Here is a 57,671-nt window from a genome sequence, read left to right on the forward strand (position 1 = left end):
CGAGCCGCCCCTCATCCGCCGTGAGACGCGCGGAGTTAAATCACTGATTTGCCCGACGGCGGAAGCGGAATTTTTTTCGCTGATAGTCTGGACAGACTTTCGAGTGATTTGCCCGTCGGGTTGATTTGTCGCACCTGACGCACCCACATCGTCATTGCGAGCGGAGCGAAGCAATCCATAGCGCCGCAAGTGGAGGCATGGATTGCTTCGCTCTGCTCGCAATGACAGCGGTGGTTGAGGCGACGCCCGGCTACACAATTCATGTGCTGAGGACGCCGCTTTACGCGAGGAATTAACGTCCGCCAAGCGCCCTCACGGCACCATGCTGCTGTGGGCCAATTGCTTCGTGACGGGCCGTTCGCTGTGCGGCGAGCCCAGGGCGGTCCAGATCGCGGCGGCGAGCGCCAGGGCGGTCAGGATGTAGGGGGCAGCATTCGGACTTCTGTTTTTCATTCGTCTCATCCGGCGAGTGGGCGAGCGTGTGCCGAACAAATGTTCGCTGCATGAATACTTTGTCGGTATTAGGACGGCGCCCAAACTTAGCCACTAAAAAGTATTTGATTTGGGGTGACGGAATCGTCCATGCGATCACCCCATGACAGATTCATGACACGGGGACCTTGTGTGACTGCCCAACCGCCACGACTTCACGAAAACAGCAAACGTCGCAAATCGGCCCAGGAAGCGGTGGCCCGTTCGCTCGAGCGCGAACTGGACTTTCTGGCCGAAGAGCGAAAAGAGCGTGCCCGGCTGCTGGGATTGGATCCGACCTTGGTCGCGCCGAATCTCAGCAAGCCGGCTGAGTAGCGCCATGCCGGGCGGGCCGATCAACCTGCCCGGCGCACCAGCCGGTTGACGATAGCAAACCGACGCGAGACGGAACCCGCGAATTGCGGGTGGAACGTCGGCGATACAACCACCGGTTCCGAAGCCGCGCGCCCCGCGTCCGTCAGCCGCCGGATCTTGCGGAGGGAATGCGGCCTTCGGCCAGCGCGAACAATTTGTGCGGATCACGCAGCACGATACGCTGGCGACCACCTTCGACGAGGCCCTGCTGCTCCCATGCGCTCAAGATGCGGCTCACCGTATGCAGCGTGGTGCCGGTCATCTCGGCGACGTCCTGGCGGCTGATCGGAAAATCGATCTCGACGCCGGTCTCGATCCGGCGGCCGGCCTGCTTCGCCAGGCGAAGCAGTGCATGCGCGACGCGCTGCTCGACCTGCTCGCTCGACATCTCGATGACACGGGCCTGCGTATCCTGCAGCCGGCTGCCGACCGTCTGCAGCGCGCTCGCCACGAGGCTCGGGAACTTTGAGGTCAGGCACGGCCACGCCGCCGATGGCCAGCACAGCGCGATGCTCTCGACCGCGGCGACCGCGGTCGCCGGATAATGCTTCAGCGCCAGCGCCTGCGCGACGCCGAAGATCTCGCCCGGCGAGACGTAGCGGACGACGATCTGCTGTCCCTGCGGCGTGGTCTTCTCCACACGGAGATGGCCGTGCAACAGCACGAAGAACGAATCGGCCTCCGCACCCTGGTGAAAAACCGCGCTGTCCTTCGGATACCGGACGGAGCGCGCTTCCCGCAGCACTTCGTCGAGCTCGGCGGGGCCAAGCCCGGCGAACAGCGCGACATCGGCCACGACCGATCGGTCCACGGGCGGCATGGTGCTCTCTTCGTACGAAACCAGTGGCGCGGAACCTAGAACCGGAGGCCCCGCGAGGCAACTAGGGGCAGAACCGGAGGGCCGTTGCCCACATTCCTCCGGAACGTTGTCCTGACGCAAATCGCGCAGGGTCTCGGAACGCTAAGGCTCAATACACCCACGCCGAGGCGGGAGAGTAGCAACAAGTCAACGAGCGGATGGCAGCCATGTCGATCCCAAGATTGCGCCAGTATCAGGGCCCGGCCGTGCTCTCCTACGGCTTCCGGCCGTTCTTCCTGCTCGGCTCGGCCTATGCCGGCGCGATGATCCTGATCTGGCTGCCGGTGTACGAAGGTCATCTGGCCCTGACCACGGCATTCTCGCCGCGCGACTGGCATGTGCACGAGATGCTGTTCGGCTATGTCAGCGCCGTGATCGGCGGCTTCCTCCTGACCGCCGTGCCGAACTGGACGGGACGACTGCCGCTGCAAGGCAATTCGCTCGCAACGCTGGTCTCGACCTGGATCGCCGGCCGGATCGCGATCTTCCTCTCTGCTTCGATCGGATGGGCGGCCACCGCCGTGATCGATGTCGCGTTCCTCACACTGCTCGCGATGGCGGCGGCGCGCGAGATCGTGGCGGGACGCAAATGGAGCAACCTCCCGGTCGTGGCGATCGTTTCGCTGCTCTCGCTCGCCAATGTGGCCTTCCACATCGAGGCGCATCTCAACGGGCTCGCCGATTATTCGACGCGGTTTGCGATCGCACTGGTGATCATGCTGGTCACGCTGATCGGCGGCCGCATCGTTCCGAGCTTCACGCGCAACTGGCTCGCACGCCAAACCGCCGGCCAGATGCCGGCGCCGTTCGGCCGCTTCGACAGCATCACGGTCGCGCTCGGCGGCATCGCGCTCTTGGCCTGGGTGGCGACGCCATCGGGCTGGCTTACCACGGCGCTGCTGTTGCCCGCCGGCGTCTTCCATCTGATCCGGCTGGGCGGCTGGGCCGGATACCGGACCCTGTCCGACCGCCTGGTGCTGATCCTGCACCTGGCCTACGCCTTCATACCGATGGGCTTCCTCCTGACCGGACTGGCCGCGATCGACCTCGTTCCGGTCGGCGCCGGCATCCACGCCTGGACCGGCGGCGCCATCGGCGGGATGACGCTTGCGGTGATGACCCGCGCCACCCTCGGCCATACCGGCCGCGCGCTGCAGGCTTCCGCAGGCACACAGGTGATCTATGCCGCGATCGTCACTGCCGCGCTCGCGCGCATCTGCGCCTCGCTCGAACCGTCGCATATGATCCCGCTGCTGACGGTGGCCGGTGCTGCCTGGGCGATCGCCTTCATCGGCTTCGTTGCGCTCTACGGCCCCGCATTGTGCTCGCGAAAGGCGTGACGTTTCGACGCGGATTTGCGGTGTTTGAAGAGGTGATCGACTGCAGCCGGAAGGTCCTGCAGCCGTAGCCTATTAGGGGCAATTTCACCAATTCGCATTAATCCTTTCGGAACGATCGGCGGCCGAAGCCGCCGAAAGCTCCAGAAAAGGTGTGCGATGCTCGGCAATCTCAGAATTTCCTCCAAGCTGATGATCATGGTCGGAATTTCGGTGCTCGGCATCGTCACTGTGGCCTTTGTCGGCCTGCAAGCGCTGAAGAACAATCTGCTCGAGGATCGCAAGGCCAAGCTGCAGGACCTGGTCCTGCTCGCCAAGCAGACAGTGGAGCAGGACTACCAGGCCGCCAAGAGGGCCGGTCTTTCCGACGCGCAGGTACTCGAACGAAGCAAGACGCTGCTGCGCACGCTGCGCTTCGGCAAGGACGACTATTTCTATGCCCTGGGCAAGCAGGGCCTCGTCGAGTCGCATCCGAATCCGAAGGTCGACGGCAAGAACCTGATGGATACGGCTGACACGGACGGCGTGTTCTACACCCGCCGGCAGGTCGAAATGGCTCCGCAGGGCGGCGGCTTCGTGCAGTACCGCTTTACACGCGTGGCCGGCGGCGAGGCGGTGCCGAAGATCTCCTATGCGACCGAATTCAAACCCTATGGCTGGGCCATTGCCGGTGGCGTCTATCTCGACGACATCGATGCGATCTTCTGGTCGGAGGCGCGCTCGATCGGCTCGATCCTCGCTGTCGCGCTGCTGCTTGTCGCCGGCATGTGCTTCCTGATCGGGCGCAGCATCGTCGGCCCGATCACCGGCATGACCGCCGCCATGCGCAAGATCGCCGACGGCGCGACCGACACCGTGATCCCCGCGCAGGAGCGCCGCGACGAAGTCGGCGCCATGGCGCAGTCGGTCCAGGTGTTCAAGAACAACATGATCGATGCGGCGCGGCTGCGCGGAGAACAGGACGAGATCAAGAAGCAGGCCGAAGCCGAACGGATCAGCCTGCTCGGCAAGATGGCCGACGAATTCGAGAACAGCGTCCGCAGTTCGCTCGATGCGCTGGCGGGCGCCGCGGCCGGTCTGCGCACGACCTCGAACAGCATGTCGGGCGCGGCCTCGGAAGCAAGCCGCCAGGCGACGACGGTTTCCGCCGTCGCCGAACAGGCCTCCGCCAACGTGCAGACCGTTGCCGCGGCGACGGAAGAATTGTCATCCTCGGTCTCCGAGATCGGACGCCAGGTCGCGGAGTCGACCCGCGTCGCCCAGCAGGCGGTGGAAGAGGCCAACCGCACCAATGTGACGGTGCAGGGCCTCTCGGCGGCGGCGCAGAAGATCGGCGACGTGATCAAGCTCATCAGCGATATCGCGAGCCAGACCAACCTCTTGGCGCTGAACGCCACGATCGAGGCGGCGCGCGCCGGCGAGGCCGGGCGCGGCTTTGCCGTGGTAGCGAGCGAAGTCAAATCGCTGGCGAGCCAGACTGCGAAGGCGACCGAGGAGATTTCCGCGCAGGTCGCTGCGATGCAGGGCGCGACGACGGACGCCGTGCAGGCGATCGAAGGCATCGGCGGCACGATCGGCGGGATCAACGAGATCACCACCGTGATCGCGGCGGCGGTCGAGCAGCAGGGTTCGGCCACCAAAGAGATCGCCCGCAACGTGCAGCAAGCCGCGCACGGCACCAGCGCGGTCTCCAGCAATATCGGCGGCGTCACCCGCGCCGCGGGCGAGACTGGCACAGCCGCGGGCAAGGTGCTGGATTCGGCGGAAGAGCTCAACAAGCAGGCGGCGATGCTGCGAAGCAAGGTCGACGGCTTCCTCGCCAATATCCGCGCGGCGTGAGGAATAGAGCAATCGCCGATCAGGTTGAAAGGCAGCCCAGGTGAAGCTGCGCTCCCTCTCCCGCAAGCGGGAGAGGTGAAGATTCAGCCTGATCGGATCATGCTCTAGCCCGGCTCCAGGACTGTTGGCGTATCCACCAATCGCGGGCGCAGCCCGAAATCGTCGAGCTGCGACTGATCCTCGATCGCGCCGGAACGCGGCGCGGACAAGCGGGACGGCGCGCGCCGCACCAGCCGATAGACGGAAGCCGGCGGCAGATTGCTCATGGTGCGGCCGACCAGCGTGGCCTTCAGCCCGAGCCGATCGAGGATCGGCCGCGGGATCGGCGCCCTCGGTCCATAGGTGAACTGATAGAACGCGCCGTTCGGACGCACATAGCGAAACGCGCCGCTTACGATCGACAGCACCTTGCGCGGCGACATCGTGAGCAACGGCAAGCCGCTCACGACCGCGCCGACCGAGCCGTCGTCAGCAAGCTTCACCGTGCCGAGCCGCGCCGCGTCCATCCACAGCACGCGCGCGCCGGGAAAGCGCAATTGCAGGATCTGGACGAATTCGGATCCGTATTCGACGATGGTGAGATCCTGCTGCCGAATTCCCTTCTGCAATAGCTTGTAGGTGAAGACGCCGGTGCCGGCGCCGAGCTCGATGATCGGGCCGGATGACGGCGTGATCTCGCGGGTGATCAGCTCAGCGAGCGCATTGCCGGATGGGGCGACCGCGCCGACCCGGCGCGGGTTGAACAGCCAGGAGAGAAAAAACGATGTGGCATCGTGAGACATGAGTCCATGACCTTGCAATAATAAGCACAGTGTCCCGGCGCCGTGCCGCAAGCCCCAGATGCGATTCGGATCAAGACGCGCTCATCATCGACGCGCGGCATTGCGAGAGCATTGCGTGTTGTGAGGAGATGATGTGATCCCACGAAAGGCGCCGTAGCCCGGGTGGAGCGTCAGCGTAACCCGGGGCCGGTCGTCGATGTTGATGCAGACGTCCCGGGTTGCGCTTCGCTTCACCCGGGCTACGACCTTGGCATTGCGAGAGGAGATCATGCGGCCACACGAAAGGCGCCGTAGCCCGGGTGGAGCGTCAGGGTAACCCGGGACCGGTCGTCGATATTGATGCAGATGTTCCGGGTTGCGCTTCGCTTCACCCGGGCTACGGGCTTGCTAGCCTACGGCCAAAGCGGGGAGCGCGATCGGTGGGAGGGAGATGCGGAAGCAGGCGCCGTGGCCGCTTCGTTCAGTGACGCTCACCTCGCCGCGATGCAGATGGATGATCTCGCGCACGAGGTTGAGGCCGAGGCCCGCGCCGCGGTGCCGCGGCTGCAGGCGGTGGAACGGCTCGAAGATGCGCTCGCGCTCTGAAGCCGGAATGCCGGGACCCTGGTCGCGAACTTCGACCGTCGCCGGCGCGCTCACGGCAACGACGATGGCGCCGCGATGGCCGCCATGCTGGATCGCATTCTGCACCAGATTGACGACCGCGCGTTCGAGCGCTCCGCGATCGCCCCACACGTCGATGCGCGCACCCTCATGCTGCAACGAGATCTCATAACCGGCCGCGATCGCGAGCGGCGCGAGATCGGCGATCACCTGTGCGCAGAGACCTGCAAGATCGATGGCGGACGATTGCGCCAGCCGCTGCTCGAGCCGCTGCAGATCGAGCAACTGCTCGGTCAGCGTCGCAAGCCGCGAGACGTCCTCGATCAGGCGCGCCTTCTCGGCGCTTTGCGGCAGGCCTTCCAGGCGCGTGGTGAGAATCGCGATCGGCGTCCGCAACTCGTGCGCGGCGTCGGCGAGGAAGCGTCGATGCCGTTCATAGCCTTCATCGAGCCGTCCCAAGGCGTCATTGACGGCGGTCACCAGCGGCGCGATCTCGGTGGGGACGGCGCCGACCGGCAGCCTTGCGCCGCGCTTGTCGATGTCGATCTCGCCAGCCTGATGCGCGGCTTCGTCAAGGCCCGCGAGCGCGTTGCGCACCACAAGCGGGGTCGCCACCAGCGTCGTCAGCGCCATCAGGGCAAAGCCGGGCAACATCAGCCCGAAGAAAGCCAGCGTGATCTGCAGCAGCGACTGCGCATCCGAGATCCTGATCTCGCTGGTGACGATGATCTGCACCGGGCCTGCCGCGGTCTCGACCACTTTCATCTGCCCGCTGATATGACGCGAATCGTCACGGGCGCGATCCCAGCTCCGATCGCCATCGACATCGCCGCCGCCGAGACGGGCAAACTCCGGCGGCACCTCTCCCTCGGAGAGCGAACGGCCGGACTTGTCGTGGATCACGAACCACAAACTACGCGTATCGCCGCGCAGCTCCTTCAGCGCCGGGGTCTCGCGCAGGAAAAGCGTTCCGTCGGTGCTGCGCGCCACCGCGTCGCGCAGCACGTCGATGCCGCGCCCATCGTCGCGCCGATACACGCAACCGGACGCCCACAGAGTTGCAATGAGCAGGACAACAAAAGCGACGAGCAGCACCGCATGCAGCGGGATCAATCGGCGGATCAGGCGCGACCGCAGTGACGCCGTATTCATGGCCGTCATGATGCCGCCCTCAGGAGATAGCCGACGCCGCGGATGCCGTGGATCTCGACGCCGGCGCCGGCCTCGGTGAGCTTGCGGCGCAACCGCGAGACATGCGTGTCCAGCGCATTCGACTGCACCTCTTCGTCGAGCGAATAGACGGCGGCCTCGAGTGAAGAGCGCACGACCGTGCGCCCCATCCGCCGCATCAGGGTCTGCAGCACCAGCAATTCGCGGCGCGGCAATTCCAGGAGGCGGCCGTCGACCTCGGCTTCGCAATGGTTCAGATTGAAGCTCAGTCGCCCGAGCCTGACGATATCGGGCTGCAGGTCGGCGGACCGCCGCCACACCGCGCGCAGCCGCGCCAGCAATTCCTCGGCCGCAAACGGCTTGGCCAGATAATCATCGGCGCCGGTGTCGAGGCCGGTGACGCGGTCCGACAACTCGCCCCGCGCCGTCAGCACGATGACCGGGGTCGGGATCGCCTTGGCGCGGAGCTTCGGGATCAAGCTGATTCCGTCCCCATCAGGCAGGTTGCGGTCGAGCAGGATCGCGTCATAGGCGCCCGCCACCATCATTTCCGCGGCCTCCATCAGCGAGGTCACCCGGTCGGCCAGCATGTCGTAGCTTTTCAGGACCGCAGACAAGGCCGACGCCATCTCGTCTTCGTCCTCAACCAGAAGTATTCGCACCACCCTGACCCAGGCAATTCAAGTTGACCTGGTTCCATAGAGCCGCTGGATTGCGGCTACATTGCGTGTTTGCCGGTTATCGGGGCGCAAAAGGCGCGCTCGACAGGCCGCCGATCCCCCGCATCACGGCCTTGCTCAGTTCGCGCAGCCACAATACCGAGCTTGCGACGACGGCGCAGAACAGCCAGTCGCCGGCACCCAGGCTCACGGTCGAGAACGCTTCCTGGAGGAAGGGCGCATAGACAACCAGCGCGTGCAGCAGGAGCGAAAGCGCCACCGCCGCCCAGAGCCAGCCATTGGTGAAGAGGCCATGGAATGCGCTGAGTTCGTCGGAACGGGCGTTGAAGACGTTGAAAAGCTGGAACAGCACCAGCGTCGTGAAGGCCATGGTTCGCCCATAGGCGATCGTGCCTGAACCTTCGATCAGGCCGCCCGGAAGCGAGGCGTCCAGCACCAATAGCGTGCCGGCGGCCATAATGATCCCGACCAGGAAAATCCCGCCCCACATTTGGCGCGTCATGACGCCCTCATCGCGCGGGCGCGGCGGGCGCTGCATGATGGCCGGGTCCGCCGGGTCGACCGCGACGGCGAGCGCGGGCGCGCCGTCGGTCACCAGGTTGATCCAGAGGATCTGCGTCGCCAGCAGCGGAAGCACGACGACACCGCCGGCGGCAGAAAGTCCGATTGTATCAGCCAGCACGACGCCGAAGAACATCGTCAAGACCTCGCCGATATTCGACGACAGCAGATAGCGCAGGAATTTCCGGATATTGGCGAAGATCGCGCGGCCCTCCTCGACCGCGGCAACGATGGTGGCAAAATTGTCGTCGGCGAGGACCATGTCGGCCGCCTCCTTGGAGACGTCGGTGCCCGTAATCCCCATGGCGACGCCGATGTCGGCGGCCTTCAGCGCCGGCGCATCGTTGACGCCGTCCCCGGTCATCGCCACGGTTTCCCCTGCCCGCTGCAACGCCCGCACGATGCGGAGCTTGTGACTGGGATTGACGCGGGCATAGACCGAGACCTCCTGGACAATGCGGTCGAGTTCTTGCTCCGTCATGGCCTCTAACTCGGCGCCGGAAACCGCACGCTGGCCTGATGTGATGATGCCGAGCTCGGCGGCGATGATCGCCGCGGTCTTGGGATGATCGCCGGTGATCATGATGGGGCGGATGCCCGCTGCCCGGCTGCGTGCGACCGCATCGCGCGCCTCCTGGCGCGGCGGATCGATCATGCCGATCAGGCCGAGAAAGACGAGATCCTGCTCCACATTCTCGTCGAATGCATCAGGCTGCGACCTTTCCGCGGGCAGCGAGCGGAACGCAACGCCAAGCGTCCGTAACGCTTCCGCAGCCAGCGCATCATTGCTCGCCATGATCTCCGACTTACGCGCGTCGGTGAGCGTGACCGCATCTGGTCCGACGAGTTCGTGGGTGCAGCGCGCGAGCAGGACATCGGGCGCGCCCTTGGTCACCGCGATCAGGCGGTCGCGCCGCTCCGCATCCGTATGCACCGTGCTCATCAATTTGCGTTCGGACGAGAACGGAATCTCGCCGATCCGGGCGAAGCGCTGATCGAGCGCGGCGGGCAGCAGGCCGGCCTTGCAAGCGGCCACGATCAATGCGCCTTCGGTCGGATCGCCCTGCACGATCCAGGCGCCATCGCGTTCCTCCAGTATCGCATTGTTGGCGCGTTCGGCCGCCGTCAGCGTGCGCTCAAGCTCAAACTGCAGCGCGCCGTTGTCCGACGCATCGCCGACCAGATGCACGTCTCCCTCCGGCGCATAGCCGGTGCCGGAGAGATTGGTGCAGCCGCTCGCCGTCACGACCCGGCGCACCGTCATCTCGTTCCTGGTCAAGGTGCCGGTCTTGTCGGATGCGATGACGGTCGCCGAACCGAGCGCTTCCACGGCGGCGAGACGACGGATGATGGCATTCTTCTTCGCCATCCGCTGCATGCCGATGGACAGCACGGCGGTGACCACCGCCGGCAGTCCTTCCGGAACCGCGGCGACGGCCAGCGCCACGCCGAGGAGCAGCACCGCGAAAATCTCGGAGAAGCCGTTGACGTCGCTGACGAGAAAGATCGTGCCGATCATGGCCACTGCGATCAGCACGACCGTGATCGCAAGCATCTTGCCGACGCGCGCGAGCTCTCGCTGCAGCGGCGTGGTCTCCTGCGGCGCTTCCCGCAGCATGCCGGCGATCCGGCCCATCTGGGTCCGCATCCCCGTGGCGGTGACCACCGCGCGGCCATGCCCATAGACCGCGGTGGTCCCGCTGAAGATCATGTTGTGCCGGTCGCCGAGCTCAGCCTCTCCTGCCACCGGCGCGACGAGCTTGCTCACCGGCAGGCTTTCGCCGGTGAGCGCGGCTTCCGCCGTCTGCAGCGCGGCTGACACGATCAGCCGGGCGTCGGCCGGAATGGTGTCGCCTTCCGCAATGACGATGATATCGCCCGGCACCAGCTCGGCCGCCGGGATGTTGCGCCGCTCGCCATCGCGGACTACGTTGGCGTGCGCGGCGGACATCTCACGCAATGCGGCTGCAGCACGCTCCGCCCGGGCCTCCTGGATGTAGCCCATGAGCGCGTTGAGCAGCACGATGGCAAGGATCGCGATGGCCTCGTAAGGCAGCGCGGTTTCGTGCTCATTCAGCCAGATCGCGATCGAGATGACCGCCGCCGCGATCAACAGAAGCACCAGCACGTCGGTGAACTGATCGAGGAATTTCAGCCATTCGGGACGCGGTGGCACTGTGTCCAGTTCGTTTCGGCCATCGCGCGCAAGGCGCCGCTCGGCCTCTGCACCGCTCAGGCCGCGCGCGGCATCCGTATGCAGGGCGGCCACCGTCTCCGCCGCCGTCTGCCGGTGTGCCTCGTGCATCGTCGGATCGGAGGATTTTCTGTGCATGCTGCAATGATACGTTGCGATGACGTTTCCTGGTACCGGGAACCGCGCCTGTCGGGATGATCCATGTCAATCGACACGACGCGATCGACGCTGCAGGATGCAGGCGAACGAAATGTCGCAGTCACGACCGTTGCGGTCTCGCGCCGGAACCCGGACGATCGCATCGCGCCGAGGAACCACGACACGCATGGCTGAAAGGTAGCGTCAGATGAGCGAAGCAAGCCCGACGAGAGAGCCCCCGAAATCGATTCTGCTCGCCACCGATCTCAGCCCTCGCTGCGACCGCGCGCTCGATCGCGCCGTGCTGTTGTCGCAGTCATGGCAGGCAAAGCTCGTGATCCTGCACGTTCTCGAAAAACTTCAGGATGCGGATGTCGATCCGACCGTTCCGTCCTGGCGACGCCCTCACGATCCCGTCAGCGTAGCAGCAAAGCAGTTGCTGGCCGATATCGGCCCGCTGGCGAAGACGGCCGATATCGTGATCGATGAAGGCGACCCGGCCGAGGCGATCGTGCGCACCGCAGAAAAGAAAGGATGCGATCTCATCATAACCGGCGTTGCAAGGGACGAGCCGTTCGGGCGACTTTTCCTTGGTACGACGGTCGACCGTCTGCTTCGCAGTTCGCACACACCGATCCTGATCGTGAAGAAAAGGGGACAACGCACTTACAGCCGCATCGGCGCAGCGATCGACTTTTCCGATTCATCGCGCCATGCGCTCGAAGCCGCGGTCCGCTGCTTCCCCGACCAAACGCTCATGATATTCCACGCATACGAGATGCCGATGAGTGGGTTGGCCCACGATTCCGCGGCCTATCGACGACAATGTCAGCAGGCTGTCGAACAGGACTACAAGGCCTTCCTGGCGACAGTGGAATGCGGCGAGACGATCAGGCAGCACGCACGTTCGTTCATCGAATTCGGGACGCCGGATGAAGTGCTGCGCCGGGGCGTGCGCGATATGGACATCGACCTTGTCGTGCTCGGCACCGAGGGGCGCGGCGCGCTCTCCGAAATGCTGATCGGAAGCGTCGGCAAACATCTCATGGCCGAACTGCCATGCGACGTCCTGATGATCAGGGAACCGCCGCCTGATCCGCTGTTTGCCGCAGCAGGTAGCGGTCAGGTCGGCTCCGCAGGACCTACCTGGATGATTCGTTTTCGTGGGCCGCCGTCCATGGGATCAACTCGCGCGCGAGCGCATCGAAAGCGGTGTTGAAGGCCTTTGTCGCCGGCGCGGGGGCCAGCGTCTCGATCGGCGCTTCCTGCTGGAAGACGCGCGCGGCGCGCAGATGTCCTGATGCATCGAGGAGCTTGGCTGATAGCGCGATCACGGCGTGCGGCTGCGGCGCCGTGACGATCTCGAACTGGCGCATGTCGAGCAGCAGGCGGGACGAGCCTTCCGGCGCAGTGTCGGGCCGGAACGGCGGATGGGCGATGTCGTAGTTCTCAAAACTCTGCAGCAGTTTCGCCTGCACGAGTTGCGGCAGGGCGTCGCTCCATTGCGCGTCGGCAAAATCCTTGTCGTCGTCGCCCGCGAACAGGAAGCGCTGGGTCTGCAGCGCAGTGATCGCCGTCGGCTCGGCAATGGCAAGCGTTCCCTTGAAGGGGCGAATCGGCGCATCGAACCGGCTGGCCGGGCTGAGGTCGAAAGTCGTCTTGCGCGCCGGGGCAGAACCGCCGCCCATGGTCCGATCGAGACCGGCGATGATATTGTCCAGGCGCGGGGTGTTGCGCGCGAGCCCATCGGCAAAGGTGCCGAGGTTGCCGATCGCGTCATGCAGCGGTCCGGAATTTTCGCTGAGCACCGTATCGACCTTGCGCAGCGCATCGCGCGCGGCCTGCGTCATGCTCTGTCCCGCCCCTTTCTCGGCGATCAGCGGCCCCTGCACGCGCGGCGCGTCGATGCGCTCGCCGCCTTCCAGCGCCACCACGGGGACGCCGGTCAGGCCCTGGAAATCGAGGCCGACCTTGGTATCGGCGCGAACCGGCGTGTGCTCGAGCACGGCGATGGTGGCATGGACGTCACGCGGCCGGTCGGGCACGAATTCGAGCGAGGTGACTTCACCGACGCGGATGCCGTTGAACAGCACGGCGGCGCCCACGAGCAGGCCGGGAACGGGACCACTGAAGACGACCTGGTAGGTCTTGCGCTTGCCGATGCCGCCGGTGTTGTTGAGCCAGTAGACGAAGCCGAACACGGCGACGATCGCCGCCAGGACGAAGGCGCCGACAACGATAAAGGGTGCGCGCGTTTCCATTGATGTCGTTCCGTTAAACGTTGAGATGAAGCATTTGCGCTCGCGCGCCGTGGAAATAGGCCCGCACCCACGGATGATCGGATTCCAGCACCGATTTCAGCGGACCGAGCGCGGCGATCTTGCCGTCGGCCAGCGCCGCGACGCGGTCGCAGACCGCGTAGAGCGTGTTGAGGTCGTGGGTCACCATGAAGACGGTGAAGCCGAGCGTCCGCTGCAGCGTCTTGATCAGGGAATCGAATTCGCCAGCGGCGATCGGGTCGAGCCCCGAAGTCGGCTCATCCAGGAACAGCAGCGCCGGATCGAGCGCGAGCGCACGGGCCAACGCCACGCGTTTGACCATGCCGCCTGAAAGTTCGGAGGGAAACTTGTCGCCGTCGTCGACGGTGAGGCCGACCATCTCGAGCTTCGCATTGGCGATCTCGTCCAGCAGCGACGGCGACAGATGCGCGGCCTCGCGCAGCGGGAATTGCACGTTCTGCCGTGCGTTCAGCGCCGAGAACAGCGCGCCCTGCTGAAACAGCACGCCGCTCCGGCCGCCGTTTTCGGCAAGCTCGATGATGCCGCCGCGCTTCGGCAGCAATCCGATGATCGTGCGCATCAGCACGGATTTGCCGCCGCCGGACGCGCCGACGAGGCCCAGGATTTCGCCCTGACGGACGTCGAGGCTCAGATGGTCGAGCACAATCTTGCGGCCGAAGCCGACGATGAGATCCTGCACGTGGATGGCGATACGTTCTTCGGCCACAGCTACATTCCGATCGAGGCGAAGAACACGGCGAACAGGCCGTCGAGCACGATGACCAGGAAGATCGACTTGACCACGGAGGACGTCGTCTGCTGTCCGAGCGATTCCGCGCTGCCCTTGACGCGAAGCCCCTCGCTCGCGGCGATCAGGCCGATGACCAGCGCCATGAACGGCGCCTTGATCATGCCGACCTCAAAGCTGTTGATCGAGACAGCCTCGTGCAGCCGCGCGATGAAGATCGCCGGACCCATGCCGCCATAGAGCCAGGTGACGAGCCCGCCGCCATAGAGCGCGGCCATCGATCCCAAGAAGGTGAGGATCGGCAGCGCGATCACCAGCGCCAGCACCCGCGGCAGGATCAGGACCTCGACGGGATCGAGGCCCATGGTCGTGAGCGCATCGATCTCCTCGCGCATCTTCATCGAGCCGATCTCGGCGGTGTAGGCGCTGCCCGAACGTCCGGCCACCATGATCGCGACGATCAGGACACCCAGTTCGCGCAGCACCAGGATGCCGACCATGTCGACGACGTACGAATCGGCGCCGAACTTGCGGAAATGGAAAATGCCCTGCTGGGCGATGATGGCGCCGATCAGGAACGTGATCAGCGCCATGATCGGGATCGCGCGCCAGCCGACCTGGCCGAGTTGGTAGACGGTGGAGGTGAAGCGAAACGATCGCGGATGGCGCAGCGTCCGGAACAGTGCGATGCCGACACTGCCGAGCATGTCGAGGAAGACCATGCTCTCGGCAATGACGCCGCGTCCGACCCGCTCGAGCAGGTCGGCGAGCGCGTTGGTGCGCCGCGCGGGCGCCGGCGGCCTGCGGTTCAGTTTCCGAACTTCGCCGATCAATCCGGAATAGCTGGCGGAAAGGCCGGTTATCTCGGCCTCAGTCGTTTGCGCCGGCCCGCCGCGCGCCAGTTTCTCGATCAACCAGGCGCCCACCGTGTCCAGCGCGGTGATCCCGCTGAGGTCGATCTTGCGGATGCCATGCGCAAGCCGCGGCTGGATGCCTGCGCACAGCCGCTCCAGAATCTCGACATTGGCAACCGTCCACGCGCCACGCGGATGGAGCGAGCGGACCGCGCCGTCATCCATGGTCAGGTCAGGGGCACTGCTCAAGATGATACCTCCGGAAGTCCGGACGCGACCCTAGCCAGGCCGGCCGGCAATCGTTTGACACAGCGCAATAAAGGCCCCGGCTGGCCCGAACCTTGAGGGCGTGATCATGCCGCAGGGCTATGCGGCAGCATCGTAGCCCGGGTGGAGCAGAACGCGTAACCCGGGGACATCTGCATCAACGTTTGCGAGCGGCCCCGGGTTACGCTGGCGCTGCCCGGGCTACGGGCCCTCTATCGCGCGAGCGCTGCTGACACCGATTCGGCTATCGGCGTCGTCGGGTGACCGATGAGCGCGCTCAATTGCCTGGAGGCGTCATAGAGCGCGCCATTGGCTGCTTTGGCATCGCTGTCCGCCAAGAGCGCCGCGAAGGCTTCCGGCAGGCCGATCGACACCAGCGCAGCCTTGTAATCGGCCTCCGGCAGATCCTTGTAGACGACGGGCTTGCCGGACTGCCTGGCGATCTCGGCGGCATAGTCGGCGAGCGTATAGCCATTATCGCCGGCAAGCTCGTAGATCTGGCCCGCCTGGTTGTCGGGGCTTGCCAGCACGGCTGCCGCGGCCGCGGCGTAGTCGGCGCGCGCGGCGAGGAAGAGGCGGCCCTCTCCTGCGGCGCCCAGCACAGCACCGTGCTGGACGGCGGCGGCGACATTGCCGGTGTAGTTCTCGGTGTACCAGCCGTTGCGGAGGAATGTGAACGGCACGCCAGATGCGCGGATCAGGGCTTCCGTCTTGCGGTGCTCTTCCGCCAGCGCCAGCGGGCTGGTGTCGGCATGGAGGATGCTGGTGTAGGCGAGCAGCTTCACGCCCGCCGCTTTCGCCGCATCGATGACATGGCCGTGCTGCCGGACACGCTGCCCGATCTCGCTCGAGGAGATCAGAAGCACCTTGTCGGCGCCTGTGAGCGCGGCCTTGACGGCGGCGGGATCTTCATAATTGGCGGTGCGCAGCTCGACGCCGCGCGCCGCCAGGTCCTTGGCGGCGACGGGGTCGCGGACGATGCCAATCAGATGCGCGCCAGGGGCGATCCGCAAGAGCTCGGCGATGACGAGGCGGCCCAACTGGCCGGTTGCCCCGGTGATGGCGATTCGTTCGGAAATTGTCATGTTCCTCTTCCTGGTCTAAAATAGAGACCAGGCCTAGATACGAGGCCGCATAGGATCGCGGAAGGAGGCAGTTTTTGGTGACAGGGTTACGCGAAAATAACCTTCGACCAGCCCATGAGTGCTTGGCGCAGCGCTTCCGGACCTGGCGCAGCGGCGAGTTCGACCTCGCACGCTGCCCGGTGCGTGGCATCCTGGATCGTCTCGGCGACAAATGGACCACGCTGATCGTGATCGTGCTCGCGCAGCGGCCGCATCGCTTCAGCGAGATCCGGCGGTCGATCCCCGACATCTCCAAACGCATGCTGACGCAGACGCTTCGCGACCTCGAGCGCGACGGCATGATCACGCGCCGCGTGTTTCCGACCAAGCCGCCGAGCGTCGAGTACGGGCTGACAGAGCTCGGCGAATCCCTGCTCGAACCGTTGGCCCAACTCGTCACCTGGGCGGAGACGAGCCAGACGAAGATCGCGACGGCGAGATCGGCGTTCGATGCGGCGGAAGCGTCGCGGGGCTAGGCAGCCCCAGATCTCACGACGGATCGAAGCCGAGCGCGACTTCCACTGTCATGGAATCCGGAAGAGCCGGCGGTATCTGCGGCAGCGGCTGAGCGCGGCGAATGGTATCGATTGCGGCCTGATCGAGCACGGCTTGACCGGAGCTGGTCTTGACCCAGGCGCCGAGCAATGTCCCATCGCGACTGACCGAGAAGACCGCAAGCACCGTCCCCTGCAGATGCTGCCGCTTGGCGGCCCGCGGATAGCGCTGGAATTTGTCGATATGACGCACCAGGATGTCCCTGAACTGCAGCTTTGCGGGGGTTGGCACGGCGTCCGCGGAACGCTGCGGGATCCTGCTCAAAACGGCCGCTTCGGAAGACGACGTCTCTTCGACCGACAGTGCCGCGAGCTTGTTGCGCGACATGTCGGCTGGCGTCTCAGTCGGAGCCTTGCCCGGGTTTGTTGCGTTCACGGCCGTTGATTGCGAAGCTTGGTTCACGGGAATCGGCAGCGGATCCGGACGCGGCAACAGCCGGACCTCGACGACCGCCGTCGGTTCGGCCTGCCCGCCAGCCCTGTGCAGCTGAAGGTGAAGCCAATACACGCCCCCCACGAAAAGCAACCCGACGATCGCCGGAAACAGCATCAGCCGAAAGCCCTGCCCGAACAGCGAGGCATCCGGATGGTCATCAGTCACGAAGGATTTCATCGCGCGGTGCTTACCGTGACGACCGCGCGCAAGGGCTGAGGGACTTCAGCGCCGACATGCGCCCCCAATAGCGAACCCCGCGCTGGCATCCGGTCATTTCGTTCGTGCCTGTCTTCCGTGAAATCATCCGGCCCGCAAAGCGGCTCGCCAGCGAGGGGCGCGGCTTCGCCCGGAAGCTAGCTCATATAGCCTCTTTGTGACAGAAATCTTTTCCTGCCAAGCTCCCGACGAGGCCTATTCGAGCTTGATGAGACGGCCAATCGGCCGCTCAGTAGATTCCGATTCCGGATCATGCCCTAGAACAGCAGCACGCCGTCGTCGTGCACCTCCGGCTCAGGCCGGTGCGGCGTAGATTTTGACATCACGCCGAGGCGCTGCAGGACATCCCGATGGACCTGCCGCTCCCGTTCCATCGTGTACTGCGCGAACAGATCGTCCAGCACCGCCTCATCGCTCGAAGTCAGCGACAGCTTTCCGATCGTTACGCTCGACGCCTCGAGGCGCGAGGCAGCAGCCGGAAGGGACGCGGACGCTTCGCCGAGTGCGGTCATCAGATCGCGGGCACCACCCATCAAGGCCTCGAACTCGGCACCCTCGTGGACGAGCCGGTCCATCAACCGATCGAGCCGCGCGTTGCCGGCCTCGATCTCCTGCAGCGTTTGCAGAATCGACGGCTCGAGCCTGGTCAATTGCGCGGGATTTCCATGAGCGCGCAGCTCCTTGAGATCGCCGGCCGCGCGCTCGATGCGGTCTAGGATCGGCTGCAGCCTGGAAGCACCGGCGGAGACCTGATCCGCGGTCATCTTGAGCTCGTTGGCGATCACGACGAACGCATTGCCCTTGACGCCCAGATGGCCGGCCTTGAGGCTGGCATTCATGCCGATCAGGATGATGTCGACGACGGCCTCGCCAAGGCCCGTGATCGCCAGACGAAACTTGCCGAGCGTATCCTCGACGACGGAGAGGGCAGCATCGACCGATCTGCCCGAACTCTCACAAGTCGCAATCAGCTCCGAGGCCTGCGCCAGCGTTTGCTTGATGACCGCAAGGAACGACGGGGCCTCGCCGTCATGGCCGCCATATACCGAGCGACCTTGCGCGACCACGCCGGTGGCATCGGCAAGAATGGCATTCAGCGAACGGACGATCGCGCCGATATCATCGCCGAACTCGCGATCCGCATCCTTGAGTTGCGCGGCCTGGAGCTGGCAGACGATTTTGGCTTTCTGCGCGCTGGCATCCGCCTCAAGCGCCGGAACGATGCGCGCCGGCGTCCCGGCAGCATGCCGCAAGCCGCCGCAGACATGCTCCAGCCGTTGCCGCGTGCTGTCGCCCGACTGCAGCGAGATGATCGCGCTACCGACCGCATCGGCGATCTTCTTCGTGCTCCTGCCCGCGAGCTCGACAAGATGGACGCTCTTGTCCTGCTGCTCGCGCATCCCTGCATAGGCCGAGATCAGGCCGGCACTCGCCGAGAGAAGCTGCCCCCGATAGAGCTTCTCGAATTCCTTCTGTCGATTGAGCGCAGTTTCGACCGCTACCGACAGCAGCTTCTGATCGCGCGCGCAGCCTTCGATCGAATGCTGGACCGATTGCCCGAGCTCGAATACCTCCTTTGTGAAATCAAGGAAGCTGTCGCGGTCGCCGTCCAGCGAAGCGGCCTCGATGCGCGCGCTCCGCGCGATGATGGAGATCATCTGGATGTGCTTGAAGAGCGGCGCGATCTGCGCCGATGCCGCCTCGGCATCTTCGCCGATCCGGCCGAGCAGCGCGCTTTCCGCCGGCAGTGCCTCGGCAAGCGCGTTCAGCCGGCCGGCAATATCCTGAAGCGCCGTCGATGCGCCTTCGATTTCCGCGCCCGACATTTCGCGCGAGAGCCCGGTGAGCGCGCCCTCCAGCTCCTTGAACAGAGCGTGACCGCGACCGAGATGATTGCCGACCTTGGCAAAACTATCCTCGATGCGGGACGACACCTCCTCGATGGAGGCAACTGCTGCAGTGACCGTGTCGGTCTGGACGTCGGGAGAGATCATTGCATCATTCCGTCAGGGCAGGTTGTCCGGCCTGGTGCCAGAGCATGATCTCGCGCGCGATCTGGTTGAGCGAGACCACCTTCTCCACGGCGCCGTGTGCGATCGCCTCTTTCGGCATGCCGAACACCACGCAGCTCTCTTCGTCCTGCGCGCGCGTCGCAGCACCAAGCTTGCGCATCTCCAAAAGGCCCCGCGCGCCGTCGTCGCCCATTCCCGTCATGATGATCCCGAGCGCATTGCGCCCGGCATATTGGGCCGCCGAACGGAACAGGACGTCGGCCGAAGGCCGATGCCGCGACACCGGCGGGCCGTCCTTGATGGCGATGCTGTAACGCAGGCCGGAGCGCTGCAGCAGCATGTGGCGGGCGCCGGGTGCGATATAGGCGCAACCCGGCTGCACCGGCTCGCCATCCTCCGCCTCTTTCACCGTGATCTGACAGGCGGCGTTGAGACGCCTCGCGAACGCCGCGGTGAAGCCTTGCGGCATGTGCTGAACGATCAGGATCCCGGGACAAGTCGGCGGCAGCGCCTCCAGCACGTCGAGCAGCGCCTCGGTGCCGCCGGTCGACACGCCGATGCAGACGATGCGTTCGGTGGTCGGCCGCGAACGCCCCTGGATCGGCGGCGGGATGATGGCATCCGCGGTCAGCTTCTTCTCGATGACGCGCCGTTGCTGGCGTGGGCGCACGCGCGCACGCGCCGCCGACTTCACCGCTTCGCGCAGCCGGGTCGAGCATTCCAGCAGCGCCTGCCGGGTATCGATCCGCGGCTTGGGAACGATGTCGACCGCGCCGGCCTCGAACGCTTCGAACATCTGATCGGAGCCCTCTTCGGTGAGCGAGGAGCAGATGATCACCGGGATCGGGCGCTGCGCCATGATCTTGCGCAGGAACGTGATTCCGTCCATGCGCGGCATCTCGATGTCGAGGATGATCACGTCGGGCAATTCGTTCTGCAGCCGCCGTGCCGCGGCGAACGGATCGGACGCAGTCGCCATCACCTCGATATCCGGATCCTCGCTCAGGATGGTCGTGAGAATTTGGCGCACCGACGCCGAATCGTCCACGATCAGCACGCGAAGTTTCTGCCTGGGCATTGCCGTGCGCTCCACGTTGCTCTCTTTTCTTTGAGCATGATCTTTTCGGAAAACCGGTTCCCATTTTTCCGGATCATGCTCTAGACTCTAAAGATCGTCGGCTGAACCTGCTTCAACGTCGGCACCGTGTTGTGGATCATCGATTCGGAATGCCCCACCAGCAGATAGCCTCCCGGCCGCAGATGGGCGCAAAGCTGATCGACGACCTTGCGCTGCGTCTGCCTGTCGAAATAGATCAGGACGTTCCGGCAAAAGATGATGTCGACGTCGCGGTCCACCGGATAGCTGGAATCCATCAAATTCATCCGCATGAAATTCGTCAGTCGCCGCAATTCCGGCACCACGCGGACTTCGTTGCTCGATCGGTCCCTCGACGACAGGAAGTAGCGCTTCACGAAATCGGAAGGGACCGGCGCGATGACGTCGCGCGTGTAGATGGCGGCCTTGGCAAGCCGCAGGACCGCGGTCGAGATATCTGTTCCGAGGACACGAAACTGGAACCTGGTGCCGGACCTCGTCATGTCGTCGAGAACCATCGCGGTCGTATAGGCTTCCATGCCGGTCGAGCAGGCCGCGCTCCATATCTTCAACCCGTGCGATCCACGGCCGCGCGCCTTCAGGAGCGCCGGCACCGCGACCTCCTTCAAGAAGGTGAAATGCGCCGGCTCGCGGAAGAAATCCGTCTTGTTGGTCGTGACCACATCGATCAGATGGGTGAGCTCGTTGTCGGGCAAGCCATTGTCGAACAGACGCTCGACATATTCGTTGAGCCCGGGATAGTTGAGCGCGCGGACGCGCTTGTGCAGCCGTCCTTCCAGCATCAGGCGCTTGCCGGCAGGCAGCTTGATGCCGACCTGCCCCTCGATCAATTCAGCGATCGTGCGGAATTGACGATCGGATAGATGTACCCCGGCCCCCAGCATTGCCGATTTCGCAAGTCTAGGCTGCGGCTGATGCGTCGACCCGGGCCTCGTCGGCGGACACGTCCGCATCGGCCATCAGTCGTGCGAGATCGAAGATGATGACGAACTTTTCTCCCTTGCGCCCGATGCCCGCGATGTAGTCGGATTGCCAGCGTCCACCGACCGAGGGCACGGGACCGATCGAGTCCTCATCGATGTCGGTGACCTCGAACACGCAGTCCGCCACGAAGCCGACGCCGACCAGGCGGTCGTTCATCGGCACGTCCAGGATGATGATGCGCGTCGCCTCCGTCGCCAGCACGCTCGGCAGATCGAGCTTCAGCCGGAGGTCGACAATCGGATAGCCGCTGCCGCGCACGTCGATCATGCCGAGCATGAAATGCGGCGCGTGCGGCAGACGCGAAATCGGCCGCATGTCGAGGATTTCGCGGACGTTGCAGATGCTGATGCCGAAGGTCTCCCCGGCGAGACCGAGCGTCAGATATTGAGCCGTGCCGGCCATGTTGCGTCCTTCCAGTCAGAGATCGCGGGGACTTGCCTCGAAGGCCGGGCCCCGCCTATTTCTGAGCATGATCTTTTCGGAAAACCGGTTCCCACTTTTCCGGATCATGCTCTAGCGCTGAAAATCCGCGTCGCGATCGTCATCGCCTTCTTCCATCGCGAAGGCGAAGCCGCCGCCGGCAGCAGCCTTGAGCGCACGCGCCGGCTTGGCGGCGGGCTTCTTGGCGTTGCGGTCGGCGGCCGCCATGCTCGCGGCTTTCGCGCGGAGCTGGCCGACGGCCCGGTCGATCGGCATCGCTGCCGCGGGCTTGTCCTTTGCCTGGTCGATACGGAAATAGGCGATCGTCGACTGCAACTGTTCGGCCTGGGAGGCCAGTTCTTCCGACGTTGAGGAGACCTGTTCGGATGCGCTGGCGTTCTGCTGGCCGACCTTGTCGAGCTGCTGGATCGCCTGGTTGATCTGCGCCGAGCCGACGTCCTGCTCGCGGCAGGCCGCCGTGATCTCCTCCACCAGCTCCGCCGTCCTCTTGATATCAGGCACCAGCTTGGCCAGCATGCCGCCCGCTTCCTGTGCGACCTTCACGCTCTCTCCCGACAGCGTGCCGATTTCGGCCGCGGCCGCCTGGCTGCGCTCGGCGAGCTTGCGGACTTCGGAAGCGACCACCGCAAAGCCCTTGCCGTGCTCCCCGGCGCGCGCCGCCTCGACCGCGGCGTTCAGGGCCAAGAGGTCGGTCTGGCGCGCGATCTCCTGCACGATCGTGATCTTTTCCGCGATCGTCTGCATCGCTTCGACGGCGCGGCCGACGGCGGCGCCGCTGGCTTCGGCATCCTTGGCCGACTGCCCTGCGATCTTCTCGGTCTGGTTGGCGTTCTCGGCGTTCTGCTTCACGTTGGCGGCCATTTCCTCCATCGAGGAGGAGGCTTCTTCGGCCGAGGAGGCCTGCTCGGTCGCCCCTTGCGAGAGCTGTTCGGCGCTGGCCGAGAGCTCCTGGCTGCCGGCCGAGACGTTCTGCGCCGCGGTCAGCGCTTCCGCGACGATCGTGCGGAGCTTCTCGACCATGCGCTCCAGAGCCATGCCGAGCGTATCCTTGTCCGACAGCCGCTTGGCATCGACGGTGAGATTGCCCTGCGCGATCTCGTTGGCGACGGCCGCCGTTCCGTTCAGGTTCACGGTCATCGCATTCAGCGACTTGACGAGATCGCCGATCTCATCGTTGCTGGCAACGTCGATCTTCTGGCTGAGATCGCCGATCGCGACCGCATCGGCGAGGTTTACGGCACGGCTGAGCCCGCGGCTGATGTTGAGTGCGATCCAGGTCGCCGCCACCACCGCGAACACGAGCGAGGCGATCACCAGGATGACCAACAGCATCTCCGCGCGCGCCCCGTCCTGCCTTGCCTGTTCGGCCTGCTCGGCCATCGCCGACTTGACAAGCGAGATGTAGGCGTTTGCGGCTTCGAGCGCGTCGGCCACCACCTTGCGACCGTCATTCATCGAACGATCAGTCGCCGCCGCCTTGTCGACCTTTGCGAGGCGGACCGTCTCGTCCTGATAGGCATTCAGTTTGACATAGGCGGCCGAAAAAGCATCGATCAGCTTCTTGCCTCTGTCGGTCGCGCCGGCATAGATTTCGTCCTTGGTCTTGAGCAGCGTCTCGCGAATCTTCGCCAAGTCCGCAACGAACTGATCATAGTTCTTGTCCGAGGCGATGATGGAGTTCTTCTCGGCCCGCACCTGAAGCAGGATGCCCTTTTCGAGCTCGGCGGCCTTGTCCATGCGTCCGGCCCGCGAAACGAGACTCTCGGCCGTGCCGACCATATCGCTGAGCTTCATGTAGCCCACCGCGCCCGCGACCATGGATAACAGGATGACAAGGCCAAAGGCGCCGGCCAGCTTTGCTTTGACGGTAAGTCTCATTTCAGTCCCCAAGAGAGATGCTCGAATTGTCGGTCGGATTGCAAACAATCCGGTCTGCTACGCACCAACTAACGCTTCGGTCCTCAGCGCTGAAAATCAGCGTCGCGGTCGTCCCCGTCTTCATCCAGCGCGAAGGCGAAACCGCCGCCATTGGCGACCTTGAGGGGGCGACGACCCTGCGGCTTGGTCTCGGCGGCCGGCGACTTCCTGGCGCCGCGATCGGCGGCCGCCATGGTCGCGGCCTTCGCGCGCAGTTGGCTGACCGCCTTGTCGATCGGCGCGGCCGCGGCCTTGCGGCCATGGTCGATGCGGAAGAAGGCGATCGTCGACTGCAACTGCTCGGCCTGGGAGGCGAGCTCTTCCGACGTCGAGGAGACCTGCTCGGATGCGCTGGCGTTCTGCTGGCCGACCTTGTCGAGCTGCTGGATCGCCTGGTTGATCTGCGCCGAACCGACGTCCTGCTCGCGGCAGGCCGCCGTGATCTCCTGGACCAGGTCCGCGGTTTTCTTGATATCGGGCACGAGCTTCGAGAGCATGCTGCCCGCCTCTTGCGCGACCTTCACGCTCTCCGTTGACAGCGTGCCGATTTCGGCGGCCGCCGCCTGGCTGCGTTCGGCGAGTTTGCGCACTTCGGAGGCGACCACCGCAAAGCCCTTGCCATGCTCGCCGGCGCGCGCGGCTTCGACCGCAGCATTCAGGGCCAAGAGATCGGTCTGCCGCGCGATCTCCTGCACGATGGTGATCTTTTCCGCGATCGTTTGCATCGCTTCGACAGCCCGGCCGACGGCGGCGCCGCTGGCTTCGGCATCCCTGGCCGATTGCCCTGCGATCTTCTCGGTCTGGTTGGCGTTGTCGGCGTTCTGCTTCACATTGGAGGCCATCTCCTCCATCGAGGAGGAGGCTTCTTCAGCCGAAGACGCCTGCTCGGTCGCGCCCTGCGAGAGCTGTTCGGCGCTGGCGGAAAGCTCCTGGCTTCCAGCCGAGACGTTCTGCGCCGCGGTCAGGGCTTCCGACACGATCTGCCGGAGCTTTTCGACCATCACGTTCAGCGACTTGACGAGATCGCCGATCTCGTCGTCGCTGGCATTGGGAATGGTCTTGCTGAGATCGCCGTCGGCGACTGCGCCTGCAAGACCGACCGCACGTCCCAGCGAACGGCTGATGCTGAACGAGATCCAGATCGCTGCGCCGAGCCCGACGACAAGCGACGCGATAACCAGGCTTGCCAATATGACGGTCGCGCGGCGGCCTTCTTCCTTGGCCTGCTCGGCCTGCGCCGCCATGGCCTTCTTCGCGTAGCCGATATAGGCGTCGGCCGCCTCCATGGACTCGGCAACCGCCTGGCGGACAACGGTCATCGATCGCTCGGCGGCCTTGGCCTTGTCGGTTCTTGCGAGCTTGAGCGTCTCGTCCTGCAGCGAATTGACTTTGGCATAGGCGGTGGAGAAGCTCTCGATCAGCCGTTTGCCTTCGTCGCTCGCGGTGGCGTGAATCTCATCCTTGAGCTTCAACGTGGATCCGCGAACCTTGTCGATGTCGGCCAGAAACCGGTCCATATCGCCTTCGGGCACCAGGATCGCGTTCTTCTCGGCCCGGACCTGAAACAGCACGTCCTTTTCAAGCTCGGCTGCCTTTTCCATCCGGCCGGCGCGGGCGACAAGACTATCCGTCGTCGCCGCCATGTCGGTGAGCTTCATATAAGCCACGGCGCCGCTCACCGCGGACAGCAGGATGATCGCGCCGAAGGCACAGGCCAACTTCGCCTTGACAGTAAATCTCATTTTCAGCCCCTCAAGTCTCGCCCCGAGACTTCCTCAATTCAGGATACGTTCCATATTCGGTACGATGACGAACTCTTCACGCCACTTGGTGATGAAGCGGATGAACTCCGGCTTCCAATGCATGCCGACGCGCGGCGTCTGCTGCACGTCGGTCCGCGAGATCTCGGTAACCTCGTAGACTTTGTCAGCGGTGACGCCGACCAGCACCGGCTCGTTGTCGATGCCGACCTCGATCACGACGATCCGTGTCTCCGTGGAGGCTTCGGTCTGCGGCATCCCGAAACGGATGCGCAGGTCGGCCAGCGGAATGACATTGCCGCGCACATTGATGACGCTGGGCACGAACGAGCGCGAGCCGGCCACTTTCGTTGCGGGAACCGGATCGATGATCTCGCGCACCAGGCCTGCATCGAGCGCGAATTTCTCGTCGCCGAGCCCGATCATGACCACCTGCATCGAACCGTCCTGGACGGTTCCGGCGTCTTGCTGCCGATCTGTCGCCATCTATGCCGCCTCGCTCATCTGCTGCTTTTCCGCACGCGACTGCGCCAGCGCGACGAGCTGCACCACGTCGAGAATAAGCGCGGCGGTGCCGTCACCCAGGATGGTCGCGCCGGAAAAGATCGTGACATCGGAATGCAGCTTCGAAAGCGACTTGATGACGGTCTGATGATTGCCGATGATCTGGTCGGCAACCAGCCCGACGCGGGTCTCGCCGGTCGAGATGATGATCGTCTTCTGATGCTGTCCGGGCACACCCGGCACGTCGAGAATGTCGCGGAGCCGCAGGAAGGGCACGAGGTTGCCGCGCACGTTGAGGAAATTGCGGCCGCGCGAGCGCTCGTCGTCCGCCGTGAGTTCGACGCACTCTTCGACCGCCGGGAGCGGAATGATGTAGCTTCCCTCGCCGACCCGGATCAGCAATCCCTCGATGATCGCAAGCGTCAGCGGCAGGCGCAGCGTGACATTCGTTCCCTCGCCGGCTTTCGTCGACAAATCGATCGAGCCGCGCATGTTCTCGATGGTGCGCTTGACCACGTCCATGCCGACGCCGCGGCCGGACAGCGCCGAGATGGTCTGGGCGGTCGAGAACCCCGGATGGAACAGGAACTGGTGGATCTCATGATCCGACATCGCGGCACCGGGCGCGATCAGCCCCTGTTCTTCGGCCTTGGCGCGGATGCGCGCGGTGTTGAGGCCGCCGCCATTGTCCTTGACGGTGACGAGGACCTGCGCGCCGGAATGGACCGCCTGCAGCTCGATCCGTCCCTGCTCGGTCTTGCCGGACGCCGTGCGAGCCTCGGAATCCTCGATGCCGTGATCGATCGCATTGCGGATCAGGTGCACAAGCGGATCGGCGAGACATTCGATCATGGTCTTGTCGAGCTCGGTATCCTCGCCCGAGGTGACGAATTCGACCGGCTTGCCAAGGTCGCGGGACAGATCGTGGACCAGTCTTCGGAAGCGCCCAAATAGGGAGCCGATCGGCACCATCCGCGCGCCCATGGTGGTGTCGCGCAGGCTTCCCGCCAGCCGCTCGATCTCCTCCGCGATCATCTTGATCGAGAGATCGGAGCCGGCCGCGGCCAACTGGCTGAGCCGCGCCTGGGCGATGACGAGCTCACCGACCCGGTCCATCAACTCGTCGAGCCGTTCGGCCTGCACGCGGACCGTGGCGATGCCACGCTCTTCGGTGCGCTTCGGCTCCTCGCGCTTCCGCTCCGGCGACGTCGCCGGCTCCGCCGCAGCGGGGACCAGGGCAGCGGCCAGCACCGCAGCCGGGGCGGCCGGCTCAGCTTCCACCACCGGCAATGCGAGCGCCGGCGCCGCGCGCTCAACCTGCGCCAGCGGCACCAGCGTCAGCTTCATCTCGTCCTGCACGAACATGAAGACGTCGTCGATGGCGTCCTTGTCGCAACCGCTATGCAGCGTGACGTCCCATTTCAGGTAGCAGTCCTCGGGCTCCAGCTCGTCCAATAGCGGCACGCCATCGGTGACCGGCACGACGAAGCAGGGACCGAGCTTGCAGAGATCATCCAGGAGGTCGAGCGGATTGGAGCCGTTGCGGAGAATATGTGACTCGAATTCGAGGCGCAGTTGCCAGCCCGCCGGACGGCTCTCGCTTACCGGCCGGGCGTCGACGTTAGACTCGACCGGCAGGACCTGCTCGACAGGTGAAACGAAGCGCTTCAGATCATCCAGGATGGCGTCGCCGATGATCGAATCAGCGTCATCGGGCGCTTCGATCAGGGCACGGATATAGTCCTTCGCCGCCAGCGCGACCGCGATCAGCTCCTGCGTCGGCTTGATCTCGCCTTTGCGGACCAGTTCGAAGGCGGTCTCGAATTCATGGGTGAACGCGGCCACCTTGTCGAAGCCGAACATGGCGCCGGAGCCCTTGATGGTGTGCAGGGCCCGAAACGCCGAGTCGACCAGCTCGCGATCGTCGGGACGCAGGCCGAGATCCAGCAAGGCCCCTTCGAGGGTTTCGAAAAGCTCGCTCGCCTCCTGACGGAATATCTCCGTCGGGTCCATGCTGCTCATAACCGCACCAGCTTGTTGACCACCGCGAGCAATTGCTCAGGCTTGAAAGGCTTGGTGATCCATCCGGTGGCGCCGGCGCTCTTGGCTTCCTGCTTCACCGCGTCGTTGGACTCGGTGGTGAGGAAGACGATCGGCAGGCCGACCTGCGACGGCAGCTTGCGCAGGGCCCGTATCAGTTCGAGGCCGTTCATGACCGGCATGTTGAGGTCGGTGATCACGAGATCAAGCTTGCCCGCCTGCGCCTTCGCCAGGCCCTGCGCCCCGTCGCCGGCCTCGATCACGTTGTGGCCCGCCGGCTCGAGCACGACCTTGATCATCTGGCGGATGCTGGGCGAATCATCGACCGTCAGGACCGTAGCCATCACGCGCCATCCTTCTTGTGAAAATGTTGGTCGATCATCGCGTCGCTGGAGAAGCCTGCGCGGCGAAGGGTATTGCGGAGGCTTTGCGAGAACGCAGTCAGGACGACCGGGCGGCCCTGCGCCTTGCCGGTCTCCGCGGTGGAAAGCAAAAGCTGGATCGACGTGACGTCGGCCTTGTCGACGGCGGAGCAGTCGATCTCGAGCCGATCATTGCGGCTGAAGGCCTCGCGGATCGTTTCATAGACCTGACGGATCGACGCGATGCTGCAGTCCGGTGGCAATTGTAGCCACCGTTTGGGCTCCGTCACTTCAGCCATTCGCCGTCCCCCGCATTCCCAGTGATTCGCTTTAGCCGGAATGCGAATCTCTTTCGGCTGAAGTATCGGCAGAGATGGTGATTAAGATGTTAATCAAGCGCGATCTCGTTTCTGTGCGAGACGTCCGTACGAATACGGTGCCGAGGATTCGATGGGTAGCCTGGTACGATTTGCGCCTGCATTCACGCGCATCGAACAGGTTGTGCAATCGGCGATTGTCAGGCTTAGGTCGACGTTAAGAGCCCGCACAGTAGCTCTTGATCTCGTACAATCGACCGTCGCGTACCTGGACACCCGATGCTTACACAAGCGCTTCTCGTTGACGACAGTCGCTCTGTCCTCGACTTCCTCACGCGGCTCCTGGAAGCCGACGGCGCCGTTCAGGTCACGGCGTACACGGATCCGCTCCAGGCGATGACATCGGCGATGCAGCGCCAGTACGACATCGTGCTCGTGGACTATGAGATGCCGAGAATGGACGGCGTCACCTTCATCCGCGAACTCCGTGCACTCCAGAACTTCGGCAATATTCCGATCGTGATGATCACCTCGATACAGACGGACGAGGTGCGGATGAAGGCACTCGAGGCCGGCGCCACCGATTTCCTGCCGAAGCATCCGCAAACTCTGGAGACCAGGGTTCGGCTCAGAAATCTTATCCGGCTGGGCATTGCCGTTCGGCAACTGAACGACCGCGCTGCCGACCTCGTCCGGGACGTTGCCAGCGCCACGCAGAAGCTCCAGGAACGCGAGGAGGAGATCATTCTGCGTCTGGCGCTCGCCGTCGAGTACCGCGACAACGACACCGGCGAGCACACGCTTCGGGTAGCGAAATACAGCCGCATCATCGCCGAAGAACTCGGCCTGCCGTCGCGGCTCATCCGCGACATCTATCTTGCGGCACCCCTGCACGACGTCGGCAAGGTCGCGATACCCGACAGCATCCTGCTCAAGCCGGGCCGGCTGAACGCGGAGGAGATCGCGATCATGCGCACCCACGCCACGATCGGCGGACGCATCCTCGCCGACAGCCATTGCGAGTTGATCCAGCTTGGAGCCGAGATCGCTGCCGCTCATCACGAACGCTGGGACGGCGGCGGCTATCCCAACGGGCTCAGGGAAACCGACATTCCGATCGCGGCCCGCGTCGTCGCAGTCGCCGATGTCTTCGATGCGCTGACAATGAAGCGTCCCTACAAGGACCCGATGCCGCTTGCGGACGCACGCCGTTACCTCCAGGACAACAGGGCGCGCCAATTCGATCCCGCCTGCGTCGACGCCTTTCTTTCGCGCTGGAACGAAGTCGTGACGATTGCTACCGCGCAACATACAATGGCACCGTGGCAGGCCGAAATGCGCGCGCTTTCGACGGCCGTCTAGCTTCAACTGAAATCAAGCTGCTCGAGTGGGATGATTTTTTCCTCGAATCCCCATCCCGCTCTATCCTCTTGTTTGAGCATGATCTTTTCGCAAAACCGATATCCGCTTTTCCGGATCATGCTCCAGGTTGTGTAACGTCGTTGTGAGCGGGCAGCTCCCGTCTGCAACCTGCGCACGAATGTGCTCACGCGGCATTGAGAGAACGTGAGAAGACGCGCCCTTTAAACAGCCTGCCGTGATCCGCACTTCGGAGAGGGAGCCACGCTCCATTGGCTCCGCTTCCTGATGGAGAACACCTATGTCTGCAATCAAGTTCTTGTCGATAGCGCTGGTCGCTGCGGCGACGCTTGCGACTCCCGCGATGGCTCGCGAACACACCCGGCACGTCGCGCGTGCCAATGCCGTTGCGGCACCGGAGCAAGTCTATGTCGGCGGACCGGGCTGCGTTCCTGCCCCGCGGGTAGGCGCGTTTGCATCGCAGCCCTGGACCGACGGCAACGTTCCCTGTGAACCGGGCACCGGCTACGGCTATTACGGTTACGGCTCTTATTGATCCGGTCGCTTCGGAGCCACCGTCGAACGTTGGCCGTCACTGGCCGGAAAACGAGTGTCCTGTCGGTCAAGCTGACAGTCGAGACTGAAGAGGCCGGACCGCTTATGCGGTCCCGGCCGCTTTCTTTATTGATAGTATCGTAGATTCAAATCCCGCGATCCTGCGCATCCGCGCGTCCGTGGATTAGCGCTGCGCTATTGCCGCGCTCCGCGCAGCGGCTGCGCAAAGAAAAATCCCAAGCGATATCTCACTGCATTCCTAAAGACGAATTTAGTGGATGCGCCGTCGAACGCGCCTACGTTCAAGCCGTCGGAGAACCCGGTCGGCTCGTTCGGCTGGCGCATTCGATGCGGGGCGCTTCATTCACGGAGAGGAAGTGTCATGATGAGACGATTGACAGCGATCCTGGCGACAACCTTGCTTGCCTCAAGCTTATTTACCGCTGCAGCGGAGGCGCGCGGCGGTGGCGGCCATATGGGAGGGTTTGGCGGCGGAGCTCATTTTGGCGGCCTCGGCGCCGGCGCCCATGTCGGAGGTGGCGGTGTCCACGTCGGAGGAATTGGCGGCGGCGCGCATGTTGGCGGTGTCGGCAGCGGCATTCGCCCGGAAAGCTTCGGTGGTGGCGCCAATATCGGCGGCATGACAGGGCACGTTCGGGCAGACGGCCATACCAGCGCTTTCAGCCCGGGCCTCCATCATCACGCCCTTGGTCGCCTCCGTCTCGAGGAGGGCGACAGTCTCGGCTGTTCCGATTGGAACCTGCTGCATCCGGGCGAGCCGATGCCGCCGAGCTGCAGCTAAACCCGCCATGTCCCCAATCTGTCTCTGCTACGGAGAATGCAGATGAGATTCTCGCTGGCCGCTGCGATCCTTCTTCCCGCGTTGCTCACAGCGAATGCCGCTGTCGCGCAAGTGACTGGTATGGCGACCCCGACTCCGACGCTTGACGCAACCTCTCCGCTAGGCAGCGCGAGCTCGCCGGTCTCGCCAACGGGAATTCCGCTGGGCGCGACCGAGCTCTCATCCGCGGGAGTCAGTCCGCTCGCGGCTCCCGCGACGGGCACGATCGCCATTCCAAGCAGCGGCACGGTCTGCTCGACAGTTGGGACAGCGCCGACCCAGATGTTCGGATCGACCGCCACATTCGACGGCGCTGGAATGGCGGTCGGATCGACCGCGCCTGCAACCGCGGCCATGGCGGGCGATACGGCCGCAACACCGGGCATGTCGCCTGCGATATCGGCGACATCGGGCGTGTCGACGACGTCAGGCACGCTGGAGAGCTCGGGCATGGCGACAGCATCCGGCATCATCGACACGTCGGGAACGTCGGGGATGTGCGGTTCGGGCTCGACCAGCGTCATCGCATCATCGACGCCGTCATCGACCTCGCCCACGACAGTCGGCGGCGTCCAGCGAACCGGCATTCCCCTCGACTCGTCCGAGATCAGCAATCTCGGCGTCAGCTCGGGGGCGCCGGTGCCGACACCTGGCGTATCGCTGCTCCCGGGTGTCGTTGGACCGGTTGCAGCCTTGCCGACAGTGCCGACGGTTCTCGCTCCCGCTCCAACCGCCTCCACGATGGCGGGCAGCAGCGCCTGCTCAGGCTTCGTGACGGGGAGCGTCACGTCAAGCGCAGTTATTCCGGGTTGCTAACAACCTCTCAGCGAAGCCCAGACCATGAAAAAGAAGATCGTTGTCGGTGCCGTCATGCTGACCGCCGCAGTGGCGACCGGCGCTCTGCTCCACGCCATGCATGACTTCCCGTTCGAGACGGCGGTCGCCGCGCCGGCCCGGCCGTCCCCGGCGCCGATCGTCGCCGGAACGGTCAGCCAGCACGACGTGCCGATCTATCTGACCGGCGTCGGCACCGTGATCGCCTACAACACCGACGTGGTGCGCGCCCAGATCCAGGGCCAGATCTTCACCATCAACTTCACCGAAGGCCAGCATGTGCATGCCGGCGACCTGCTGGCGCAGATCGATCCGCGTCCCTATCAGGCGCTGATCGATCAGTATACCGGATCGCTCGAACGCGATCAGGCGCAGCTCGCCAACGCCAATGCCAACCTCGTCCGTTACAGCCAGTTGGGAGCCAAGGGCTGGGCGACGCCGCAACTGATCGAAACCCAGAAGGCGCAAGTCGGGCAGTTGGACGGCGCGATCACAACCGACAAGGCGCTGATCGAGGCCGCGAAAGTGCAGCTCAGCTTCACGCGCCTGACCTCACCGATCGACGGCGTGGTCGGGATCCGCCAGATCGACGTCGGCAATATCATAAGCCCGTCGAGCACGAACGGTCTGTGCGTCGTGACCCAGCTCGATCCGATTTCTCTGATCTTCACGCTTCCGGAGACGGTTCTGCCGCAAATCCAGAAGCAGCAGCAAATCACCAAGGCGCCGCTGACCGTCCTCGCCTATAACCAGGACGACACGATAGAGCTCGGTCAAGGCCAGCTCGGCCTCGTCAACAACGAGATCCTGCAGACCACGGGCTCGATCCAGCTCAAGGCCAATTTCTCCAACAAGGAGAACCGGCTCTGGCCGGGCGAGCTGGTCAACGCACGGCTGCTGCTCGACACACGACACAACGGCCTCACCGTGCCCGCGGCGGTGATCCAGCAAGGTCCGAACGGAGCCTATGCGTGGGTCGTCAATCCCGACAACACCGTATCGATCCGCCAGGTAAAGGTGGCGCAAATCAGCGACGGACAGGCGCTGGTCGATTCCGGGCTCTCGGCAAATGAGCGGGTGGTCCTCGACGGCCAATACAAGCTGCAGCCGGGTACACATGTCATCGCGCTCCATGGCAAGGCGGCCGAGGAAGCCGCCGCGCAGGACGCCATGCAGACGCCAATCCCATGAATATTTCCGCACCGTTCATCCGACGGCCGATCGCGACCGCCCTGCTCATGGTGGGGCTGCTGGTAGCCGGCCTGGTCGCCTATCCGCTGATGCCGGTGGCGGCGCTGCCGAACGTCAACTATCCCACGCTGACGGTGACCGCACAGTTGCCGGGCGCCGATCCGCAGACCATGGCGTCTTCCGTGGCATCGCCACTCGAGTTGCAGTTCGGCGAGATCCCCGGCCTCACCCAGATGACGTCGGCGAGTGCGCTGGGCTACACCCAGATCACGCTGCAGTTCGACCTGAGCCGCCAGATCGACGGCGCGGTGAGCGATACGCTCTCGGCCATCAATGCCGCTTCCCCGTATTTGCCGGCCGGCCTGCCGTATCCGCCGACGATCCGCAAGGTCAATCCCGCCGACACGCCGATCCTCGTGCTCGGCATCACCTCGGACAGTCTGCCGCTCACTACAGTGGACGCCTATTCCGAGAACATTCTGCTGCAGAAGATTTCGCAGATTTCCGGCGTCGGCCTGGTCGGCGTCGGCGGCCAGCAGAAAGCCTCCGTCCGCATCCAGGTCGACCCCGAGGCATTGGCCGCCCGCGGCATCAATCTCGAGGATCTGCGGACGGTGCTGGGCCAGGCCAATGTCGATCTGGCGAAGGGCACGCTCAACAGCCCGCGTCAGACCTACACGCTCAACACCAATGATCAACTGTTCAAGCCCGACCAATATGCCGATCTCGTCGTCGCCTATCGCAATGGATCTCCGGTCCGCATCCGCGACATCGGCCGCGCCATCAGCGCGCCGGAAAACGATCTGATCGCCGGCTGGTACAACAATCAGAGGGCGATCCTCCTGGCGATCCAGCGTCAGCCGGGCGCCAATGTCATCGACACGGTCGCGCGCATCAAGGCGATGATGCCGGTGCTGCAGGCCTCGATTCCTTCCGACATCAAGATCAACGTCATTTCCGACCGCACCGATACCATCCGCGCATCGATCGCAGACGTGCAGTTCACGCTGCTCCTGACGATCGGACTCGTCGTGATGGTGATCTTCATCTTCCTGCGCAGCTTCTGGGCGACCATCATTCCGGCCGTCACCGTGCCGCTGTCGCTGGTCGGCACTTTCGCGATCCTCTACGAAATGGGCTACAGCCTCGACAATTTGTCGCTGATGGCCCTGTCGATTGCGGTCGGTTTCGTGGTCGACGACGCCGTCGTCGAGATCGAGAATATCACGCGGCACATCGAGGAAGGCCTGTCGCCCTATGACGCGGCGATGAAAGGATCCGGCGAGATCGGCTTCACCGTCATGGCGATCACGTTCTCGCTTATCGCGGTGTTCATTCCCCTGTTCCTGATGAGCGGCTATGTCGGACTGTTGTTTCGCGAGTTCGCGATGACGGTGAGCGTGGCGCTCGTTCTCTCGCTGGTGATCTCGCGCACGCTCACGCCGATGATGTGCGCATACCTGCTCAAACCCGAGAGAGAATCGCACGGCCGGCTCTACCGATTGTCCGAACGCGGATTCGATGCGCTGCTCAATCTCTATGAGGCCGGTCTCAGGATCGTGCTGCGTCACCGCTTCATCACGCTGATGGTGATGCTCGGCACCATCGCGCTGACCGGTTATCTTTACGTCATCATTCCCAAGGGCTTCTTCCCGGAGCAAGATACCGGGCTGATCCTCGGTCAGTCGGAAGCGTCGCAGGATATCTCCTTCCAGGCGATGGCCCAGCGCCAGCAAGCCCTGCTCGACGTCATCATGCGCGACCCGGCCGTCGCCTCATTCGGGGCCGCGGTGGGCGCCGGCGGCGGTGTCTACACGGTCAATGACGGGCGCGTCTACATCCAGCTCAAGCCTGCCGACCAGCGCGATCCGATCGACAAGGTGATCACGCGGCTGCGGACCAGCCTCGCAAAGATCCAGGGCATTACGCTGTACATGCAGCCTGCCCAGGACATCACGATCGGGGCCCGGCTGAACAAGACGCAATTCCAGTACACGATGAACGATGCCGATCCGGGCGAGCTAACCCGTTGGGCGGCGCTGTTCCTCGACAAGATCAAGACGATCCCGTCGATTACCGATGTCACCACCGACCAGCTCAATGCCGGGCCGCTGCTCGACATCACCATCAAGCGCGAAGTCGCATCGAGCTACGGTATCCTGCCCTTCACGATCGACAACACGCTGGACGATGCTTTCGGTCAACGCATCGTTTCGACGATCTACACCACGCTGCAGCAATACCATGTCGTCATGGAGGTCAATCCGAAGTTCCAGTACTCGCCCGATGCACTTAACGGCATCTATGTGAAATCTTCGAGCGGGCAGCAGGTGCCGTTGTCGACGCTGGTCGATTCGGTCGTGAAGGTCTCGCCGCTCGTCGTCAATCACCAGGGGCAGTTCCCGTCGGTGACGATCTCGTTCAACCTTGCGCCGGGTGCCGCGATCGGCCAGGCCGTGAGCGCGATCGACGCGGTAAAGAAAGAGTTGAATCCGCCGCTCTCGCTGCAGACCAGCTTCCAGGGCAACGCCCAGGCCTTCGGCGCCTCGCTGTCGAGCACGCCGATCCTGATCCTGGCCTCGCTGTTCGTGATCTACCTGATCCTCGGCATCCTCTATGAAAGCACGATCCATCCGATCACCATCATCTCGACCCTGCCATCGGCCGGCGTCGGCGCGCTGCTGTTGCTGATGGCGGCCCATTTCGATCTGACCGTGATCGCGATCGTCGGCCTCATCCTGCTGATCGGCATCGTCAAGAAGAACGGCATCATGCTGGTCGACTTCGCGATACACGCCGAACACAACGAAGGGCTCAGCACGGAAGAAGCGATCTACCAGGCCTGCATCAAGCGGTTCAGGCCGATCCTGATGACCACGATGGCGGCAATGCTCGGCGCCGTGCCGATGATGGTGGGCACGGGCGCGGGCTCGGAGATCAGGCAGCCGCTCGGCTATGCCATTGTCGGCGGCCTCGCCGTGTCGCAGATCCTCACGCTGTACACGACGCCGGTGGTCTATCTCTATCTCGACCGGCTGCAGATCTGGCTGTTCGGCGAGAAGGAGGCGGCAACCTCGTCCGTCCATCCCCAGGCAACGCCGGCCGAATGAGAGGAATCCGGCCGCCGCTATGCGCGTCTGCTGCAACGCGACCAAACTCCCGACTTTGTGAATTCGCATCGTGCACCGCGCACCTACATAATTGTTTGAAACCATGAGTTGCGGAGTTGAGTATGCCGAGCAAGGAATTTTCGAGCCCAGCGCAGACCTTGCGCCGGGTGGCGGAAAGCGTGAGCGACCAGGCGGTCGCCGATCGTCTCAAGGTTCTTGCCGAGAGCTATGAGCGGCGGGCCGAAATGGCGTCGCACGCCGATCCGGCCAAGAATTAGGCTGAGGCCGCCGATTGCCGCCGAGCGCGCGGAACCATCGGACTTTGTTGAGCCGCCCTACCGAATGTTAATGGGCTTTCTGGCCCTTAATCGTTCAATATGTCGACCTGGAAATGTTGCAGGAACCGGGCTGCGGCGATATGCGCCCCACACGGGTTCGTTCATGCGCTTTCGCAGGTGACCCATGGATCAGCAGCTAAGGAAGTCGACGCCACCCCCTTCGATTGCGCCTGGGAAAAAAATCATGCGCCCGGCTCGCGGGCGCATTGGGTTCGCGATCGCCGTTATCCTCCTGCTGGGTGCCGGCATCGTCTGGTGGACGAAGCCGGCAGGCACCCCACAGGAAACAGCCGGCCGGCGAACCGCCCCGCCGATGTCTGTTGTCGCCGAGACTGTCGGCAAGGGTGATATCGGGATCAACCTCAATGGGCTCGGCACCGTCTCTTCACTCGCCACCGTCACGATCAGAAGCCAGATCAGCGGATATCTGACCCGCATCGCGTTCAAGGAAGGCGATGAGGTCAAGAAGGGTGATCTCATCGCGGAGATCGACTCCCGCCCGTTCGAGGCGGCGCTTGCCCAGGCCAAGGGGCAGCTTGCGCGCGACCAAGCCATGTTGAAGGGCGCCCAGGTCGATCTTGCCCGCTACCAGGGCCTGGCGAAGCAGAACGCCGTGCCGCATCAGCAGCTCGACACACAGATAGCCCTGGTCGCTCAGGACGAAGGCACGGTCGAAGCGGACCGCGCCTCGGTGCAGGCCGCCGAAGTGAACCTGCGCTATTGCCACATCCTGTCGCCGCTGGATGGGCGCGTCGGATTGCGGCAGGTCGATCAGGGCAACTACGTTACCCCTGGTGATGCCACCGGCATCGTGGTGATCACGCAACTGCAGCCGATCAGCGTCCTGTTCACACTCCCGGAGGACCAGCTTCAGGCGATCGCCAGGCGGCTCCGCGAGGGGGCGGTGCTGCCGGCTGCGGCCTACGATCGGAGCGGCACCAACAAACTCGCCAGCGGGGCGCTGCAGACCTTCGACAGCCAGATCGATCCGACCACCGGCACGATCAAGCTGCGCGCGCAATTCTCGAACGAAGCGCGGACGCTGTATCCCAATCAGTTCGTCAACGTACGTCTCTTGCTGGACACCCACAAGGACGTGACGACGATGTCGACGGCCGGCATCCAGCGCGGCACGCCCGGCACCTTCGTCTATCTCGTCAACAGCGACAGCACGGTCTCGGTGCGCCCCGTCAAGCTTGGCGTCACTGACGGCGACCGGGTCGAGGTTCAGTCCGGGCTTTCCCCCGGCGACCGCATCGTGATCGATGGCGCCGACAAGCTGCGGGAAGGCGCCAGGATCGTCATTCGACCTCCGACGGGAGCGGGCGAGTCGGCCGCTGCGGCCAAGCCGACAGATTCAAAAGCGGTGGGCGGCAACGGGCAGCGCTCCGGAAACGGGCACCAATGAACCCGTCCCGACCATTCATCCAGAGACCGGTGGCGACAACGCTGCTGATGATCGCCATCATGCTGTCGGGGATGCTGGCGTTCCGCTTCCTGCCCGTCGCCGCCCTGCCCGAGGTCGATTACCCGACGATCCAGGTCCAGACCTTCTATCCCGGCGCCAGTCCCGACGTGATGACGTCGTCCGTCACGGCGCCACTGGAGGTGCAGTTCGGCCAGATGCCGAACCTCAGCCAGATGAGTTCGGTCAGTTCGGCCGGTGCCTCCGTCATCACGCTGCAGTTCGGATTGACGATCTCGCTCGATGTCGCCGAGCAGGAGGTGCAGGCCGCCATCAATGCCGCCGGCAATCTGCTGCCGTCAGATCTTCCGGCGCCGCCGATCTATGCCAAGGTCAATCCGGCCGATGCCCCGATCCTGACCCTTGGCCTGACGTCGAAGACCATGCCGCTGACGCAGGTCCAGGATTTCGTCTACACGCGCCTGGCGCAGAAGATCTCGCAGTTTCCGGGAGTAGGCCTCGTCAGCATCAGCGGCGGCCAGCGGCCGGCGGTCCGCGTCCGCGCCGACATTCGCAAGCTCGCGGCCTATGGCCTCAATATCGACGACCTGCGCACCACCCTCGGCAATGCCAACGTCAACACGCCCAAGGGCAATTTTGACGGCGCGATGCGGTCCTACACCATCAACGCCAACGACCAGATCCGCGGTGCCGGTGGCTACAAATCCCTGATCGTGGCCTACAAGAACGGCTCCCCGGTCCGTCTCAGCGACATCGGCGACGTCATCGACGGCGCCGAGAACGACAAGCTCGGCGCCTGGATGAATACGACGCCCGCGATCATCCTCAACATCCAACGCCAGCCTGGGGCCAACGTCATCTCGGTGGTCGAAGGGATCAAGGCGGTGTTGCCGCAGTTGCAGGCGGCCTTGCCCGCCAGCATCGACCTGAACATCCTGACCGACCGCACCGTGACCATCCGTGCCTCGGTCAGGGACGTGGAATACGAGCTCTCGCTCGCAGTCGTGCTGGTCGTGCTGGTGATCTTCGTGTTCCTGCGCAGTCCGCGCGCGACGCTGATCCCAAGCCTCTCCGTGCCGCTCTCGCTGGTCGGCACCCTGGGAGCCATGTACCTGTTCGGCTTCAGCCTCAACAATCTGTCCCTGATGGCGCTCACGATCGCGACCGGCTTCGTGGTCGACGACGCGATCGTCGTCATCGAGAACATCTCCCGCTACATCGAGGAAGGCGAAGCGCCGCTGCAGGCTGCGCTCCGCGGCTCCGAGCAGATCGGCTTCACGATCATCTCGCTGACGGTGTCGCTGATCGCGGTGCTGATTCCGCTGCTGTTCATGGGTGACGTGGTCGGCCGCCTGTTCCGCGAGTTCGCCATCACGCTGTCGGTCACCATCCTGATCTCCGCCGTGGTGTCCTTGACGCTTGTGCCTATGGCCTGCGCCAAACTGAAGGCGGAAGGCGAGGCGCATGAGAACATGCTCCAGCGTCTGAGCCGCGAAGGCTTCGATCACGTCATCGCGATCTATGCCCGGATGCTGAACTGGGTGCTGGACCACCAGACCCTGGTGCTGCTGGTGGCGCTCGCCACCTTCGGCCTGACCGCCCTGCTCTATGTCGCCATCCCCAAGGGATTCTTTCCGCTGCAGGATACCGGCGTCATCCAGGCGATTTCGGAAGCGCCGCAATCGGTCTCATACGCCGCGATGGCCGAGCGGCAGCAGCAACTGGCCGACGTCATCCTCCGCGATCCCGACGTCGAGAGTCTCTCTTCCTTCATCGGCGTCGACGGCACCAACACCACGCTCAACAGCGGCCGCATCCTGATCAACTTAAAGCCGCATAATCAGCGGAAGTCCGATATCGCGACCGTCATGCGCCGTCTCAAGGACAGCACGGCATCGCTGACCGGCGTCACGCTCTATATGCAGCCGGTGCAGGATCTGACCATCGAAGGCACCGTCAGCAAGGCGCAATATCAGTTCATCCTGCAGGATGCCGATCCGGCCCAGCTCGCCGAATGGGCTCCGAAGCTCGTCGACAGATTGCGGCGGCTTCCCGCGTTCACCGATGTCTCGACCGATATTTCCACCAAGGGACTTGCAGTCTTTGTCGACATCGACCGCGAGCAGGCAGCGCGGTTCGGGATCACGCCCGCGACCGTCGACAATGCGCTCTATGACTCCTTCGGCCAACGCATCGTCTCGACGGTGTTCACCAATTCAAACCAGTACCGGGTGATCCTGGAAGCCGATCCGACGCTGCAGACCTCCCTGCAATCGCTGTCGTCGATCTACCTGCCCTCCTCGGTCGGAGGCGCGCCGGTGCCGTTGCCGGTGCTCGCCAAGATCCACGAGGACATCGCGCCGCTCCAGGTTTCGCATCTCGGCCAGTTCCCCTCGGCCACCATATCGTTCAACCTGGCGCCCGATGCCTCGCTCGGAGAGGCGGTCGCCGCCGTCAAGCAGGCGCAGATCGATATCGGCCAGCCGCTCGGCATCATCACGAGCTTCCAGGGTGCGGCGCTCGCCTTTCAATCCTCGCTCTCGAACCAACTGTTCCTGATCCTGGCCGCGATCGTCACGGTCTATATCGTGCTGGGCGTGCTCTATGAGAGCTTCATCCACCCGCTGACGATTCTCTCGACGCTGCCTTCAGCCGGGATCGGCGCATTGCTCGCGTTGATGATGGCGGGGCAGGACCTGACGATCGTCGCGATCATCGGCATCATCCTGCTGATCGGCATCGTCAAGAAGAACGCGATCATGATGATCGACTTCGCGCTCGATGCCGAACGCAACGAAGGCAGGTCGCCGCGCGAGGCGATCTACCAGGCCTGCCTGCTGCGATTCCGGCCGATCATCATGACCACCATGGCCGCGGTGCTCGGTGCGCTGCCGCTGATGCTCGGAACCGGCGCCGGATCGGAACTCAGGCATCCGCTCGGCATTTCCATCGTCGGCGGCCTTCTGGTCAGCCAGTTGCTCACCTTGTTCACGACGCCCGTGATCTATCTGTGGTTCGACCGCCTCGCCGTGCGGCTTGCCGGAGGGCCCGGCGGTGCCCGCGAAACACGCGGAGCCCACTGAGCCATGGACCCGGCAACGCCCTTCATCCGCCGGCCGGTCGCGACCACGCTCTTGACCTTCGGGCTTGCGGCGGCGGGCATGGTGGCGTTCTTCAAGCTACCGGTCTCGCCGCTGCCGCAGGTCGACTTCCCGACCATCGCGGTGCAGGCGACGCTACCGGGCGCGAGCCCCGAGGATGTCGCGACCACGGTCGCAAGCCCGCTCGAGCGCCATCTCGGCCAGATCGCCGACGTCACCGAGATGACCTCGCAAAGCACAGTGGGCTCGACGCGCATCACCCTGCAGTTCGGGCTGAACCGCGACATCAACGGCGCGGCGCGCGACGTGCAGGCCGCGATCAACGCCGCCCGCGCCGACCTTCCGACCAGCCTGCGCAGCAATCCGACCTACCGCAAGGTCAACCCCGCCGACGCGCCGATCCTGATCCTGACGCTGACCTCCGACACGCTCACGCGCGGCGACCTCTATGACGCCGCCTCCACCGTGCTGGCGCAAAAGCTTTCGCAGGTCGAAGGGATCGGCGAGGTCGTGGTCGGTGGCAGCTCGCTGCCTGCGGTGCGCGTCGACCTCGTTCCGCAGGCGCTCTACAAATACGGCATCGGGCTCGAGGACGTGCGCGCCGCGCTCGCCAGCGCCAATGCGCACAGCCCCAAGGGTGGGATCGACGTCGGCGAGCGGCGCTACCAGATCTACGCCAACGACCAGGCCAACAAGGCCGACGACTACAAGTCAATGGTCATCGCCTATCGCAATGGCGCGGCCGTGCATCTTTCCGATGTCGGGGAGGTCACCGATTCCGTAGAGAATTTGCGCAATGCCGGCCTCGCCAACGGCAAGCCCGCCGTCCTGATCATCCTGTACCGGCAGCCGAATGCCAACATCATCAGCACGGTCGATCTGGTCAAGGCGCTGATGCCCCAGCTCAGGGCCTCGGTCTCGCCCGCGATCGACATCGGTCTGGCGGTCGACCGCTCGACCACCATCCGCACCTCGCTGCATGACGTCGAGCGGACCCTGGTCCTTGCCGTGCTGCTGGTGATCCTCGTGGTGTTCTCGTTCCTGCGCAACGCCCGTGCGACGCTGATCCCAGTGGTCGCGGTCTCGGTGTCGCTGGTCGCAACTTTCGGCGTCATGTATCTCGTCGGCTACAGCCTCGACAATCTGTCGCTGATGGCGCTGACGGTGGCGACCGGCTTTGTCGTCGACGACGCCATCGTCGTGCTCGAAAACGTTACCCGCTATATCGAGCACGGGATGTCGCCGTTTGAGGCGGCGCTGAAGGGCGCGGGCGAGGTCGGCTTCACCGTGCTTTCGATGAGCATCTCGCTGATCGCGGTGTTCATCCCGATCCTGCTGATGGGCGGCATCGTCGGCCGGCTGTTCCGCGAATTCGCGATGACGATCTCGATCTCCATCCTGATCTCGCTTGCGGTCTCGCTCGCGACCACGCCGATGATGTGCTCGGTGCTGCTGCGCCGGGAAAGCAACCGGGCACACGGCTGGCTCTATCGCGCCAGCGAGCGCTTTTTCGAAGCGATGCTCAGCTTCTATCGGCGGACGCTCTCGGCCGCACTCGCGCACCCGAGATCCGTGATGCTGATCCTTGCCGCGGTGCTGGGGCTCAACTTCTATCTCTACGGCGTGATCCCCAAGGGCTTCTTCCCCCAGCAAGACACCGGACGGCTGGTCGGCTCGATCCAGGCGGACCAGAGCATTTCGTTCCAGTTGATGCAGCAGAAGCTGACGCAGTTCGTCACCATCATCAAGCACGATCCCGCGGTGGAGGCCGTCGTCGGATTCACCGGCAGCAACCAGACCAATTCCGGTTTCGTTTTCGTCTCGCTGCGCCCGCTCGACCAGCGCAAAGTCGGCGCCGACCAGGTGATCGCGCGGCTACGGCGCGAGCTCGCCACTGTGCCCGGGGCGACCCTGTTCCTGCAGTCGGTGCAGGACATCCGCGTCGGGGGACGGGTATCCAGCGCGCAGTACCAGTACACGCTGCAAAGCCCGACGCTGGAAGAGCTCAACGAATGGACGCCGAAGATCACGGCGGCGCTGCAGCGCGAGTCCAATCTCGCCGACGTCAACAGCGACCAGCAGGACAAGGGGCTCGAATCCAACCTGGTCATCGATCGCGACGCCGCGGCGCGGCTCGGAATCACCGTCAGCCAGATCGACAACACGCTCTATGACGCGTTCGGCCAGCGCCAGGTCTCGACCATCTATGTCGCGCGCAACCAGTATCACGTGATCATGGAGGTGGCGCCGTCCTACTGGCAGAATCCGGAGACGCTCAAGGACGTCTATATCAGCACCTCGGGCGGCTCGGTCGGCGGCTCGCAGGCGACCAACGCGGTGGCGGGAACGGTGGTGGCGCCTGGAATATCAAGCGCGGCCAACTCGGCCAACGCACAGGCCGCACGCAATCTTGCAACCAATTCGATCGGGTCGACCGGCAAAGGTGTGGCCTCGACCGGCGCGGCGGTCAGCACCAGCAGCGAAACGATGATCCCGCTTTCAGCGGTCGCGCATTTCGGTCGGGGCGCAACGCCGCTCTCCGTCAACCATCAGGGACTTCTCGTCGCCAACACGATCTCCTTCAACCTGCCTCCCAACGTGTCACTCGGCAGCGCCGTCAGCACCATCGAGGCCACCATGAACCGGATCGGCGTGCCCGCGACGATCCGCGGCACCTTCCAGGGCACGGCAAAGGTCTTCCAGGATTCGCTCAGCAATCAGCCGCTGCTCATCCTGGCCGCTTTGGTGACGATCTATATCGTGCTCGGCGTGCTCTATGAGAGCTACATCCATCCCCTGACCATCCTCTCGACGCTGCCGTCGGCCGGCGTGGGCGCGCTGCTGGCCCTGATCGCGTTCCGCACCGAGTTCAGCATCATGGCGCTGATCGGCGTGATCCTGCTGATCGGCATCGTCAAGAAGAACGCGATCATGATGATCGACTTTGCGCTTGACGCCGAACGCAAGCGCGGCCTCGATCCGCTCGAGGCCATTCGCGAAGCCTGCCTGCTCCGGTTCCGCCCGATCATGATGACGACCATGGCCGCACTGCTCGGCGCGGTGCCGCTTGCCATCGGAATGGGCGAGGGCGGCGAATTACGCCAGCCGCTCGGCATTGCCATCGTGGGCGGCCTCATCCTCAGCCAGATGCTGACACTTTATTCGACACCTGTGATCTATTTGTATCTGGACAGGTTCCGGCTCTGGGGCCAACGTCGAAGGGGCAATGCGCCTCCCAACCTGCCAAAGTCCTCACTGCAGCCAGGCGAGTGAGATGTCGAAATCCCCGGTGGTACGCGTCCGACACCGAAGTCTGGCCCGGGCGATTTTGCCGTGGGGGGACGGTCGCATCCGCGCGATGTCCGCTTTGATCGCACTCGCGCTCGGCCCCGGCTTGTCCGGCTGCATCCTGGGATCGGAACGGCCCGAGCTCAATCTCGAAGTGCCGGAGAAATATCGCGCGGCAAGTTCGGCGAGTCCCGATGCCGCGGTCCCGGTCCTGGACTGGTGGCGCGGCTTCGGCTCCGGCGAACTGACGTCGCTGATGGACGCGGCGCAGATCAGCAATCTCGACGTTGCAGTTGCGGTCGCCCAGGTCGTGCAGGCCGACGCCCAGGTGGGCGTGGCGGGTTCGCCGCTATTGCCGTCGCTAACCGGAGCAGCCAGCGCCGAGCGCGCGCATTTCGGCTCCACAAGCAGCGCCAGCAGCAGCAACCTTGGCGGGGGCGTCACCGGGACCGGAGGCGGACGCGGCGGCGGAAGTTCGAACTTCTCGCAATTCAGCACCAGCCTGACTGCGAGCTACATGCTCGACTTCTGGGGCAAGAACCAGGCAGCCCTCCTTGCAGCGGAAGAAAGCGCGACGGCATCGAGATATAATCGCGAGGTGGTCACGCTGACCGCGATCGTCACGGTGGCCAACACGTACTTCCAGATTCTAGCGGCGCAGGACGAGTTGCGGGTGACGCGCCAGAACCTCGCAGCGGCCGAGCGAATCCTTGCGCTGATCAAGACGCAGTTCGCCGGCGGAACGGCCTCGCAGCTCGACGTTTCGCAACAGGAGGCGCTGGCAGGAACGCAGCGGGCGGCGATTCCGCCTCTCGAAGTCACCATCGGTCAGAACATTGCCGCGCTCGCGGTGCTTGTTGGACGAGCACCGGCGAACTTCACGGTGCGGGGCGGATCCACCAGCCGCATCAAGGTGCCTCGGGTGACCCCCGGCCTGCCATCGGAACTGCTTTACCAACGGCCGGACATCCGCCAGGCAGAGGCGCTGCTTGCGGCATCGAACTTCAGCGTCGAGCAGGCTCGCGCGGCATTCTTTCCGCAGATCCAGCTCACCGGCACCGGCGGATTCCAGAGCAGCGCGCTGGCCTCGCTGTTCACGCCAGGGGCGGCGTTCTCCACCCTTACGGCCAGCCTCGCGCAACCGATTTTCGACGGCTTCTTGCTCGAGAGCCAGTTGAAGCAGGCGAAGGGCGTGCAGCTTCAGAACCTGCAGGCCTATCGCAAGGCGGTTCTGTCGGCATTCTCCGATGTCGAGAAGGCGCTCATTGCGTTGCAAAAGTTCACGCTGCAGGAGCGGCTGCAAGCGCAGGTCGTTGCGAGCTCACAAACGGCGTTCGATGTGGCGGAGAAGCAATTGCGGGGCGGGACGATCAATCTGATTACGGTCCTGCAGGCCGAACAGACGCTCTTCACCGCGGAAATTACGCTGGTTCAGGTGCGGCTCTCGAAATTGTTGGCGGCAAGCAGTCTGTTTCAGGCGCTCGGCGGCGGCTGGACGCCGGCCGGGACGTTGGTCTCGCTACAATGATGTCCGCCTTCGCCGCATTGGTTTGCGTTTGCCGTGCCGCAAATGGGTGTATCGGATGAAGAAAACCGGCTTGCTTGTGATGGCGCTCGCTCTGGCAGCACTCGAAGCAGCGTCAGCGGCTGCACAGCAAAGCGCGCCCTCGCTTCGGTTTGGGATGAAGCTCGATGAGGTCGCTGGCACGCTCGGCGTGCCCTTGACCTATGTGCGAGGGCGCCGCGGCAGCGAACTCTATCTGGCGCTGCCCAATGTCAAGGGAAGCGCATTCGCGAGCCGAAGCGACGGGCTCTATCTGCAGTTTCGCAACGGAAAGCTTGCGGGTTGGAAGGGCGACTGGGGCACGATCCGGCCATAAGGAAAGCCAATGGGTAGATTGAAGATCGTAATTTGCGCGGCGATCCTGGCAGCGATCCCTATCTCGCCGGGATCGGCGACCGAGTTTGGGTATCGCGTCATACGATACGGCCAGACGAGCGGCTGGTTCTATGACAACCGCAATGATAATCGCGACTTCCCGACCAATGGCGTGTTTCCGGGCAATTTTGCCGCGCAGCCTAATGTTGCGTGGATCGGCGCCGCAGGCTTTCTCGAGAGCACGCCTCAGCGCTCGGCTTCTCCTTATCCATCGCAAGTCGTGTTCGGCACCGTTAGCCGCAGCAGACGATCGAAGAAGTGATCTCGACGTCACTTCAGCTATCGATCAAGCGATCGATGTAACGCCGTCTCGCGCCACTTCAACGACGCGCGAGGTTCGCGCGTCGTTACCTTGGGCTTTCAAGCAAAGCCCGATCAACTACGGCTTTCACTTAGTTGTAACCGCTGGTGCCGGGCGACGAGCCACCGAATTGAGAATCGCCGGTACCGCTCAACGTGGTCGGACCATCCGGATCTCCGTTCGGATTGCCGTAGTTCGGATGCAAGACAACCGGCGGAGCGGCCTCTCTATATATAGGATAGCTCCTGACCATCGGTTCATGACGCGCCGTATTGGCAAAGGCGTATGTGCTTGAGAGCATGGACGCAGCGACCAATGCTACCATTGCGACTTTCATGGCTTTGTCCTTTCGAGTGGTGACATAAAGAACGTTACACAGAGAAAGGTGGGGCTCTTTCTCGTCGCTCCCACTAAATTCGCGTTTAGGAACGCGGCACAACCGGCACAAGAAATCTCTGGCTACTGAAAGCGTTTCGCTCGCGTTTCGCTGCTTCGTGATGATAGTCGCGCCACGTATCCTGTTGGCGATCTCTCACGTTCCCGCCGTCAACCCGAGTTGAGGAATCGTAAAGCAGAATTTAGTGGGATGCGCGCGCAGGCCGCTTAGATCTTGAATCGAAAGCTCCGAGCATTCGGACAACCCCAATACGAGAAACTCGTATTTGACGGCGCGCACCGCCTAGCGGTGCGCCATGCGGACCTGCGCGCCCCGATCGAGCTTTCGTATCGATCGATGGAGAATTTCGATGACCTCACTCAAGATCCTCGCGGCCGCCGTGCTGCTATCGGCAACAGCCGCAACGCCAGTATTCGCTCAGGCGGCCATCCAGGAGCCCGGACTGTACGCGTTCTATCATCCCAATGCAGACATTCTGAACGGCGGCGCGCCGACGCCCGCGGCCAGACTGGAGTCAGAGCCGCCTTCTGCTCTGCAATACTATAACGAAGAGGCCAGCGGCATCGACACCTGCGCGCAGCGCCACCGCTCGTACAATCCCGCGACCGGCACATTCCTTGGCCGCGACGGTCATCGCTATCGGTGCGAGTGATGACCCTCTTCTGCTTCTGCGGTCTGAAACCAGGAGCCGCTGTGCGATTGTAATGCCCATCAATTGGCGGTAGACAAGTATGCTCCTTGCCCGAAGAGGCTGTCCCCGTGTGATGTAGAGGTCCGGCCTGCGCCGTTCCTTCGCCCAAGCGGATACCCGAAAATTCGAGACTGGCTTGGGTTGGGGCGTTGGAGGAAACCTTAGGAGAGGGACATGGCGCGCAACATTCTGATCCTGGGAGCCTCGTACGGCTCATTGCTCGCGACGAAGCTGCTGATGGCCGGTCACAACGTGACGCTGGTTTGTCGGAAGAAGACGGCAGAGCTCATCAATCGCGACGGTACCGAGGTTCGCATCAAGCTGCGTGACGAGCCGACGCACCGGTCGATCTTCTCGCGCGATCTACCCGGGACCTTGGACGCGGCACCGCCCGCAGACGTCGACCTCTCCCGTTACGATCTGGTTGGCCTTGCCATGCAGGAGCCGCAATACACCAACCATACGATCCGGGTTCTGATGATCAAAATCGCCGAGGCGAAGCTGCCTTGCCTTTCGATCATGAACATGCCGCCGTTGCCCTATCTCAAACGGATTCCGGCGCTGGCGGACATGGATCTCGAAGAGGCCTACACCAATGCCCAGGTGTGGGAACGCTTCAAGCCGGGACTCGTGTCGCTCTGCTCGCCTGATCCGCAGGCCTTCCGCCCACCGGACGAGGCGGCGAATGTCCTTCACGTCGGACTGCCGACAAACTTCAAGGCAGCGGCATTTGCGGATGAGACGCATAACCGGCTGCTTCGCGAGCTGGAGGCGGACATCGACGCGGTGAAGCTGGATGGCCAGGACGTTCCGGTGAAGCTCAAAGTGTTCAACTCGCTGTTCGTCCCGCTGGCCAAATGGTCGATGCTGTTGACCGGCAATTACCGCTGCATCACGCCGCAGGAGCCGCAATCGATCCGCGACGCGGTGCACGCCGATCTGAAGCGCTCGCAGTCGATCTACGAGCATGTCGATGCAATAGCCCGGCGTCTGGGAGCCGACCCGAAGGATCAGGTGCCGTTCGAGAAATACGCCAAAGCGGCGGAAAGCCTTCTCAAGCCCTCATCGGCGGCGCGCGCGGTGGCGAGCGGAGCGCCCTTCATCGAGCGGGTCGACCTGCTCGTGAAGCTGATTTCGCATCAGCTTGGCGCGCCCAATGCCGAGATCGATCGTACGGTCCAGATCGTAGATCAGAAGCTGAATGAGAAGATCGTGGAGGGCGGATCCAGCGCGCTGTGACGTGCTGCTCCGTGCGATCCAGAAATCTTTCCGTTTCGCGGTCAACTATCTTCACGGCCACTACAGCATCGAGAACGACCGCGAGGCCTTCGCGCGCGGCGGCATCACTGTGTGTTCACGCTGGGACTGCTTGAAACCGCGCGGCCATTCCGCGCCCTCAAGACAATCCCCTCGTGGTCAAAGGAAGAGCATCATGACGATGAACAGACGAGCTTTTTCGACCGCTCTGCTTGCCGGCGCAGCGGCCTCGCTGATCTCCACTCGCGGCATGGCCGCAAACGCAACCCCGCCGAAGGCGCGCAACGTCGTGCTCGTGCATGGACTGTTCGCCGACGGCTCGTGCTGGTCGGAGGTGATCGCGCGATTGCAGAAGGCCGGCCTCAACGTCACCTCCGTGCAGAATCCGCTGACCACGCTGCCCGAAGCGGTCGCGTCAGCCGAGCGCGTGCTGGCTCGGCAGGACGGCCCGACGGTTCTGGTCGGCCATTCCTTTTCCGGCATGATCGTCACCGAGGCCGGCGTGCATCCGAACGTGTCGGCGCTGGTCTATGTGGCGGCGCGCGCGCCGGATGCCGGCGAGGACTACACCGCGCTCGCGAAGGCCTATCCGACCCCGCCCGCGACGGCCGGCATCCTGTTCGACGGCGATGAAGGACGACTCTCCGAGGAGGCTTTCCTGCGCGATTTCGCGGGCGACCTGCCGGAGGCGAAGGCCAAGGTGCTCTATGCGGTCCAGCAGCCGTTCCACAAGGCATTGCTCAGCGGCAAGACCACGAACGCTGCGTGGCGATCAAAGCCGAGCTACTACGCCGTCTCGACCGAGGACCGCACGATCAATCCGGACCTCGAACGATTCATGGCCAAGCGCATGGGAGCCAAGACCATAGAGGTCAAGGCGAGTCACCTGTCGCTTATCTCTCAACCTGATGAAATTACGCAACTGATCCTGGAGGCTGCCGGCCAACGCCCATGAGGTGAGCACGTCTGGGATGGCCGCGCTCTCGACATGATCGAGACCGGGAAGAGACGAGCGGCGGTGCTGACGCGCTCGTCAGCTGCAGGGCATGCACAACAGGAAAGGAGTAGAGAACGATGAAACGTTTCGGATCCGCCGCCTGGAATGGCAGCCTGCGCGAAGGCAAGGGTTCGGTCTCGACCGAGAGCCACGCGCTGGACAACCATCCCTACACCTTCTTCAGCCGCTACGGCGAGAAGCCGGGTACCAATCCAGAGGAGTTGTTGGGTGCAGCGCATGCCGCGTGCTTCACCATGTCATTCGTCAGGCAGCTCGGTCAGGCGAATTTCGTGCCGGAGCACGTGGACAGCAAATCAGAGATCAGCATCGAGAAGGACGGGGACGGTTTTTCAATCACCTCGGCGCATCTCACCACCACGGCGAAGATACCGGGCATCGACCACGACACGTTCCAGTCCATCGCCGCAAGCGCAAAAGCCGGCTGCCCCGTCTCCAAACTGATGAAGGTTGAGATTGATTTTAGTGCCACACTCGTTTCGTGAGGCTGCATGATCGCATAACGATTCACCTCGCACCGACAGCGATCATGCAGGGAATCGAGTGCTTGCGGTTTTGTATCGAATAACGGCGAAGCGTCCCATGCGCCCGGGCGGCAAGACGCAGCGCTTCACGACCAAGGGCGTGCGGTTGATGAAGTAGCGGGCAGGAGCCGGATGAGATCCGGTTCAGCCTGCCGCTTTCGTGCCCCAAAACAAAAAAGTCAAAAACAACCCCATGCACAGTAGCCGCTTCGCGGCGAAGCGACCAAGTCCTGCACTAGGCGGCGAGACACTCTGCTCGCAGCGGTGGCTCTTGCGCAACAGCTAAACTAATTCGCTTCCCCTTTTTCGTCGCTGCACCGCCCAGTCCGACTTCTTCGCATTCGGACATCTGCTGGATGATCTGAACAGCCAACTCTGTTTGCCCTCGTTGCGAGAGCATTCCAAGACGGTTGAACGCCGCGATCATGGCTCCGTGCAGTGATTGATCCTGCAACGAGGGCGACTTCCAGAGGAGGAACGGGTCAACGTAGAGGGGAAGATCCTCTTCAAGAAAGGGAATGGCGAAGTCCACGTTGGCTTGGGCAACGTCGATGCCGTGGAATTCAGTTAAGCGCGGGCGAACAAGGGCCATTTTCAGACTGAAGTAGCGTGAACCCAGAGTATTCGGCAACTCGCGGTTGGCCCAAATCCCCTGATGAATTCTGTGCAGCCGCGTCTCGGAGAGGTCTAAGGCCGCCTGTTAGTGACGCCAGACCTTCACCGCTGACACCAGCAGCAGCTGGCGGCTCTATGCCAGCGTCGCACGAAGCGTTGGAAAGAAAATGGATATTGGGGTCTCAACCGCTTCAGGAGCTTCGAGCGCTCGCCTTATGTGAGAGGATATGTCCGTTTGATATGTGCTAATGCGCGGCGCGAACGAATAGATATCCGACGTGTCGATGATGACGGTCCTCATCTGGTTGACGTCGAATGGTATCGTGTCCGCCTTCCGAACAATCTGTACAATAGGCAGTCGCATCATATGGCGAATTGCCAGCTCATAGAAGACGTTTGGATTGTGATAGGACATATCGACAATTACAAGTCGGGCTTTGACCAGAAATTCCATAATCTGCTTCGTGATCATCCCCGGCTTATCTATCTGATCGGCACGCACCAGTGACAACCCAAATGACGCTACGGCTGGTTCGATGAGTGTGCCCATGAACAGGTCGGAGTGCTGGCGGTGCTCACTGTCAGCAGCGCCGATAGGACTGATGTAAAAGCACGTAGCTTCGAATTTGGCGTGGTCCGCGGTGATGACAGCGCCAGCCGATGGCGGCGTTATTGGTGGTAGACCGGCTGACAAAGACGTTCCCAGCGTCGTCTGTCCTGGGGGCTGCTGAACAGCATCCACCGCAGCGTCTTTCGAGACGAGACGCTCAGCACCCGACAGCATCGCTAACAGGCCGACATATCGCGCATTAAGAATGAATGTTTCAACCGCCTCCGGGGCGGCGTCTTTACTTTCACCCAGTTCCATAGCCGTATCGATTAGAGCGGTCTTCGCTGGTAAGGCCCGGCCAACAATCGCTCATGGAGCTTCGCGAAAATCTCGATATCCTCTATCGATAGCTTGATTTTTGCACGAAGCTGGTCTCGTGCTGGTATCTGCGGGTCAACAGTACGTACACCGTCTTGCGTCAATTCGAGCGTTTCGCTGGCATAATTGCCTTTGATGAGCCCGTACTTGTTCGCGTTGGTCACCAACATGCGGCTAGCGCCGCTGTCTGGCGACTTACCGATATGGTCGAACAGCGACAGCCTGCGCACGGCTTCACCGCTTCCGAACTCGAACATGCTCTTCACAAAATCGATACTGTCCTCGAACGGAGCGGCCGGGAAGCTGCGTACGGTGCGCTTGCGCCGTGCGACCTCCTTCTCAACCTTGTCGTTTGCGGCTGTGATAGTGTCCGAAGTCGCCCCTGCCTTGCGTGCCATTCCGTGCCCCTTTCTTGCGGGTTCCCAGATAGCACTCGTGCAAATAGAGAAGCAACGGGACTACCACAGCCACGCCGGTGGATGAGCCAAGGCGGTGCAAGCGCCAGAGCGCTGCCATCCAACGGAGCACTTTCCGTTAGGGTCTGCACGGCCTTGCCGTTGTTCAGCTCGCGCGCAACTGCGGGCCTGCAAACCCTTGGGCTGCTCTGGCACCGTCTTGCGGGCACAGTACGTCCCGGCCTGTCCTTGATAACGCCCATCAATACGCGCACGATTAGCACCACCGCTTGTGACCACCACGCGGCAGCTAAGCGTTGTATCTGCGTTAGTTCTTGATTTCCAATAGGAGCTTGTGCGAATGGCGCGCCCGGAACGATTCGAACGTCCGACCCTCAGATTCGTAGTCTGATGCTCTATCCAGCTGAGCTACGGGCGCGTTTTCGCGTGAGGGGCGTGAAAGCCCAAGGTGCATCCGAGGAGGCTCGGACGCATCAGCGAAAGAGCGCTCTAGCTACAAGGTCCCGATCCCGTTGGCAAGGTCTGGGGTGGGGGTTCTCTGGGTTGATTTGGGCCGGAAGCGCGCCCCGGGCAGTGAAAGCCGGAGTTTCCGGCTATTGCGGCATACGCCTCAGGCCCGTGCGCGCTCGGTGCGGATGATCTGGAGTTCCACCGGCCGGTCGGGAATGGCGATGCGGAAGGTGGCGCCGATGGTGCCCTCGACCAGGTTGATCTCGCCGTCATGGGCGCGGATCAGCTCGGCGGCGATCGCAAGGCCGAGCCCGCTGCCGCCGGGGCGGCCGGACGTCTGGAACGCCTCGAACAGGTGATCGCGGGTCTTCTGGGGAACGCCGGGGCCGGTGTCGGAGACCTCGACGATCGCGACCGTCCCCTCGCGGCGACCGGTGATGCGGATCTGCTGGGCGCCGCCGTCGGTCGCCGGACGGCTCTCCAGCGCCTGCGCCGCGTTGCGCACGAGGTTGAGCAGCACGCGGAATAGCTGGTCCGGATCGGCGTCGATCGCGAGCCCGCGCTCGATCGCGCTGATCCAGGTGATCGAGGCATCCGAGGCAAGCCCTGCCGATTCGCGCACCTCGACGACGACGGGCTCGACCAGGATCATGCGGCGGTCGGGCGCGGCCTCCTGGGCGCGGCCGTAGGACAATGTCGACTGGCAGAAGGCGATCGCGCGCTCGAGCGAACGCAGCAGTTTCGGCGCGAAGCGTTGCACCCTGGGATCGGGGACGCTTGCGAGCTGATCGGACAGAAGCTGCGAGGAGGCAAGCAGGTTGCGCAGATCGTGGTTGATCTTGGAGACGGCGAGCCCCAGCGCCGCCAGCCGGCTCTTCTGATGCAGCATCGAGACCAGGTCGCGCTGCATGTCGGACAGCTCGCGCTCAGCGACGCCGATCTCGTCACCACGTTGGCTCGGCACGATGATTCGCGCCGAACTTTCGGGGTTTTCGTGGAAACCGATCAGGCTCGCGGTCAGCCGCCGCATCGGACGCACGAACAAATAATGCAGGGCGAGATAGACCAGGCCCGCGGTGAGGCCCGCGATCAGGAGCGCGACGATCAGGACGTTGCGTGAGAAGCGGTACATCGCCTGGCGCAGCGGCTTCTCGTCGATCACCACCTCGATGAACTGCGCTTGGCCCGGCGCCGGCCCGACCACGCGGATGGTCTGGTCGCCGTGCTCCAGCATGATCTGGAACGCATCGACGATCGCCGACCACACCGATATGTCGCGCAGGTCGACGTCATGGTCGATCGCAGCCGGCAGGTCGGCGCTGGCGAGCAGTCGCCGCTGCTGGCCCATCTTGATCGCCACCGCGCGGGCGCCGATGCTGGTGAGGATCTGGCGCGCCAGCGACTCCGGGACGTAGCCGGATGGCGCGGCATCGAGCACCAGCGCCGCGGTGTTGGCCGCGGCCAGCCGGTCGTTCAGCCGGTTGATCCGGAAGTTGGCGATCGCGGGCACAAAGATCAGCATCCCGGCGATCATCACCAGGGGGATCGTGAGCAGCAGAAGCTTGCCGGACAGGCCAAGCCGGTAAACCGGCTGCGCCCGAGACTTCTCCGTCGTCGGCTGATCGTCGGTCACTGACACGATATAGGCCTTCTTTGGCGCATGTTCAGCATGCTGCCGTGCACCATCGCCGGTCAAATTACGGATCGCTAATGTAAGCCGGTTCCATGAGCCCCGGATGCAGCCGGCTAAAGCCGGGCCACATATGCAACAACCCCACAGAATCAGGACTATTTCCGCGAATTACGACCTTTCGAAGAACCGCTTTTGCCGCACGGGGCGACATTGACGAAAAGGAGGCGCTCCCTTATAAGCCGCGCAGATTGTCCGCGATGGCCCGGTTTGCCGGGGGCGGCTCATTTGGGGCCGCGAATGGCCGATTTTGGGCCAGCCTGCATCACCGGACACCCTATCTCAATTCATCGGCAGATTGCCTGTTCAGCGGAGAACTACCCGTGAAGCGGACTTATCAACCCAGCAAACTGGTGCGCAAGCGCCGCCACGGCTTCCGCGCCCGTCTCGCCACGGCCGGTGGCCGCAAGGTCCTCGCTGCGCGCCGCGCGCGTGGCCGCAAGCGTCTGAGCGCCTGAGCCCCGGGCGTCTTCCGGAGATTCTAAATGGATCGGCTAAGGCAGCGGGCGGACTTCGTCGCCGTTGCCAATGGCGCGCGGGCGGCCAGCCCGGCCTTTGTGCTGCAACGCCGCGCCCGTGATGATGATGGCCCGATCCGCGTCGGCTTCACCGTCACCAAGAAGAACGGCACCGCTACCGAGCGCAACCGCATCCGGCGCAGGCTTCGCGCGCTGATACAGCAGCTCGACGTCATACCGATGCGACCACATCATGATTATGTGTTAGTCGGCCGCCGGGATGCACTGACCCGCGACTTCGCGGCCATGCTCGACGACCTCCGCGCGGCGCTCCGCCGCCTCGACCGGCAACCGGCCAAAAGCGGCGGCAGCCAGAATAATATAAAGAGCGGCGGCAACCGGAATTGAATGACGAGACCTTGAAGAGATGACCGATAACCGCAACACCATCATCGCCGTCATTCTGTCCGGCCTGGTGCTGATCGCCTGGCAATATTTCTACAACGTGCCGCAGATGGAGAAGCAGCGCGCGCAGCAGCACGCGCAGGCGGAACTGCAGAAGCAGCAGACGCCGCAGACGCAGCAGGCGACCCCTAGCACCGCACCGCAGCCGGGATCGGCGTCACCGCCTTCAGCCACACAACCGGCCTCCGGCGCGCCCGCCGTCAGCCGCGAAGCCGCGGTCGAGGCCAGCCCGCGCGTCAAGATCGACACGCCCACGCTGTCCGGCAGCATCTCGCTGAAGGGCGCGCGCATCGACGACCTGTCGCTGGAGAAATTCCGCGACACCGTCGACCCGAAATCACCGCCGATCGTGCTGTTCTCGCCGTCGCAGACGGCCGCGCCCTATTACGCGGAATTCGGCTGGGTGCCGGCGAGCGGCACCACGTTGCGGATGCCCGACGCGAGCACGGTTTGGCAGCAGGAGGGTTCCGGCACGCTGACGCCGACTAGTCCGGTCACGCTGAAATACGACAACGGCGAAGGCCTGACTTTCCGCCGCACCATCGCGGTCGACGATCGCTATCTCTTCACCATCAAGGATGAAGTCACCAATGCCGGCAGCGCCCCGGTCACGCTCTATCCCTTTGCGCTGATCTCGCGCCACGGCACGCCGCAGGTTTCCGGCTACTACATCCTTCATGAAGGCCTGATCGGCTATCTCGGCGACCATGGCCTGCAGGAATACGGCTACAAGAAAATCGACGACGCCAAGCGGGTGAACTTCACCGCCACCGATGGCTGGCTCGGTATCACGGACAAATACTGGGCTTCTGCGCTGCTGCCGGACACCTCCGCCAAGCTGCAAGCGAGTTTTTCCTCGGATCTTGTCAACAATATCAGGCGGTACCAGACGGACTATCTGCTGGAGCCGCAGACCGTCGCGGCCGGCGGCACCGTCACCGCCAACGCGCGGCTGTTCGCCGGCGCCAAGGAAGCCGGCGTCGTCGGCATCAACTTCCCGCTTGGGCCGGGCGGCTACAACCGGCAGCTCGGCCTCAACCACTTCGATCTGCTGATCGACTGGGGCTGGTTCTACTTCATCACCAAGCCGATGTTCCTGGCGCTCGACTGGTTCTATCGCCTGTTCGGCAATTTCGGCGTCTCGATCCTGCTGGTGACGGTGATCGTGAAGCTGTTGTTCTTCCCGCTCGCCAACAAGTCCTACGCCTCGATGGCGAAGATGAAGTCGATCCAGCCGCAGCTCGCGGCGCTGAAGGAGCGTTATCCGGACGACCGGGTGAAGCAGCAGCAGGAGATGATGGAGATCTACAAGAAGGAGAAGATCAACCCGATCGCGGGCTGCCTTCCCATCGCGCTGCAGATCCCGGTGTTCTTCTCGCTCTACAAGGTCCTGTTCGTCACCATCGAGATGCGGCATGCGCCGTTCTTCGGCTGGATCAAGGACCTGTCGGCGCCGGATCCGACCAACCTGTTCACCCTGTTCGGCCTGATCCCGTTCGATCCCACCACGATCCCGGTGTTCGGCCATTATCTCTGGCTCG

At 63.6% G+C, this 57,671-nt stretch carries 51 protein-coding genes and 1 tRNA gene (1 of these 52 running past the window's edge); 24 read left to right on the forward strand and 28 right to left on the reverse strand.

Annotated elements, in window-relative coordinates:
* Positions 1-312: 312 nt before the first annotated feature.
* Positions 313-453 carry a hypothetical protein gene (locus OZ411_RS24855; RefSeq protein ID WP_282530063.1) on the reverse strand — a complete coding sequence of 47 codons (141 nt, stop codon included), beginning with the start codon at positions 451-453 and terminating at the stop codon, positions 313-315.
* A gap of 171 nt (positions 454-624) precedes the next feature.
* Here OZ411_RS24855 and OZ411_RS24860 point away from each other — a divergent pair, with 171 nt between their 5' ends.
* The gene (locus OZ411_RS24860; RefSeq protein ID WP_282530064.1) at positions 625-807 is read left to right on the forward strand and encodes a hypothetical protein; all 183 of its coding nucleotides are present in this window, start codon (positions 625-627) and stop codon (positions 805-807) included.
* A gap of 142 nt (positions 808-949) precedes the next feature.
* Here OZ411_RS24860 and OZ411_RS24865 read toward each other — a convergent pair whose 3' ends face one another.
* Positions 950-1,666 carry a Crp/Fnr family transcriptional regulator gene (locus OZ411_RS24865; protein WP_282530065.1) on the reverse strand — a complete coding sequence of 239 codons (717 nt, stop codon included), beginning with the start codon at positions 1,664-1,666 and terminating at the stop codon, positions 950-952.
* A 197-nt stretch (positions 1,667-1,863) separates the two neighbouring features.
* Between OZ411_RS24865 and OZ411_RS24870 the strand changes: the two genes are divergently transcribed.
* Together OZ411_RS24870 and OZ411_RS24875 are read left to right on the forward strand one after the other, a co-directional pair.
* Entirely contained in the window at positions 1,864-3,045 is a 1,182-nt protein-coding gene (locus OZ411_RS24870; RefSeq protein ID WP_282530066.1) for an NnrS family protein, read from the forward strand.
* Between the two features lie 156 nt (positions 3,046-3,201).
* Positions 3,202-4,881 (forward strand): cache domain-containing protein, encoded by a 1,680-nt coding sequence (locus OZ411_RS24875; RefSeq protein WP_282530067.1) that lies wholly within the window; start codon positions 3,202-3,204, stop codon positions 4,879-4,881.
* 104 nt (positions 4,882-4,985) lie between these two features.
* Here the strand turns inward: OZ411_RS24875 and OZ411_RS24880 are convergent, their stop codons facing one another.
* From OZ411_RS24880 to OZ411_RS24895, 4 genes are all read right to left on the reverse strand, one after another.
* Positions 4,986-5,663, reverse strand: a complete 678-nt coding sequence (locus tag OZ411_RS24880) for a methyltransferase domain-containing protein (RefSeq protein ID WP_282530068.1) — start codon at positions 5,661-5,663, stop codon at positions 4,986-4,988.
* A gap of 387 nt (positions 5,664-6,050) precedes the next feature.
* On the reverse strand, positions 6,051-7,427 hold the full coding sequence (locus tag OZ411_RS24885) for a HAMP domain-containing sensor histidine kinase (protein WP_282530069.1): 1,377 nt from the start codon (positions 7,425-7,427) through the stop codon (positions 6,051-6,053).
* Positions 7,424-8,098 carry a response regulator transcription factor gene (locus OZ411_RS24890; RefSeq protein WP_130580907.1) on the reverse strand — a complete coding sequence of 225 codons (675 nt, stop codon included), beginning with the start codon at positions 8,096-8,098 and terminating at the stop codon, positions 7,424-7,426. Before OZ411_RS24890 ends, OZ411_RS24885 begins: the two co-directional genes overlap by 4 nt.
* A gap of 76 nt (positions 8,099-8,174) precedes the next feature.
* Entirely contained in the window at positions 8,175-10,982 is a 2,808-nt protein-coding gene (locus OZ411_RS24895; protein ID WP_282530070.1) for a cation-translocating P-type ATPase, read from the reverse strand.
* Positions 10,983-11,072: 90 nt separating this feature from the next.
* Between OZ411_RS24895 and OZ411_RS24900 the strand changes: the two genes are divergently transcribed.
* Entirely contained in the window at positions 11,073-11,204 is a 132-nt protein-coding gene (locus tag OZ411_RS24900; RefSeq protein WP_282530071.1) for a hypothetical protein, read from the forward strand.
* 13 nt (positions 11,205-11,217) lie between these two features.
* Positions 11,218-12,228 carry a universal stress protein gene (locus OZ411_RS24905; protein ID WP_282530072.1) on the forward strand — a complete coding sequence of 337 codons (1,011 nt, stop codon included), beginning with the start codon at positions 11,218-11,220 and terminating at the stop codon, positions 12,226-12,228.
* On the opposite strand, the gene OZ411_RS24910 is transcribed toward OZ411_RS24905, so the two are convergent.
* The 4 genes from OZ411_RS24910 to OZ411_RS24925 form a co-directional block, all read right to left on the reverse strand.
* The gene (locus OZ411_RS24910) at positions 12,152-13,270 is read right to left on the reverse strand and encodes an MlaD family protein (protein ID WP_282530073.1); all 1,119 of its coding nucleotides are present in this window, start codon (positions 13,268-13,270) and stop codon (positions 12,152-12,154) included. The two genes, OZ411_RS24905 and OZ411_RS24910, sit on opposite strands and share 77 nt — an antisense overlap.
* A 13-nt stretch (positions 13,271-13,283) precedes the next feature.
* Positions 13,284-14,015, reverse strand: a complete 732-nt coding sequence (locus OZ411_RS24915) for an ATP-binding cassette domain-containing protein (protein ID WP_282530074.1) — start codon at positions 14,013-14,015, stop codon at positions 13,284-13,286.
* Positions 14,016-14,017: 2 nt separating this feature from the next.
* The gene (locus OZ411_RS24920; RefSeq protein ID WP_282530120.1) at positions 14,018-15,115 is read right to left on the reverse strand and encodes an ABC transporter permease; all 1,098 of its coding nucleotides are present in this window, start codon (positions 15,113-15,115) and stop codon (positions 14,018-14,020) included.
* A 254-nt stretch (positions 15,116-15,369) separates the two neighbouring features.
* Complete coding sequence (locus tag OZ411_RS24925) at positions 15,370-16,242, reverse strand: SDR family oxidoreductase (protein ID WP_282530075.1); 873 nt, start codon at positions 16,240-16,242, stop codon at positions 15,370-15,372.
* Between the two features lie 122 nt (positions 16,243-16,364).
* Here OZ411_RS24925 and OZ411_RS24930 point away from each other — a divergent pair, with 122 nt between their 5' ends.
* A complete protein-coding gene (locus OZ411_RS24930; RefSeq protein WP_282530076.1) occupies positions 16,365-16,757 on the forward strand; it encodes a helix-turn-helix domain-containing protein in 393 nt (130 codons plus the stop codon).
* A 13-nt stretch (positions 16,758-16,770) separates the two neighbouring features.
* Here the strand turns inward: OZ411_RS24930 and OZ411_RS24935 are convergent, their stop codons facing one another.
* From OZ411_RS24935 to OZ411_RS24985, 11 genes are all read right to left on the reverse strand, one after another.
* Positions 16,771-17,436: an energy transducer TonB gene (locus OZ411_RS24935; protein ID WP_282530077.1), complete on the reverse strand. Its 666-nt coding sequence runs from the start codon at positions 17,434-17,436 to the stop codon at positions 16,771-16,773.
* A 308-nt stretch (positions 17,437-17,744) separates the two neighbouring features.
* Positions 17,745-19,481 carry a chemotaxis protein gene (locus OZ411_RS24940; protein ID WP_282530078.1) on the reverse strand — a complete coding sequence of 579 codons (1,737 nt, stop codon included), beginning with the start codon at positions 19,479-19,481 and terminating at the stop codon, positions 17,745-17,747.
* A 4-nt stretch (positions 19,482-19,485) separates the two neighbouring features.
* Positions 19,486-20,577, reverse strand: coding sequence for a chemotaxis response regulator protein-glutamate methylesterase (locus OZ411_RS24945; protein WP_282530079.1), 1,092 nt, complete (start codon positions 20,575-20,577; stop codon positions 19,486-19,488).
* 80 nt (positions 20,578-20,657) lie between these two features.
* Positions 20,658-21,500, reverse strand: coding sequence for a protein-glutamate O-methyltransferase (locus OZ411_RS24950; RefSeq protein WP_282530080.1), 843 nt, complete (start codon positions 21,498-21,500; stop codon positions 20,658-20,660).
* 16 nt (positions 21,501-21,516) lie between these two features.
* A complete protein-coding gene (locus tag OZ411_RS24955; RefSeq protein ID WP_282530081.1) occupies positions 21,517-22,002 on the reverse strand; it encodes a chemotaxis protein CheW in 486 nt (161 codons plus the stop codon).
* 111 nt (positions 22,003-22,113) lie between these two features.
* Entirely contained in the window at positions 22,114-23,919 is a 1,806-nt protein-coding gene (locus tag OZ411_RS24960; RefSeq protein ID WP_282530082.1) for a methyl-accepting chemotaxis protein, read from the reverse strand.
* 83 nt (positions 23,920-24,002) lie between these two features.
* The gene (locus OZ411_RS24965) at positions 24,003-25,700 is read right to left on the reverse strand and encodes a methyl-accepting chemotaxis protein (RefSeq protein ID WP_282530083.1); all 1,698 of its coding nucleotides are present in this window, start codon (positions 25,698-25,700) and stop codon (positions 24,003-24,005) included.
* Positions 25,701-25,733: 33 nt separating this feature from the next.
* On the reverse strand, positions 25,734-26,204 hold the full coding sequence (locus tag OZ411_RS24970) for a chemotaxis protein CheW (protein WP_130577808.1): 471 nt from the start codon (positions 26,202-26,204) through the stop codon (positions 25,734-25,736).
* A complete protein-coding gene (locus OZ411_RS24975) occupies positions 26,205-28,244 on the reverse strand; it encodes a chemotaxis protein CheA (protein ID WP_282530084.1) in 2,040 nt (679 codons plus the stop codon).
* A complete protein-coding gene (locus tag OZ411_RS24980; protein WP_130577807.1) occupies positions 28,241-28,606 on the reverse strand; it encodes a response regulator in 366 nt (121 codons plus the stop codon). The genes OZ411_RS24975 and OZ411_RS24980 overlap by 4 nt, the downstream gene beginning before the upstream one ends.
* Positions 28,606-28,923: an STAS domain-containing protein gene (locus OZ411_RS24985; RefSeq protein WP_130577806.1), complete on the reverse strand. Its 318-nt coding sequence runs from the start codon at positions 28,921-28,923 to the stop codon at positions 28,606-28,608. Before OZ411_RS24985 ends, OZ411_RS24980 begins: the two co-directional genes overlap by 1 nt.
* 297 nt (positions 28,924-29,220) lie before the next feature.
* Between OZ411_RS24985 and OZ411_RS24990 the strand changes: the two genes are divergently transcribed.
* Positions 29,221-30,303, forward strand: a complete 1,083-nt coding sequence (locus tag OZ411_RS24990) for an HD domain-containing phosphohydrolase (protein WP_282530085.1) — start codon at positions 29,221-29,223, stop codon at positions 30,301-30,303.
* A 298-nt stretch (positions 30,304-30,601) separates the two neighbouring features.
* Positions 30,602-30,856 (forward strand): hypothetical protein, encoded by a 255-nt coding sequence (locus OZ411_RS24995; RefSeq protein ID WP_130577804.1) that lies wholly within the window; start codon positions 30,602-30,604, stop codon positions 30,854-30,856.
* A 432-nt stretch (positions 30,857-31,288) separates the two neighbouring features.
* Here the strand turns inward: OZ411_RS24995 and OZ411_RS25000 are convergent, their stop codons facing one another.
* Entirely contained in the window at positions 31,289-31,624 is a 336-nt protein-coding gene (locus OZ411_RS25000) for a hypothetical protein (protein ID WP_282530086.1), read from the reverse strand.
* A gap of 29 nt (positions 31,625-31,653) precedes the next feature.
* Positions 31,654-32,484, reverse strand: coding sequence for a hypothetical protein (locus tag OZ411_RS25005; protein WP_282530087.1), 831 nt, complete (start codon positions 32,482-32,484; stop codon positions 31,654-31,656).
* A 52-nt stretch (positions 32,485-32,536) separates the two neighbouring features.
* Here OZ411_RS25005 and OZ411_RS25010 point away from each other — a divergent pair, with 52 nt between their 5' ends.
* The 13 genes from OZ411_RS25010 (at position 32,537) to OZ411_RS25070 (ending at position 51,069) form a co-directional block, all read left to right on the forward strand.
* A complete protein-coding gene (locus OZ411_RS25010; RefSeq protein ID WP_282530088.1) occupies positions 32,537-33,721 on the forward strand; it encodes an efflux RND transporter periplasmic adaptor subunit in 1,185 nt (394 codons plus the stop codon).
* On the forward strand, positions 33,718-36,831 hold the full coding sequence (locus OZ411_RS25015; RefSeq protein WP_282530089.1) for an efflux RND transporter permease subunit: 3,114 nt from the start codon (positions 33,718-33,720) through the stop codon (positions 36,829-36,831). Before OZ411_RS25010 ends, OZ411_RS25015 begins: the two co-directional genes overlap by 4 nt.
* Before the next feature lie 122 nt (positions 36,832-36,953).
* A complete protein-coding gene (locus OZ411_RS25020) occupies positions 36,954-37,109 on the forward strand; it encodes a hypothetical protein (protein ID WP_282530090.1) in 156 nt (51 codons plus the stop codon).
* A gap of 244 nt (positions 37,110-37,353) precedes the next feature.
* On the forward strand, positions 37,354-38,577 hold the full coding sequence (locus OZ411_RS25025; protein WP_282530091.1) for an MdtA/MuxA family multidrug efflux RND transporter periplasmic adaptor subunit: 1,224 nt from the start codon (positions 37,354-37,356) through the stop codon (positions 38,575-38,577).
* Positions 38,574-41,678 carry an MdtB/MuxB family multidrug efflux RND transporter permease subunit gene (locus tag OZ411_RS25030; protein WP_282530092.1) on the forward strand — a complete coding sequence of 1,035 codons (3,105 nt, stop codon included), beginning with the start codon at positions 38,574-38,576 and terminating at the stop codon, positions 41,676-41,678. Before OZ411_RS25025 ends, OZ411_RS25030 begins: the two co-directional genes overlap by 4 nt.
* Before the next feature lie 3 nt (positions 41,679-41,681).
* Positions 41,682-44,969 (forward strand): efflux RND transporter permease subunit, encoded by a 3,288-nt coding sequence (locus tag OZ411_RS25035; protein ID WP_282530093.1) that lies wholly within the window; start codon positions 41,682-41,684, stop codon positions 44,967-44,969.
* A gap of 85 nt (positions 44,970-45,054) precedes the next feature.
* Positions 45,055-46,512 carry an efflux transporter outer membrane subunit gene (locus tag OZ411_RS25040; protein WP_282530094.1) on the forward strand — a complete coding sequence of 486 codons (1,458 nt, stop codon included), beginning with the start codon at positions 45,055-45,057 and terminating at the stop codon, positions 46,510-46,512.
* Between the two features lie 55 nt (positions 46,513-46,567).
* On the forward strand, positions 46,568-46,864 hold the full coding sequence (locus tag OZ411_RS25045) for a hypothetical protein (RefSeq protein WP_282530095.1): 297 nt from the start codon (positions 46,568-46,570) through the stop codon (positions 46,862-46,864).
* Between the two features lie 9 nt (positions 46,865-46,873).
* Complete coding sequence (locus tag OZ411_RS25050; protein WP_282530096.1) at positions 46,874-47,185, forward strand: BA14K family protein; 312 nt, start codon at positions 46,874-46,876, stop codon at positions 47,183-47,185.
* 785 nt (positions 47,186-47,970) lie between these two features.
* On the forward strand, positions 47,971-48,273 hold the full coding sequence (locus OZ411_RS25055; RefSeq protein ID WP_282530097.1) for a BA14K family protein: 303 nt from the start codon (positions 47,971-47,973) through the stop codon (positions 48,271-48,273).
* 213 nt (positions 48,274-48,486) lie between these two features.
* Positions 48,487-49,551 (forward strand): 2-dehydropantoate 2-reductase N-terminal domain-containing protein, encoded by a 1,065-nt coding sequence (locus OZ411_RS25060; RefSeq protein ID WP_282530098.1) that lies wholly within the window; start codon positions 48,487-48,489, stop codon positions 49,549-49,551.
* Positions 49,552-49,744: 193 nt separating this feature from the next.
* On the forward strand, positions 49,745-50,524 hold the full coding sequence (locus OZ411_RS25065) for an alpha/beta hydrolase (protein ID WP_282530099.1): 780 nt from the start codon (positions 49,745-49,747) through the stop codon (positions 50,522-50,524).
* 119 nt (positions 50,525-50,643) lie between these two features.
* The gene (locus OZ411_RS25070) at positions 50,644-51,069 is read left to right on the forward strand and encodes an OsmC family protein (RefSeq protein WP_282530100.1); all 426 of its coding nucleotides are present in this window, start codon (positions 50,644-50,646) and stop codon (positions 51,067-51,069) included.
* A 274-nt stretch (positions 51,070-51,343) separates the two neighbouring features.
* Here the strand turns inward: OZ411_RS25070 and OZ411_RS25075 are convergent, their stop codons facing one another.
* The 5 genes from OZ411_RS25075 to OZ411_RS25095 form a co-directional block, all read right to left on the reverse strand.
* Complete coding sequence (locus OZ411_RS25075; RefSeq protein WP_282530101.1) at positions 51,344-51,700, reverse strand: hypothetical protein; 357 nt, start codon at positions 51,698-51,700, stop codon at positions 51,344-51,346.
* Between the two features lie 156 nt (positions 51,701-51,856).
* Entirely contained in the window at positions 51,857-52,591 is a 735-nt protein-coding gene (locus tag OZ411_RS25080) for a hypothetical protein (protein WP_282530102.1), read from the reverse strand.
* 11 nt (positions 52,592-52,602) lie between these two features.
* Positions 52,603-53,049 carry a hypothetical protein gene (locus OZ411_RS25085; RefSeq protein WP_282530103.1) on the reverse strand — a complete coding sequence of 149 codons (447 nt, stop codon included), beginning with the start codon at positions 53,047-53,049 and terminating at the stop codon, positions 52,603-52,605.
* A 359-nt stretch (positions 53,050-53,408) separates the two neighbouring features.
* Positions 53,409-53,485, reverse strand: a tRNA-Arg gene (locus OZ411_RS25090).
* A gap of 192 nt (positions 53,486-53,677) precedes the next feature.
* The gene (locus OZ411_RS25095; protein ID WP_130577787.1) at positions 53,678-55,156 is read right to left on the reverse strand and encodes a HAMP domain-containing sensor histidine kinase; all 1,479 of its coding nucleotides are present in this window, start codon (positions 55,154-55,156) and stop codon (positions 53,678-53,680) included.
* A gap of 374 nt (positions 55,157-55,530) precedes the next feature.
* On the opposite strand from OZ411_RS25095, the gene rpmH reads away from it, so the two are divergent.
* The 3 genes in view from rpmH to yidC are tightly spaced (at most 27 nt apart) and all read left to right on the forward strand, a layout consistent with a single transcriptional unit that may run on beyond the window.
* On the forward strand, positions 55,531-55,665 hold the full coding sequence (gene rpmH / locus OZ411_RS25100; protein WP_008542748.1) for a 50S ribosomal protein L34: 135 nt from the start codon (positions 55,531-55,533) through the stop codon (positions 55,663-55,665).
* Between the two features lie 27 nt (positions 55,666-55,692).
* On the forward strand, positions 55,693-56,073 hold the full coding sequence (rnpA, locus tag OZ411_RS25105) for a ribonuclease P protein component (RefSeq protein ID WP_282530104.1): 381 nt from the start codon (positions 55,693-55,695) through the stop codon (positions 56,071-56,073).
* Positions 56,074-56,092: 19 nt separating this feature from the next.
* On the forward strand, positions 56,093-57,671 hold the 5' portion of the coding sequence (gene yidC / locus OZ411_RS25110; RefSeq protein ID WP_282530105.1) for a membrane protein insertase YidC. 272 nt of this gene lie beyond the right edge of the window; 1,579 of the gene's 1,851 nt are visible here — the first part of the coding sequence; its start codon is at positions 56,093-56,095; its stop codon lies off the right edge, out of view.

Source organism: Bradyrhizobium sp. Arg237L, assembly GCF_029990105.1.
In the GTDB taxonomy this organism is placed as follows: domain Bacteria; phylum Pseudomonadota; class Alphaproteobacteria; order Rhizobiales; family Xanthobacteraceae; genus Bradyrhizobium.

Coding starts and splice junctions, on each gene's coding strand:
- OZ411_RS24855 (WP_282530063.1), bottom strand. CDS start 453: ATGAAAAACAGAAGTCCGAATGCTGCCCCCTACATCCTGACCGCCCTG.
- OZ411_RS24865 (WP_282530065.1), bottom strand. CDS start 1,666: ATGCCGCCCGTGGACCGATCGGTCGTGGCCGATGTCGCGCTGTTCGCC.
- OZ411_RS24870 (WP_282530066.1), top strand. CDS start 1,864: ATGGCAGCCATGTCGATCCCAAGATTGCGCCAGTATCAGGGCCCGGCC.
- OZ411_RS24875 (WP_282530067.1), top strand. CDS start 3,202: ATGCTCGGCAATCTCAGAATTTCCTCCAAGCTGATGATCATGGTCGGA.
- OZ411_RS24880 (WP_282530068.1), bottom strand. CDS start 5,663: ATGTCTCACGATGCCACATCGTTTTTTCTCTCCTGGCTGTTCAACCCG.
- OZ411_RS24885 (WP_282530069.1), bottom strand. CDS start 7,427: ATGACGGCCATGAATACGGCGTCACTGCGGTCGCGCCTGATCCGCCGA.
- OZ411_RS24895 (WP_282530070.1), bottom strand. CDS start 10,982: ATGCACGAGGCACACCGGCAGACGGCGGCGGAGACGGTGGCCGCCCTG.
- OZ411_RS24900 (WP_282530071.1), top strand. CDS start 11,073: ATGTCAATCGACACGACGCGATCGACGCTGCAGGATGCAGGCGAACGA.
- OZ411_RS24905 (WP_282530072.1), top strand. CDS start 11,218: ATGAGCGAAGCAAGCCCGACGAGAGAGCCCCCGAAATCGATTCTGCTC.
- OZ411_RS24910 (WP_282530073.1), bottom strand. CDS start 13,270: ATGGAAACGCGCGCACCCTTTATCGTTGTCGGCGCCTTCGTCCTGGCG.
- OZ411_RS24920 (WP_282530120.1), bottom strand. CDS start 15,115: ATGGATGACGGCGCGGTCCGCTCGCTCCATCCGCGTGGCGCGTGGACG.
- OZ411_RS24925 (WP_282530075.1), bottom strand. CDS start 16,242: ATGACAATTTCCGAACGAATCGCCATCACCGGGGCAACCGGCCAGTTG.
- OZ411_RS24940 (WP_282530078.1), bottom strand. CDS start 19,481: ATGATCTCTCCCGACGTCCAGACCGACACGGTCACTGCAGCAGTTGCC.
- OZ411_RS24945 (WP_282530079.1), bottom strand. CDS start 20,577: ATGCCCAGGCAGAAACTTCGCGTGCTGATCGTGGACGATTCGGCGTCG.
- OZ411_RS24950 (WP_282530080.1), bottom strand. CDS start 21,500: ATGCTGGGGGCCGGGGTACATCTATCCGATCGTCAATTCCGCACGATC.
- OZ411_RS24955 (WP_282530081.1), bottom strand. CDS start 22,002: ATGGCCGGCACGGCTCAATATCTGACGCTCGGTCTCGCCGGGGAGACC.
- OZ411_RS24960 (WP_282530082.1), bottom strand. CDS start 23,919: ATGAGACTTACCGTCAAAGCAAAGCTGGCCGGCGCCTTTGGCCTTGTC.
- OZ411_RS24965 (WP_282530083.1), bottom strand. CDS start 25,700: ATGAGATTTACTGTCAAGGCGAAGTTGGCCTGTGCCTTCGGCGCGATC.
- OZ411_RS24970 (WP_130577808.1), bottom strand. CDS start 26,204: ATGGCGACAGATCGGCAGCAAGACGCCGGAACCGTCCAGGACGGTTCG.
- OZ411_RS24975 (WP_282530084.1), bottom strand. CDS start 28,244: ATGAGCAGCATGGACCCGACGGAGATATTCCGTCAGGAGGCGAGCGAG.
- OZ411_RS24980 (WP_130577807.1), bottom strand. CDS start 28,606: ATGGCTACGGTCCTGACGGTCGATGATTCGCCCAGCATCCGCCAGATG.
- OZ411_RS24985 (WP_130577806.1), bottom strand. CDS start 28,923: ATGGCTGAAGTGACGGAGCCCAAACGGTGGCTACAATTGCCACCGGAC.
- OZ411_RS24990 (WP_282530085.1), top strand. CDS start 29,221: ATGCTTACACAAGCGCTTCTCGTTGACGACAGTCGCTCTGTCCTCGAC.
- OZ411_RS24995 (WP_130577804.1), top strand. CDS start 30,602: ATGTCTGCAATCAAGTTCTTGTCGATAGCGCTGGTCGCTGCGGCGACG.
- OZ411_RS25000 (WP_282530086.1), bottom strand. CDS start 31,624: ATGCAGCAGGTTCCAATCGGAACAGCCGAGACTGTCGCCCTCCTCGAG.
- OZ411_RS25010 (WP_282530088.1), top strand. CDS start 32,537: ATGAAAAAGAAGATCGTTGTCGGTGCCGTCATGCTGACCGCCGCAGTG.
- OZ411_RS25015 (WP_282530089.1), top strand. CDS start 33,718: ATGAATATTTCCGCACCGTTCATCCGACGGCCGATCGCGACCGCCCTG.
- OZ411_RS25020 (WP_282530090.1), top strand. CDS start 36,954: ATGCCGAGCAAGGAATTTTCGAGCCCAGCGCAGACCTTGCGCCGGGTG.
- OZ411_RS25025 (WP_282530091.1), top strand. CDS start 37,354: ATGCGCCCGGCTCGCGGGCGCATTGGGTTCGCGATCGCCGTTATCCTC.
- OZ411_RS25030 (WP_282530092.1), top strand. CDS start 38,574: ATGAACCCGTCCCGACCATTCATCCAGAGACCGGTGGCGACAACGCTG.
- OZ411_RS25035 (WP_282530093.1), top strand. CDS start 41,682: ATGGACCCGGCAACGCCCTTCATCCGCCGGCCGGTCGCGACCACGCTC.
- OZ411_RS25040 (WP_282530094.1), top strand. CDS start 45,055: ATGTCCGCTTTGATCGCACTCGCGCTCGGCCCCGGCTTGTCCGGCTGC.
- OZ411_RS25045 (WP_282530095.1), top strand. CDS start 46,568: ATGAAGAAAACCGGCTTGCTTGTGATGGCGCTCGCTCTGGCAGCACTC.
- OZ411_RS25050 (WP_282530096.1), top strand. CDS start 46,874: ATGGGTAGATTGAAGATCGTAATTTGCGCGGCGATCCTGGCAGCGATC.
- OZ411_RS25055 (WP_282530097.1), top strand. CDS start 47,971: ATGACCTCACTCAAGATCCTCGCGGCCGCCGTGCTGCTATCGGCAACA.
- OZ411_RS25060 (WP_282530098.1), top strand. CDS start 48,487: ATGGCGCGCAACATTCTGATCCTGGGAGCCTCGTACGGCTCATTGCTC.
- OZ411_RS25065 (WP_282530099.1), top strand. CDS start 49,745: ATGACGATGAACAGACGAGCTTTTTCGACCGCTCTGCTTGCCGGCGCA.
- OZ411_RS25070 (WP_282530100.1), top strand. CDS start 50,644: ATGAAACGTTTCGGATCCGCCGCCTGGAATGGCAGCCTGCGCGAAGGC.
- OZ411_RS25075 (WP_282530101.1), bottom strand. CDS start 51,700: ATGGCCCTTGTTCGCCCGCGCTTAACTGAATTCCACGGCATCGACGTT.
- OZ411_RS25080 (WP_282530102.1), bottom strand. CDS start 52,591: ATGGAACTGGGTGAAAGTAAAGACGCCGCCCCGGAGGCGGTTGAAACA.
- OZ411_RS25085 (WP_282530103.1), bottom strand. CDS start 53,049: ATGGCACGCAAGGCAGGGGCGACTTCGGACACTATCACAGCCGCAAAC.
- rnpA (WP_282530104.1), top strand. CDS start 55,693: ATGGATCGGCTAAGGCAGCGGGCGGACTTCGTCGCCGTTGCCAATGGC.